The organism is Pseudomonas sp. PNPG3, assembly GCF_023093815.1.
GTDB lineage: Bacteria > Pseudomonadota > Gammaproteobacteria > Pseudomonadales > Pseudomonadaceae > Aquipseudomonas > Aquipseudomonas asiatica.
The window spans coordinates 1-56,532 of the sequence record NZ_JALLKV010000034.1; the positions used below are offsets into that span (position 1 = coordinate 1).

Consider the following 56,532-nt stretch of genomic DNA (forward strand, 5'->3'; position numbering starts at 1 on the left):
GCCTGCCTGGCGGCAGGCCATTACCGGCCCGAACACAAAAAAACTGACAGTCCCCCAACGGCCTCAGATCAAACCACGCCCTGCGCCAACATCGCATCAGCCACTTTCACGAAGCCCGCGATGTTCGCACCCTTGACATAGTTGATGCTGCCATCCGCCTCTTCACCGTAATGCACGCAAGCATGGTGAATCGACTGCATGATGTTGTGCAGCTTGCTGTCCACCTCACCGGCAGTCCACAGCAGGCGCATGGCGTTCTGCGACATCTCCAGGCCCGACACGGCCACGCCGCCGGCGTTGGAGGCCTTGCCCGGGGCGTACAGGATGCCGGCCTCCAGGAAGATATCCACAGCCTCCAGGGTAGTCGGCATGTTGGCGCCTTCGGCCACGCAGATGCAGCCATTGCGCAGCAAGGTGCGGGCGTCTTCGGCGTCCAGTTCGTTCTGCGTGGCACACGGCAGGGCGATGTCGCACGGCAGGCTCCACGGGGTCTGGCCCTTGCGGAACTCCAGGCCGAACTGCGCGGCCAGTTCGCTGATGCGGCCACGCTTGACGTTCTTCAGCTCCATCACCGCATCCCACTGGGCATCGGTCAGGCCGGCTTCGGCGTACAGGGTGCCTTCGGAGTCGGACAGCGAAATCACCTTGCCGCCCAGGTCCATGACCTTGCGCGCGGCATACTGGGCCACGTTACCCGAACCGGAAATCGCCACGCGGCAGCCATCGATACGCTTGTCCTGACGCTTGAGCATTTCCTCGGCGAAGTACACGCAGCCGTAGCCGGTGGCTTCCGGGCGGATCAGGCTGCCGCCGTAGGTCATGCCCTTGCCGGTCAGCACCGAAGTGAACTGGTTGGCAAGGCGCTTGTACTGGCCGAACATGAAGCCGATTTCGCGGGCACCCACGCCGATATCACCGGCCGGGACGTCCAGGTCAGCGCCGATGTGGCGGTACAGCTCGCTCATGAACGCCTGGCAGAAGCGCATGACTTCGGCGTCGCTCTTGCCTTTGGGGTCGAAGTCCGAGCCGCCTTTGCCGCCGCCCATGGGCAGCGAGGTGAGAGAGTTCTTGAACACCTGCTCGAAGGCCAGGAACTTCAGCACGCCCAGGTTGACCGACGGGTGGAAGCGCAGGCCGCCCTTGTACGGGCCGATGGCGCTGCTCATCTGGATGCGGTAGCCGCGGTTGACCTGCACCTTGCCCTGGTCATCGACCCAGGACACACGGAACAGTACGGCGCGCTCGGGCTCGACCATGCGCTCCAGAATGCCGGCCTGCAGGTAATGCGGGTTGGCCTCGAGGAATGGCCAAAGGCTGCGCAGCACTTCTTCCACAGCCTGGTGGAATTCAGGTTGGGCCGGATCGCGTTGCTTCAGGCGCGCGAGGAAATTGTCGACAGATTCGATCATGGTAGACATCTCACCAAGAGGATTGGACTTATTGGTTTTTTTCAGGAATGTACCAAGAAGCAATCGCACCGGAATAGGGCGAAATGTCGTTTTTTTGAAATTATTTGGTGCGTTTTATATAAGTGTATACAAATTCGCTATCAGTGTTGGCCTCTTCGCGGGTAAACCCGCTCCCACAGAGGAGCTGCGCAAGCCCGAGAGCTATGGGCATCCCTGTGGGAGCGGGTTTACCCGCGAAGAAGCCAACACCACTTTCCAGCCGAGCACAAAAATGGGGCCTCGAAGGGCCCCATTCTTGTGCATCAGAACACCGACTTACTGGGCCAGCTTCTTGTGCCGTACACGGTGCGGCTGGGCAGCAGCATCGCCCAGGCGCTTCTTGCGGTCGGCTTCGTACTCGGTGTAGTTACCCTCGAAGAACACCACGTTCGAGTCGTCTTCGTACGCCAGGATGTGGGTAGCCACACGGTCCAGGAACCAACGGTCGTGGGAGATCACGATCGCCGCGCCCGGGAAGTCCAGCAGGGCTTCTTCCAGCGAACGCAGGGTTTCGACGTCGAGGTCGTTGGACGGTTCGTCGAGCAGCAGGACGTTACCGCCCTCCTTCAAGGTCAGGGCCAGGTGCAGGCGGCCACGCTCACCACCGGACAGGTCCTTGACGAACTTCTGCTGGTCGCCACCCTTGAAGTTGAAGCGGCCCACATAGGTACGCGACGGGATCTCGTAGTTGCCGATGCGGATCATGTCAGAGCCGTCGGAAACCTGCTGGAACACGGTCTTGCCGCCGTCCAGGTCTTCGCGGCTCTGGTCGACGCAGGCCAGCTGCACGGTTTCACCGATCTCGATGCTGCCCGAGTCCGGCTGTTCCTTGCCCATCAGCATGCGGAACAGGGTCGACTTACCGGCACCGTTACCACCGATCACACCGACGATGGCGCCTTTAGGCATGGAGAACGACAGGTTGTCGATCAGCACGCGGTCGCCGTAGCCCTTGGTGACGTTCTTGAACTCGATGACCTTGTCGCCCAGGCGCGGACCGGCCGGGATGTAGATCTCGTTGGTTTCGCTGCGCTTCTGGAATTCCTGCGACTGCATTTCTTCAAAGCGCTGCAGACGTGCCTTGGACTTGGACTGGCGGGCCTTGGCGCCTTTGCGCACCCACTCCAGTTCCTCTTTCATGGCCTTTTCGTGGGCGCTCTGCTGCTTGGATTCCTGCGCCAGACGCTCGGACTTGGCTTCCAGCCAGCCCGAGTAGTTGCCTTCGTACGGGATACCGGCGCCGCGGTCCAGTTCCAGGATCCAGCCAGCGACGTTGTCGAGGAAGTAACGGTCGTGGGTAATGGCTACCACGGTGCCCGGGAAGTCGTGCAGGAAGCGCTCCAGCCAGGCCACCGAGTCGGCGTCCAGGTGGTTGGTCGGTTCGTCGAGCAGCAGCATGTCGGGGGCCGACAGCAGCAGGCGGCACAGGGCCACGCGGCGCTTCTCACCACCGGACAGGTGCTCGATGCGTGCATCCCAGGCCGGCAGACGCAGGGCGTCGGCGGCAACGTCCAGCTGGCGCTCCAGGTTGTGGCCGTCAGCGGCCTGCAGGATGGCTTCCAGCTTGGCCTGCTCGGCGGCCAGCTTGTCGAAGTCGGCATCCGGTTCGGCGTAGGCAGCATAGACCTCGTCCAGGCGTGCCTGGGCGTCCTTGATCACGCTGACCGCTTCCTCGACCACTTCGCGCACCGACTTGTTCGGGTCCAGTTGCGGTTCCTGTGGCAGGTAGCCAACGTTGATGTCGGGCATCGGACGGGCTTCGCCGTCGAATTCCTTGTCGACGCCCGCCATGATCCGCAGCAGGGTCGATTTACCCGCGCCGTTCAGGCCGAGCACGCCGATCTTGGCGCCCGGGAAGAACGACAGGGAAATGTTCTTGAGAATTTCCCGCTTCGGCGGCACGACCTTGCTCAGCCGATGCATGGTGTAGACGTATTGAGCCAAAACCAAGCCCTCTAATCAGATAGGTAAAGACATCGACGATCGCCCCGGCGCGCTGGCCAGGGGGATGTATTTACGGGGTGTCATTGAACAAAGTCGACCATTCTACGCCAACGCGCGGCGTTGCATAGGAGGGGCGGATGGTGGGGGTGGGATCGGGGGGAATCTATTGCCTGTGCTGGCCTCTTCGCGGCTAAAGCCGCTCCCACAGGTACTGCACAGTTCTCGAAGGCAGTGATAATCCCTGTGGGAGCGGCTTTAGCCGCGAAAGGGCCGGTATAGCTGCAGATGACTCAGACGTGACGCTGCTTGGCCTTGCCCCGAGGCAAGCGGCAACGGTCGCCCTGCTCGGCCAGGCGCGCGGCCCAGGCGGACTTCACGCTGAAGCCACCGCTACGAGCCGGCTGCTGCTCAGCAGCTTTGGCCGGTTTGGCGGCCGCAGGCACGCTGACAACCTTGGCCGCCGGCTTGACCTCGGCCACGGTAACAGCCGGCTCAACTGCCGCCTTGGCGGTCTTGCGCAGTTCGGCCAGTGATGGGCTCTTGCTCTTGGCGACAGCTGCCGCCTCGGGTTTGCTCAGCGAACGCTGGCAAGACTTGCAGGATACGTCCTCGGTCACGGCAGTGCTGACAAGGGTCTGACTGCTGCGCCCGCAGGCGGAATCGAGGCCATTGGAGGAAAAGTGAGTAACCAAAACCGAACATCTCCGATGCGTTGTCATTTGAAGCGGGCGCTATTCTCGCACAGGTTGCAGGGGCTTGCCGAACCACCGGGCAGGCACCACCGGTCACATCGGCTGGCACTTTGCCATAATCCTAGGCATGCTAGCCCGTTTCGGGTGTCCGGCCTTATAGTGCGCCACCGCGGTCTGGCAACCAGACACCGGCACACACCGTGCATGATCCATCCCTGCCATCGCCAGCCCAATCGCAGGATCAACGCTTGACCAATCTTACTCATCCGTCGTCATTGCGTTCCGCGCCACAGGCGCCCGTCGCCTCGCTGCGCGGGTCGATCAAGGGTGCGCTGGCGCTGCTGGCCCTGATCCTGCTGGGCCTGCTGCTGTGGCAGCTGTTCGCCCAGTTCAACCATACCCAGGCTGACCTGCGCAAACAGAGCCTGGACGCCACCGCCGAACTGGCCGACCACCTGAGCCTGAACATGGCCCTCAAGGCGCAACAGGCCGTGAATGTGGTGCAGCCCTACGTCAAGGCGCCGACGCCCTCGGCCTTGCCCAGCCTGCTGGGCACCCTTCGCGAGCGCCTCCCGGCCCTGCAGAGCATGGCCTGGCTGGACGCTACCGGCCAGGTGCAGGCCGACAGCCTGGCCGGCAGCCCTGACCGCCATTTGCTTGACGAGCTGCTCAGGCTGAACCAGGGCAGCCCGTACTTCTTCACCAATTCGGGCGACAACCGCACCGTCTACCTGCTGCTTCGCCAGGCCACCGAACAGGGCCGCGGCTACTGGCTGCTGCGCCTGTCGCCGGACTACTACCGCACCCTCACCCTCCACCTGGATGGTGCCGGCCACCCGCTGTGGCTGCTGGAAAACAGCCGCAACGGCGAGGTACTGCAAAGCCATGCGCCGGCCGTTACCAGCAACAAACCGCTGCAAAGCGTGATGCTGGCTTTCATCGACAACAGTACCTGGCAGTTGCGCGGCCTGTTCGACGCCAAGCTGGCCCAACAGAGGCTGCTGCCGGCGCTGCTCGGCAAATGCCTGCTGGTGCTGTTCTGCGCCCTGCTGCCGATGCTGGCCCTGGTCAACATGCGCCGCCGCCAACGGGCGCTGCAGGACGACCGCCGGCGCTATCAGGAAATTTTCGAAGGCACCGGCGTGGCCTTGTGTGTGCTCGACCTGTCCAGCCTGCCCGGCCAACTCGACCGTTACCACCTGCGCAACCGTGCCGCGCTCAAACACAGCCTGGCCCTGGACCCCAACCTGCGCCGCTCGCTGCTGCTGGAGCTGAAGATCACCGAGATCAACCAGGTGGCCCGCCAACTGTTGAACATCGACAGCCACGAAGGTGCCTGGCAGCGCCTGATCGATGGCACTGGCGATGGCCGCGACAGCATCGGCATGCAGCTGATCGACGCGCTGATCGAACAGCGCCCGCTGCTGGAGCTGGAGGTGCGCCTGCCGGCGCCGCTGGGTGGCGAGTTGCACCTGTGGCTGATGGCCCGCCTGCCGCAGCAGCGCCGCGACTGCCAGGCGGTCATCCTCAGCATCAGCGACATCACCAGCCGCAAGCAGGTGGAGCTGTCGCTGCTGGAGCGTGAGAGCTTCTGGTCGGACGTGGTGCGCACGGTGCCCGACCAGTTGTATGTGCAGGACGTGCTCAGCCAGCGCATGATCTTCAGTAACCGCCACCTCGGCCAGACCCTGGGCTACGACCGTACCGAGCTGGCGCATATGGGCGAGCGCTTCTGGGAGCTGCTGCTGCACCCCGAGGATGCCACGCACTACCAGGCGCTGCGCCAGCAACAGCGCGACAGCGGCCATGACCAGCCGCTGCACTGCCAGCTGCGTTTCCGCCACCGTGATGGCGGCTGGCGCTGCTACGACATCCGCGAACAAGTGCTGACCCGTGACGCCGACGGCCTGGTGACACGCATCATCGGCGTGGGTAAGGACGTGACGGTGCAGATCGAGGCCAGCCAGTCGCTGCGCGACAGCGAACAGCGCTACCGCATGCTCGCCGAAAGCATCAGCGACGTGATCTTCTCTACCGACAGGCTGCTCCAGCTCAACTACGTAAGCCCCTCGGTGCAAAGCGTGCTGGGCTACCAGGCCGACTGGATCTTCGCCAACGGCTGGCAGTCGATCATCGCCAACCCGTCCCAGCTCACCGGCATCTATAGCCTGATGGAGCGCGTCAGCAAGGCCATGGGCGACCCGGCCCAGCTTGCCCAGCTACGCAGCCAGCTGCCCACCCAGCTGTTCCTTTTCGACTGCCTGCGCGCCGATGGCCGCAAGATCCCCATCGAACTGCGCCTGGTGCTGGTGTGGGACGATGAAGAGCGCTTCGAAGGCGTGCTCGGGGTTGGCCGCGACATCAGCCAGCAACGCCGTGCCGAGAAAGACCTGCGCATGGCCGCGACGGTATTCGAGCACTCCACCTCGGCCATCCTCATCACCGACCCGGCGGGCTATATCGTCCAGGCCAACGAAGCGTTCAGCCGCGTCAGTGGCTACGCCGTCAGCGAGGTGCTCGACCAGTTGCCGGGCATGCTTACCGTCGACGAGCAGCAGGAAGGCCACCTGCGCTACGTGGTGAAGCAGCTTTACCAGCGCGGCAGCTGGGAGGGCGAAATGTGGCTCAAGCGCCGCGACGGCGACCACTACCCGGCCTGGGTCGGCATTACCGCAGTGCTGGACGACGAAGGCGACCTGGCCAGCTACGTGTGTTTCTTCACCGACATCAGCGAGCGCAAGGCCAGCGAACAGCGCATCCACCGCCTGGCCTACTACGACGCCCTCACCCACCTGCCCAACCGCACGTTGTTCCAGGACCGTCTGTACAACGCCCTGCAGCAGGCCGAGCGGCAAAAGGCCTGGGTGGTGCTGATGTTCCTCGACCTGGACCGCTTCAAGCCGATCAACGACTCCCTCGGCCACGCTGCCGGCGACCGCATGCTCAAGGACATGGCCCAGCGCCTGCTGGCCTGTGTGGACAACGACGACACCGTGGCGCGCATGGGCGGCGACGAGTTCACCCTGCTGCTGCAACCGCGCGCTACCCGTGAAATGGCACTCAACCGCGCCATCCACGTGGCCGAGAACATCCTCGGCAGCCTGGTGCGGCCGTTCGTGCTGGAAAACCGCGAGTTCTTCGTTACCGCAAGTATCGGCATCGCCCTCAGCCCGCAGGACGGCAGCGAGCTGAGCCAGCTGATGAAAAACGCCGACACCGCCATGTACCACGCCAAGGAGCGCGGCAAGAACAACTTCCAGTTCTACCAGGCGGAGATGAACGCCAGCGCTCTGGAACGCCTGGAGCTGGAGAGCGACCTGCGCCATGCCATGGAGCAGAACGAGTTCATCCTCTACTACCAGCCGCAGTTCAGTGGCGACGGCAAGCGCCTGACCGGCGCAGAAGCCCTGCTGCGCTGGCGCCACCCGACCCGCGGCCTGGTCCCGCCGGGCGAATTCATCCCGGTGATCGAAGAACTGGGCCTGGTGGTGGACGTGGGCGACTGGGTGCTGCGCGAGGCCAGCCGCCAGCTCAAGGCCTGGCACAAGGCCAAGGTGCGCGTGCCCAAGGTGTCGGTGAACATCTCGGCGCGGCAGTTCTCCGACGGCCAGCTGGGCACGCGCATCGCCACCATTCTGGAAGAAACCGGCCTGCCACCGGCGTGCCTGGAGCTGGAGCTGACCGAAAGCATCCTGATGCGCGAAGTGAACGAAGCCATGCAGATTCTCGCCAGCCTGAAAAACCTCGGCCTGAGCATCGCGGTGGACGACTTCGGCACCGGTTACTCGTCGCTGAACTACCTCAAGCAGTTCCCGATCGATGTGTTGAAGATCGACCGCACCTTCGTCGACGGCCTGCCTGAAGGCGAGCAGGATGCGCAGATTGCCCGAGCGATCATCGCCATGGCCCACAGCCTCAACCTGGCGGTGATCGCCGAAGGGGTGGAGACCCACGAGCAGCTGGAGTTCCTGCGCGAGCATGGTTGCGACGAGGTGCAGGGCTACCTGTTCGGGCGGCCGATGCCGGCGCATCAGTTCGAGGCGCAGTTCGCCAACGAGAAGCTCTTCATGTTCCATTGAGCAGTTGCCGGCGATGGGGCGCACAGCGCCCCAAAAAACGGACCTGCGAGTCAACTCCAGTTCCCGCCCAGCCCAGAAACGGCGCGGGATGCAACGTGAAGCCCATTGGTCCGCGACTTGATGCCACTTCATATGCCAGCCGCGGATCAATCGGTTAGAATGCCCCCCCAATTCACCCCGATCCTTGAGGACCGCCATGTTCAGCCGTGATTTGACCATTGCCAAGTACGACGCCGAGCTCTTCGAAGCCATGCAGCAAGAAGCTCTGCGCCAGGAAGAGCATATCGAGCTGATCGCTTCGGAAAACTACACCAGCCCGGCAGTCATGGAGGCCCAGGGCTCGGTCCTGACCAACAAGTACGCCGAAGGCTACCCAGGCAAGCGCTACTACGGTGGTTGCGAGTACGTCGACGTCGTCGAGCAGCTGGCCATCGACCGTGCCAAGGAACTGTTCGGCGCCGACTACGCCAACGTCCAGCCGCACGCCGGCTCCCAGGCCAACGCCGCCGTCTACCTGGCCCTGCTGTCGGCCGGTGACACCATCCTGGGCATGAGCCTGGCCCACGGTGGCCACCTGACCCACGGTGCTTCGGTAAGCTCCTCGGGCAAGCTGTACAACGCCATCCAGTACGGCATCGACAGCAACGGCCTGATCGACTATGACGAAGTCGAGCGCCTGGCTGTCGAGCACAAGCCGAAGATGATCGTTGCCGGCTTCTCGGCCTACTCGCAGGTTCTGGACTTCGCCCGCTTCCGCGCCATCGCCGACAAGGTCGGTGCCTACCTGTTCGTCGACATGGCCCACGTTGCCGGCCTGGTTGCCGCTGGCGTGTACCCGAACCCAGTTCCGTTCGCCGACGTGGTCACCACCACCACCCACAAGACCCTGCGCGGCCCGCGCGGCGGCCTGATCCTCGCTCGCAAGAACGAAGAGATCGAGAAGAAGCTGAACTCCGCCGTCTTCCCTGGCGCCCAGGGTGGCCCGCTGGAGCACGTCATTGCTGCCAAGGCCATCTGCTTCAAGGAAGCCCTGCAGCCTGAGTTCAAGGCTTACCAGCAGCAGGTCGTGAAGAACGCCCAGGCCATGGCCAGCGTGTTCATCGAGCGTGGTTTCGACGTGGTTTCCGGTGGCACCCAGAACCACCTGTTCCTGCTGTCGCTGATCAAGCAGGAAATCTCCGGCAAGGATGCTGACGCCGCCCTGGGCAAAGCCTTCATCACCGTCAACAAGAACTCGGTACCGAACGACCCACGTTCCCCGTTCGTCACCTCGGGCCTGCGTTTCGGCACCCCAGCCGTTACCACCCGTGGTTTCAAGGAAGCCGAGTGCCGCGAGCTGGCTGGCTGGATCTGCGACATCCTGGCTGACCTGAACAACGAAGCGGTGATCGACGCCGTGCGTGAGAAGGTCAAGGCCATCTGCAAGAAGCTGCCGGTTTACGGCAACTGATTGGCGATTGCCTGACAGGAAAAAGCCCGGCCTAGTGCCGGGCTTTTTCGTTTTCAGGTGGCGAATCCTGTGGAAGCGGGCGTGCCCGCGAAGAAGACGACTCGGTGGATGGCACCGGCCTGCGCCGGTATTCGCGGGCACGCCCGCTCCCACAGGCTATGATTGCGTTCCTCCCTTCAAGCACAGGCCCTACCTTGACCAGAGAGCAACTTGAAACCCACCAGGTCCCGATCTATTTCGTCGCCGTGCTCGCCGCCGTCACGTTCGGCCTGCTGACCAGCGACACTGCACAGCTCCTGGAGGCGCTGGTCACCCCCGCCATCGCCGTGCTGATGTACGCGATGTTCCTGCAGATCCCCTTCCTCGACTTGCGCCAGGGTCTGGGCAACCGCCGTTTCACTTCCGCCCTGCTGCTGGCCAACTTCGTCCTCGTGCCGCTACTGGGATGGGCCATCACCCGCGGGCTGGTCGAGCACCCGGCGATCCTCATCGGCGCGCTGCTGGTGTTGCTGACACCGTGCATCGATTACGTGGTGGTTTTCACCCACATCGGCAAAGGCGACTCCCGCCTGACCCTGGCCGCCACCCCTGTGCTGCTGTTGGTACAACTGGCAATGCTGCCGCTCTACCTGGCCCTGATGCTGGGTGACAACAGCAGCGTGGCCATTTCCATCACCCCGTTCGTGGAAGCCTTCGTGCTACTGATCGTGCTGCCGATGGTCCTCGCCGTACTCACCAGCGCCGGCGCCCGTCGCTCGCGCACGGTCTCGGCCTGGAACGATGCCTGGGCGTGGATGCCGGTACCGGCCATGGCCTTGGTGCTGGTGGTAGTGATCGCCTCGCAGATTGCCGTGGTGCTGCGTGATTTCGACCGCTTGCTGCCGGTGATTCCGGTGTACATCGGCTTCATGCTGCTGGCGCCTGCGCTGGGCATATTATCGGCGAGGCTGCTGCGCTTGCCGGCCACCGAAGCACGCTCGGTAACCTTCAGCGCCGCCACGCGCAATTCGCTGGTAGTGCTGCCGCTGGCGCTGGCGTTGCCGGAAGACATGCGCGGTTTGGCGGCGGCAGCTGTGATTACGCAGACATTGGTGGAACTGCTAGGCGAACTGGTCTACGTAAAGGCGATACCCCGGTTTGTGCGCTGACCCGGGGCGTCAGCCGCTTTGGGTCAGGAGCGCTCAGGGCACACGGCAAATACCTGTACCTCGACCAGGTAACCCTCTCCCAAGTCTGCGCCTACGCAAGCCCGTACTGGTTTCGGACAACCCTGCAACCAGGCGTCGTACACCTCATTGACCAGGTCGAAGTGGCTGTAGTCGGCAATCCATAACTGAACCCGGGTCAAATGTTCCTTGCCGACGTTGGCCTCAGCCATCAGCCCATCGATCGTACTCAACGCCTGGCGCAACTGCCCCTGCACATCCTGCTGCAGGTCGTCCGCGACCACGCCAGCCGTTTCGAACAGGCCCCTGTAGCTCACCGCCAGCGACATCCGTTCGCCTTGTCCATACCGTTCGATCATCAAGATTCCTCCTATTAGCCCATCTGGTTGAGGCAGACGACTTTGGGCTGAGTCATGTCCTCGTAGGCGAACCGCACCCCCTCGCGCCCAAGGCTCCCATATTTGGAGCCACCGAATGGCATGGCATCGAAGCGGTAGTCGGACGAGTCGTTGATCATCACGCCGCCCGCCTCGATACGCCGTGCCAGGCTCAACGCCAAGGACAGGTCTCGGGTAAACACACCAGCGTGCAAGCTGTACTCCGGGGCATTGGCCAGCGCTATGGCCTGCTCGATATCCTCGAAGGGCGCCAGCATCACCACCGGTGCGAACACCTCTTCACGCCACAGCCGGCTGGCGTGGTCAACACCCTCCAGCACTGTCGGCGAATAGGTCGCCCCCTGGCGCTTGTGGCCACAGAGCAGGCGAGCGCCGCCTTGAAGGGCCTGGTTCACGCGCTCTTCAATCTGCCGGGCCGAGCCTTCGGTGATCATCGGCCCCATGTCGGTTTCGCGCAGGCCAGGATCACCCACCACCATCGCCTGGGTCAAGGCAACGAAGCGCTGGCGGAACGCCTCATAGATCGAAGCGTCCACCAGGATGCGCTGGGTGCCGATGCAGTTCTGCCCGGCCGCCCAGAATGCGCCTGACACACAAGACTCGACAGTGGCCTCGAGGTCGCAGTCCTTCAGTACCAGCACCGGGGCGTTGCCACCCAGGTCCATGGCCAGTTTTTTCAGGCCCGCCCCCCGGGCAATCTGTTCGCCCGTGGCGAAGCCGCCTGTGAAGGAAATCATCCGCACTTCACGCACAGCCACCAGGGCCTTGCCCAGTTCGGCACCGCCAGTGGCCACGGTGACGACGGCCTCTGGCAGCCCCGCGTCGACCAGGTACTGCACCAGCTTCAAGGCAGAAAGCGGGGCCAGCTCCGAGGGTTTGAGAATGACCGCATTGCCCCCGGCAATCGCTGGCCCCAACTTGTGCGCCACCAGGTTGAGCGGGTCGTTGTACGGCGTGATGGCCAGGATCAGCCCCAGCGGCTCGCGTGTGAACCAGCCCTGACGCGATTCGGAGCCTTCGTAGGCATCGAACGGCACCACCTCGCCGGCATTGCGCCGCGCTTCCTCGGCAGACAGCTTGAGCGTGTTGATGCAGCGTTTCACCTCCTTCTCGGCCTGACGCAGAGTCTTGCCCGCTTCGTCGACAATCAGGCCGGCAAAATCGGCTGCATCGCGCTCTATCAGCCGGGCCGCCTGCTCCAGGATGCTCGCGCGACGGTGCCGAGGCAGCGCAGCACTTTCGTGCACGCCCTGCCGAGCACGCACGAGCAGACCTGGCACGGCATCGGCAGCAAGGTTGGCGACGCTGCCGACCAGGTTACCGTCGAACGGGCTGTAGACATCGATCAAGGCGGGTTGCTGGACGGCTACCCGGGACACGGAAGTCAGGCTCATGAAGGTTGCTCCTCAGGCCGAGCGGCCAGCAGTGTGGATGGCGACGATATCCGACAACAGGGCGAATGCCGTTTCGACACGCCCCGCACCCGGGCCGGACACGGTTACAGCGCCCAGCAATTCGGTGTTGAACGCAACCGCATTGGTGGCACCGGAAATACCCGCCAGAGGGTGGTTGCCGGGCAACAGGCGCGCTTCGACGCTGGCACGCACCGAACCATCGGTTTCACGGCTGGCACTGCCGATCAGTTTCCAGCGCTGGCCCGCCGCCTGCGCTTGCTGGATAGCAGCGCTATCGAGGCTGCTGATCCCGCTGCAGGTCACATCACTCACCTGCAAGCAAGCGCCGAGCAGCTCGTTGGCAAGGATCACCACTTTCAGGCGTACGTCATACCCCTCCACATCGGCGCTCGGGTCCGCCTCGGCATAGCCAAGTGCTTGCGCCTGGGCCACTGCATCGGCAAAACCGAGCCCCTCTTCCATACGCGTCAGCACATAGTTGGAGGTGCCGTTGAGGATGCCCTCGAACCCCACCAGGCCTGCGCCGGCCAACGTCTGGCGCGCCATGCGCAGCACCGGCGTACCACTCATGACCGCGCCTTCGTACTCGAACGACACACCATTGGCCTTGGCCAGGGCCTTCAGCGCCGCAGCATGCAATGCGATCGGCCCCTTGTTGGTAGTGACCACGTGCTTGCCAGCTTCCAGCGCCCAACGGCAGAAGGTTGCCGCCGGTTCACCGTCCTTGGGGTTGGTGAATGTGGCCTCGGCGATGATGTCGGCGCCAGACTGCTTGATCACCGATTCGTTGAACGCTTCAGCCGAACCTTGCGGGATCTGCGCCAGCGCCCCCTTCTGAGCAGGCAGAGCAGCCAGCGTGGCCGCATCCAGGCCGTTGCGGTCGATTGCCGACCCCAGGAACAGGTCGGTGACGCCAACGATCTTCAGGCCAAAGCCCAGCTCTTGCTGCCAGCGCGCATTGCGTTCGGCGATCAGTTGGGCCAGGGCACGGTTCACACCGCCAAAGCCAACAAGTGCAATTTTGTATTCGGTCATGGTTCGCTGTCCTTTCCAGACGGTTGGTCGATGGGGACAAGCGTAAGAGCCGTGCAATGCCAGTTGAATATGGCAATCCGCTGTATTTACTGGCCAATCTGACCAGTAGCCGATGCACGCCTGAGCGCCGCCGGAATGCAAAACGCCGCCAGGGCGCAAACCCGGGCGGCGTTGTTGTAGCAATGGTTGCCAAAAGGCAAACGCGCGTCTCAGATCACCGAGGCCAGGACGAACGATGTCACGGTGTTCTCGACCCCTGGCATGGCGGCAATCTCCTTCCATACATGGTGCACCCGTTCCGGGCTGGAAGCCTCGACGCGCAGCAGCAGGTCGAATTCGCCGCTGAGCACTTCACACTGGATCACCTCGGGGATCTGGCGCAACGCATCGAGCACAGCCTCTCCGCGCATGCGGTCGTAGCGGTAGACGAAGATGACCGCGTTGATCAGCGAGGTCGGTCGTCGCCCCTCACCGATACGCAGGGTATAGCCCTGGATGGCCCCGTCACGCTCCAGGCGCTCGATGCGCTGGCGTACCGCATTACGCGACAGGTTCACCTTGAGCCCCAGTTCGGCATGGGCAATGCGTGCATTGGCGGTGAGTTCGGCGAGAATTCGCTCGTCCAGGGGGTCGAGGATGCGCTTCATCGTCCTGCCTGCAACCGGGCCAATATCTCATGAACCCCCGCCAGGTCCTCTGGCGCCAGCAGCGGCCCACTGCCCGCGCTGCCAACACCACAGGCCGGCACCTCGCCATGCCAGGCCCCAAGCTCCGCCAGCAACCCGGCAGACTTTTCCGGGGCAAACTGCCCCAGCGTGACGATCGGCGCACCAATGTTGCGCCGGTGCAGGCGCCCGGCGAATGCCCCGGTGGCAGCGTGTGGGTCTACTGCGCAGCCGGTTTCCTGGAACAGCGTGACGATTTCTTCGCGAATGAGCGCGTCATCCACGGCGTAGGAGTCGAACAGCATGCGCGCGTGCAGCCACTGGCGGTTGCCGATGCTCAACTCGCCACAATCCTCGAAATGCTCCATCAGTGCCCGGGTCGCCCCACCATCGCGGTCATACAGCTCCCAGACGAAACGTTCCAGGTTGGAGAACAGCGAAAAGTCCATGACCGGCGACAAGGTCTGGCTGGTGGAACCACGGCTGTAGCGATTGCAGTGGATGAACCGGTGCAAGGCATCGTTGCGGTTGGTGGAAACAATGATCTGGTTGATTGGCAGGCCCATTTTCTGGGCAATGAACCCCGCGTAGATCTCGGCAAAACTGGCCGTGGGGATGCTGAAGCCCACCGGCCGTATCCCGCCACCCAGCTGAAGCGCCGCGTGGAAATAGAACACGATCTGCGCCAGCACGCCGACCCAGTTGGTCGAGTTGAAGCTCACGGGAATCAGCCCGGGGCACGGCCATGCACGCAGCAACGTCGACACCAGTGACTGGCAGTCATCGAAGCTGCCGTCCACGGCCACGCAGCTCACGCTTTCGGAAGCAGCACTGCGCATCACCGCCGCCCGGTCGGCCGGTGTCCCGGCACTAGGGTAAAGCGCCAGCAAGCGTGCCGTAGGGCAATGCCGCAAGGCTTCGATAGCGGCCACCGCCGTATCGCCGTTGCTGGCACCGACCAGCATGACCCGTTCGCAATCGGGCCCCAGGAAATGGCGAATGAGCCGCGCCTGCAACTGCGCGGCGAAATCCTTGGAGGAACGGGTAGGCCCGTGAAACAGCTGCAGGATCCATTCGTTATGGCCAATCTGCTGCAACGGTGCGATGCCACGGTGCTTGAAGCCGCGGTAGCTGTCGCTTACCAGCGCCCTCAGGGTCGGCTCATCGAGCGTGTCGCCGACAAACGGCGCCATTACCCGCCAGGCCAGTTCGTCGAACGGCAACCACGACCAGCTGGCAATATCCTGCTGGCTGAACGTCGGCACCGCAGTCGGCACGTACAGCCCGCCATCGTCGGCCAGCCCGGAAAGCAGCGCCGTGCGGAAATCAACCCGTGTCTCGTTGCCGCGCGTGGATGTGTACTGCATCGGTGCTCCAGGTAAATATTTGATTAACGGTGGGCCATCGCCACCAACCAGTGGCTGAAGGCTTGGGCATCCGTGGACAACGCCTCACCCAGGCCACGTACCAGGTAAAACGACTCGCTCGCCTCGATGCGCTGCGCAAAAGGCGCCACCAGCCGCCCCTCCTGCAGCAAGTCCTCGACCAGCGACGAGCGCGCCAGTGCCACCCCAAGCCCCAGTTCCGCCATGCGCAAGGTCGCCACCAGGGTGTCGAACTGCAGGCCGCTGGAAGAATCGACCTGATCGGCGCCTACCCGCTCCAGCCAGTAACCCCACCCCTCCTCGTAACCCAGCACATGCAGCAACGGGACGCGGGCCAGGTCGCGCGGCTCGCGTAGCGGGGAGCCGGCAATCAGCGCAGGCGAGCAGACTGGCACCAGCAGGTCGCGGGTCAGGCGCTGCGCCTCCACGCCAGCCCACTGGCCGCTGCCCCAGCGGATTTCCAGGTCATCCTCTGCATCCAGTTCCTTGACCCACAGGTTGCTGATGTAGCGGATGTCCACCTGTGGGTGCGAACGGCGAAAATCGGCCAGGCGGGGCGCCAGCCAGAAATGCAGGAACGACAGGCTGCCGCGCACTTTCAGGGGCCGACGCTGGCGTTGCCCGAAAATTTCATTGGTGCCTACCGCCAGGCGGCTTATCGCATCCTGCACCACCGGCAGGTAGGACTGGCCTTCTTCGGTCAACCCCAGCCCCCGGGGCAGGCGCTTGAACAGCGCCACCCCCAACTGGCTCTCCAGGTGGCGGATCTGCTGGCTCACGGCCCCTTGGGTGAGGTGCAGTTCCTCGGCTGCATGGGTGAAGTTCAGGTAACGCGCCGACACTTCGAAGGCTCTGAGCCAGTTCAAGGGGGGCAGGGTTTTCTGGGTCATCGGCGGTTTCTCGTGGCAACGTTCCGGTGCCCTAGTATCACCCTGCTCTGGCGGCCTCGGAACCTGTTGCCAAGGCTTCCGGTTGCAGCGGGCGACGGTCGCGGTACTTGCGGGTCAGCCAGTAGGCCAGGTAACACCAGGCGATAAATGGAAGACCAAAGTACAGGGCCACGCGCTGGGCCGGGTCGAAGGCAATGCCGACGCAGGCCAGCACGCAGCAGAAGATGGCCGCCAGCGGCACGAACGGGTAGCCGCGCACGCGGAACTTGAGGTCTTCGAGCTTGCCGCCATTGGCGATGTAATGGCGACGGAACGCCATCTGGCTGGCCGCGATGCTGATCCACACCACCACCACCGCCAACCCGGAAATGGACACAAGCGCCAGGTAGATGGTGTCGGGGGCAAACACACTGCTCAGCAGCGATGCCATGCCACCGGCCATGCTCAGGACGATGGCATTGAACGGCGTGCCACGACGCGACAGCGCCGCGTACCGGCGGGGCATGTTGCCTTGGTCGCTGAGGGTCCACAGCATGCGCGCCGCAGCATAGAGCCCGGAATTGGCTGCCGACAGCAACGCAGTGATGATGACGAAGTTCATGATGTCTGCGGCATAGGGGATACCGATCATGGCAAACACCATCACGAACGGGCTTTCAACCAACCCTGCCTGTTCACGTGGCAACAAGGTTGCCAGCACGAAGATGGTACCGACGAAGAACAGTGCCAGGCGCAGGACCGTGGTACGGATGGCCTTGGGTACGTTCTTTTCCGGGTCGCGGGTTTCGCCGGCGGCGATGCCGATCAACTCGGTACCCGAGAACGCGAAGGCCACCGCCAGCAGGGTCATGGCAATCGACCAGAAGCCCGTAGGGAACAGCCCCTCGCGGGTGAAGTTGCCCAGCCCGACACTGTGCGCCTGGGTAATTTCGAAAACGCCCAGGATCGCGCCGCCGCCCACCACCAGGAAGGCAATCACCGCCAGCACCTTGATCAGTGACAACCAGAATTCGGTTTCGGCAAACGACCGCACCGAAATGATATTGCTGATGAACACCGCAAACCCGAACAGCGCACTCCATATCCACACCGGCGTATCGGGGAACCAGCGCACCATCAGGATACCGGCGGCGGTGAATTCCGAGCCGATGGCCACGGTCCAGGTCAGCCAGTACATCCAGGCCACCATGTAGCCTGTTCCCGGCCCGAGGTAGCGCGTGGCGTAACTGCTGAACGAGCCGACTTCCGGCATGTGTACCGCCAGTTCGCCCAGGCACATCATCACCAGGTAGACCATGATCGCGCCGAGGATATAGGCGATGACCGCCCCCAGCGGGCCCGCCTGGTTGACGGTGTAGCCCGACGTCAGGAACAGGCCGGTACCGATGACACCGCCCAGCGCCAGCATGACGATATGGCGGGTTTGCATATCCTGCTTGAAGCTATGCGCCGAAGCATTTCTCGTTGTCGTTGTCTGCAGGGACATTGTGGTTTACTCATGAAAGTTGGCGGGCAAGGACGTTGCAACGACCTCGTCTTGGCAGAGCGAAGCGAATTGCCTTGCATATTGTTTTTGTTCGACTTCATGAAGTGGCACCCACCGCAAGGAGCGGGTGCTACACGCCTGCCTCAGGCCTGTGCTTCGGCCAGGCAGGCGTCTTCGTCACCGTGCAATTCCTTTGCTGCGGCCAACTCCTGGCGCACCGATGCACAGGCCTGTGCCAGGTCTGCCAGCAGGTCCTCGGTGTCCTCGATGCCCACCGAAATGCGCACCAGCCCTTCGGAAATGCCCAGGGCCAGCCGTTCTTCGAGGGTGTTTTCCACATGGCTGGTGGTACGCGCCGGGCCGTAGATGGTTTCTACCGCGCCCAGGTTGCCCGCCCGATGGGCGTACTTCAGGCGCGGCAGCAGCCGCGCTACGGTGGGCATGCCACCTTTGAGCACGAAGCTGACAATGGCGCCGAAGCCACGCATCTGCGCTTTGGCAATCTCATGGCCCGGGTGCTGGGGCAACCCCGGGTAGTTGACCGCTTCGACCAGCGGTTCGGTAGTCAGGTAATGCGCCAGGGCCTGGGCACTGGTCTGTTGCTGACGCAGGCGCAGGGCCAGGGTCTTGATACCGCGGATGATCAGGTAGGCGGAAAACGGGTCCAGCGCCGCACCGTTGATCTCGCGGTAGTGGCGCACCTGGGCCATCAACGACTCGGCACCGCACACCACCCCGCCCAGTACATCACCGTGCCCGGACAGGAACTTGGTGGCACTGTGCACCACTACATCCACGCCCAGGGCCAGCGGGTTCTGGTTCAGCGGGGTGGCGAAGGTGTTGTCGGCCACCACCACGGCGCCAGCCTTCCGGGCGGCAGCGCTCAGGCGCTGGATGTCCAGTACCTTGAGCGTGGGGTTGGTAGGGGTTTCCAGATACAGCAGGTCGCAACCCGCGGCGATCTCGCGCTCCAGCGCTTCGGTGTCGAGGGTGTCGCACAGGCAGACCTGCACGCCCATGCGCGGCAGGAACTCTTCGAAGATCTTGTTGGTACCGCCGTAACTGTCGCGGGTCGATACCACACGCTTGCCGCTTGAGAGGAAGGTATGCAGCACGGCACTGATGGCAGCCATGCCGCTGCTGAATGCCACCGCCGACTCGGACTGTTCCAGCTCGCAGAGCTTGGCTTCCAGGGTAGCGACTGTCGGGTTGCTCATGCGGCTGTAGATGTAGCCGGGCAGCTTGCCCTGCGCCACGTCGTACCAGGCATCGATGTCGTTGTAGCCGTAGGCGGCACTGACCACGATCGGGGTCTGGGTAGCGTTGTACGGATGCTGAACCTGCTCCCCGCTCCACACCACACGCGTACCGATACCGGCCGCTGCATTGCCCTCGAATTTCTCGTTCTTGTTCATATCCGGTTCCCGCACCGCTGAGTTGTGTACACCGATTCGGCATCGGCTTTCAGCGGACTATAGGGGCATGGCGGGGGGACTGAAAAACGATGGAATCCGGGTCTGAGTAACGTTTTTTTTAATGGCTGGGGCCGAGCGGGTGCGGAAGCCGCCCTGCCCCTTCAAGGCTTTACGCCAGGTTGCGTTTCAGCTCGGCGATATGCTCCGGGCCAATGCCACAGCAGCCACCGATCATGCTGGCACCCCGTTCACGCCAATCGTTGGCCCATGCCAGGTAACCCGGCGGGTCAAGGTCTTCGCGCAGCTCATCCAGGCCGTCGTTGGCGGTGGCTTCCTTCGGCTGTGGCGGGAAGGCGTTGGCATAGGCGCCGATGGCGATGTCGGCGTTGTGTCGCTCGATTACCGAGCGCGCTACATCCAGTGCAGCGCCAATGACCTCGGGCTGGCTGCAGTTGAACAGCACGGCCGCCGCGCCCAGGCCGACCACGGCTTCGATGGCATCGGCCACTGGCTCGCCGGAGCGCAGGCGTGGCACCTCGTCGACCTCTTCGTCCTGCAGGGTGAACGACACCCAGAACGGCCTGCCGTCTGCCGGCAATTGGCTGTGAATGGCTCGCACCTCGGCAACCGAGCTCTGGGTTTCGGCCAGCCACAAGTCAACATGCGGGGCCAGGCCCTGCAGCAACGGGGCCAGCACCTCCTCGACGCGCTCGGGCTGGAACAGGTCCGGGCGATAGGAGCCGAACAGCGGCGGCAGCGAGCCCGCCACCTTGACCGGGTGTGCTGCGGTATCGGCGGCATGCCGCGCCAGCTGGCCTGCGATATTGGCCAGTTGTCGGCCTTCCTTTGCAAAACGCTCTTCGCCGATGTGGAACGGCACCACCGCATAGCTGTTGCTGGTAATGACCTGGGCACCGGCAGCGATAAACGCTGCGTGCACACCAACCACCGCTTCCGGCGCCTCGCTCAGCGCCAGCGCCGACCACTCGGGCTGACGAAACGGCGCCCCACTGCGCTGTAGCTCACGGCCCATGCCACCGTCGAGAATTACCATCGCTCGCTGTTTCATATAACTACTCTAAAGGTGCTTATGAATAAAATTCATTATGTAGGTGACATTTATAACTATTAAATACCGCTTCCTATAATTGGCCAACATTTCAGGTATGTCCATGCGATTTTCTACTGTGCTCGGTGCGGGCCTTGTGCTGCTCGCAACTGCTTCCCAGGCCTTTGCCGGTGCCACGCTGGAGCGGGTTGAATCGCGCAAGGAACTGGTCAACGTTTTGATGGAAAGCTACCCACCGTTTTCATTCCTCAATGACCAGAACCAGCTGGACGGTTTCGACGTGGATGTGGCCAAGGCCGTGGCGGATAAGCTCGGCGTCAAGCTGCGCCTGGAAACCCCTTCGTGGGACGTGATCGCCGCAGGCCGCTGGAGCGGCCGCTACGACATCTGCATCTGCTCGATGACCCCGAGCAAGGCCCGCGCCGAAGTGTTCGACTTCCCGGTGGAGTACTACGCATCGCCTGCGGTGATCGTGGTCAACGCCAAGGATGAGCGCATCCATGGCGCCAAGGACCTGGAAGGCCGCAAGGTAGGCCTGACCAGTGCATCGAGCTACGAGAGCTACCTGAACAAGAACCTGGTGATCGAAGGCGACGAAGACAAGAAGCTCGAATACCCCTTCGATTTCGTGCAGATCGCGCCCTACGACACCGACAACGTCGCCTTCCAGGACCTTGGCCTGGGTGCCGGCGTACGCCTGGACGCCATCCTCACCAACCTGGTGACCGCGCAGCCGCGCCTGGACCAGGACAAGCGCTTCAAGCTGGCAGGTGCCCCGCTGTATGAAGAGCCGAACTCGGTGGCCATCGAGAAAGGCGACCCCGAGTGGGATGCCAAGGTGCGCCAGGTGTTTGCCGAGTTGAAGGCTGACGGCACCCTGGCCAAGCTGTCGCAGAAATGGATTGGCGCCGATATCAGCAAATGAGCACCTTCCCCTCCTCCCCCAAGCCCGTGGTCAAGCCCACGGGTGCCGGCCTGTTCGGTTTTCGCACCCGGCTGCTGCTGACCTGGCTGGCGCTGTTTGGCCTGTTCGTTGCGTTTTTCCTCAGTTTCGATCTGAAGTTCTCGATCATCCTGGAGAAGTTTCCGAACCTCGCCGGGTTCAAGCTGGGGCCCAACGGCTTTCTGCAAGGCGCGGCACTGACCCTGTTCCTTTGCCTGTGCTCGATGGTGGTGTCGGTGCTGTTCGGCTTCGCCGCCGCGCTGGCGCGGTTGTCGAACAGCGCGGTGCTGGTGGGTATCGCCAGCTTCTACACCTCGTTCTTCCGCGGCACACCCCTGCTGATCCAGATTCTGCTGATCTACCTGGGACTGCCACAGCTGGGCCTGGTACCGGGCGCCATCAGCGCCGGCATCATCGCCTTGTCGCTGAACTACGGGGCCTACCTGAGCGAAATCTTCCGCGCTGGCATCCTCGGCGTCGCGCGCGGGCAACGTGAAGCGGCACTGGCGCTGGGCATGCGCACGCCGCAGATCTTCTGGCATATCGTCCTGCCCCAGGCCATGCGGGTGATCATTCCGCCTACGGCCAACCAGTTCATCTCGATGCTGAAGGATTCATCGCTGATATCGGTGATGGGGGTATGGGAGGTGATGTTCCTGGCGCAGTCGTACGGGCGGTCGAGCTATCGATACCTAGAGATGCTGACCACGGCGGCGGTGATTTACTGGGTGCTGTCGATCCTGCTCGAGCTGGTGCAGGCGCGGCTGGAGCGGCATTTTGGCAAGGCTTACCAGCGCTAGGGGCCAGGCTGGGTTGGCAGCCCCCCCTTATTGAATTGCACGTAAACTCATTGAATTAGCAGGGACACTGTGGGAGCGGCTTTAGCCGCGAACACCAGCGCAGCCGGTGCCATGCACCGCGTTGGATTCTTCGCGGCTAAAGCCACTCCCACAGCGTTACAGCGCCTTCATTTCAGCAATATCCCGCGCCACCTGATCAGCCGATTGGTCAAACATCGCCTGCTCCTGCGCATCCAGCGGCAACTCGATCACCCGCGCCAGCCCCTCCTCTGCCAGTACGCAGGGCACACCCATGGCAATATCCGTGCGCCCGTACTCGCCTTCCAGGATCGCCACCGCCGGCAAGATGCGGTTTCGCCCGTTGGCGATCGCATCGACCATCTGCGCAATCGCCACGCCCGGCGCATCGCAGGCGCTGCCCAGCTTCTTCAGCCCCAGGATCTCGCCACCACCCTTGCGGGTGCGCTCGACGATCTGCTCGATCTGCTCACTGGACAGGAAGTGCGACAACGGCACCGAACCGATCTGGCAGTAGCGCATCAGCGGCACCATGCTGTCGCCATGCCCGCCCAGGACCAGCGCCGTGATATCCCGGGCAGAGAACCCGGTCTGCTCGGCGATGAAACACTTCATGCGTGCGGTATCCAGCACCCCCGCCTGGCCGAACACCTTGGTGCGCCCCAGCCCGCTGAGGCTCCAGGCGCGATAGGTGAGCACATCGACCGGGTTCGACACCACCAGCACCGTCGCAGTTGGTGCATGCAGCTTGATGTCGGCCATGATGCCGTCGAGGATTGGCAGGTTGATACTCAGTACATCCTGACGCGACTGCCCCGGCTTGCGCGGCACGCCTGCGGTGATGACCACCAGTTCAGAGCCGTCCAGCATTTCAGCCTTGGCCCCGCCGTGAACCCGGGTATCGGAACCCGACTCGACTGCCGCCTGCCACACATCCAGCGCCTTGCCTTGCGCCATCTCGCCCTGCACATCCATCAACACCAGCTCACGGCACAACTCTTCCCGAGCGATGATCTGCGCCGCCGCCTCGCCGACCATGCCGGCACCCACGATTGTCAGTTTGTTCACACGACACCTCCCAGCGGCGCGCGCCACCAGGAACACGCCTGCAATACAGAGAAGTATCGCCTGCTGAGGCGAAAAGACCACACAAAGGCAAATGGAAGCGGTACGCGTACCCCGTGGGAGCGGCTTTAACCGCGAAGAATCCAACGCGTTGCCTGGCACCGGCTGCGCCGGTATTCGCGGCTAAAGCCGCTCCCACAAGGACCGCGCCACCTTCGAGTGCAGTGCAGTACCTGTGGGAGCGGCTTTAACCGCGAAGAATCCAACGCGTTGCCTGGCACCGGCTGCGCCGGTGTTCGCGGCTAAAGCCGCTCCCACAAGGACCGTGCCACCTTCGAGTGCAGTGCAGTACATGTGGGAGCGGCTTTAGCCGCGAAGAGGCCGGTGCAGGCTGGCCTAGAACTCGAAAGTACAGGACAAGCTCACCTGCCGCGCATCGCCAATGGCCACAAAGTACTGGTTCACCGCCAAGCGCCCACAGAGTCACTGCTAATTCAACCGACCCTGTCCTTGCACGGCGATTTTCCATCTGGCAAGGTTGCCAGCAGAACGCCCACCGACTGACCAGCGCTGCCCCACATCAAAGGAAACCTGACCTGTCACTGCAACCCTCCGTTCGCCGTGATCTGCTGATTCTGTGGCTTTCCATTGCCGCAGTTGCGCTTGTGCTGGGATGGCTGCTGCTGATAATCAGCCGCCAAGGCGCCGGCCCCCAGATTGCGCAGGCGCGCCAACTCACCTCGACCAGTTGCCAGGCGCTCCAGGCGGGTGCGGCACGGGTTCGCCAGCAGCTCCCGCCTGCACAAGACCACCCCGATCTCATGCCCCCCGCTGCCGCACAGGCAGTGCTGGATTTGGCACTGCGCGATCAGCCGGGCATGGAGGGCGGCTTCTGGCGAGCGGATGCGGGTGTGGTGGCCTACGCCTTCCCAACCTACGACGGCACGGGAATCAAACGCGACCCGCCGAGCGCTGAGTTGCAGCGCATTGCCTCCACGGCCCAGCGTGCGCAGGATTCTGCAGGCCTGGTGGCGGATGTGCGACCGGGCTTACGCGAAGCCGTGGCTTTCGCCGCCTGCCCCGTTCAGGCCTATGACCGGCAGCTGATCGCCTGGACCCTGATGCGCGTTCCGCTGTTGGCCACAGAAACAGTCAATACCTTGATACTCGCGGTAAGCCTGCTGCTGGCGCTGGTCGTTGTCTCCGGGGCATGGCTGGGCTGGATGATTTCACGTTGGCAGCGCCAGTCGGCGCATTTGCGAAAGCAACTGGCCCAGTCCGAACGCCTGGCCACGCTGGGGCGCGTTTCCGCCGGGCTTGCACACGAGATCCGCAACCCTTTGGGCACGATGCGCATGAAGGTGGAAAACGCGATGGCTGCCCCGGCTGACCGGCGCGAAGCACGCGTGGTTGGTGCCCTGGAGGCTGTACTTTCGCAAACGGCACGGCTGGAGACGCTGGTGTCGAGCCTGTTGGCATTGACCCAACCTTTCCGCGCCGAGCGCCAGGCAGTTGACCTGCAGGAATGGCTGGAGGAGCGGCGTAATGCCCACGCCGAAGCAGCGCAAAAGAAAGGCGTACGAATAACACTGGCCGTTGAACCGGAGCTGACCGCTAGCGCGAAGCAAGTTGCGCTGTTCGACCCGACACAAATGGCGCGGGTCTTTGACAACCTGCTGCTCAATGCGCTGGCGCACACGGAAGAACGCGGTGAAATCGAGCTCGGTGCACATCGCACGCACCGCGGCACATTGCTGTTGTGGGTGGCGGACGATGGTTCCGGCATTCCGCATGACCTGCGCGATACACTGTTCGAACCGTTCTCCACCAACCGCGCTGGTGGTACCGGCCTGGGGCTGGCGCTGGTGCGCGAGATCGTGCAGGGTCACGGCGGGCGGGTCGGTCTCGCCGAGTCGGCCAAAGGAACGCGCATAGAGATGGAGCTACCGTGGCCCGAATCCTGATCGTCGACGATGACGCCGCATTCCGCGACAGCCTTGCAGAAATGCTGCAAGACCTGGGGTATACGGTGCTGCAGGCTGAAACCACCGATGCAGGCCTGCACAGGCTGCGCACCGAGGACGTGGATGCGGCCATCGTTGATCTGCGGCTGCCGGGCGAGGATGGCCTGGTGTTCCTGCGCCGCGCGGCGCGCATCTCGCCGGTGCCTTGCATCATGCTCACCGCCTATGCGAGTGGCGGCAACACCATCGAGGCGATGAGCCTGGGCGCGTTCGACCACCTGACCAAGCCCGTGACCAGGGCCGCCCTGATCGAAACGCTCGAACGGGCCCTGCGACGGGCAGCCAACACCCCAGACAACCCCCAGGCGGCCGGGGCATCACCTGCCGCAAAAGAGCCCGTGGATGGCACCGAACTGGTCAGCAGCAGCGAGGCCATGCGCCAGGTCTTCAAGCGTATCGGGCTGGCCGCGAACTCCGATGCCACTGCGTTGATCCTGGGCGAGACGGGCACAGGCAAGGAACTGGTCGCGCGTGCCTTGCATCGCAACAGCGGGCGAGCCACCGGCCCCTTCGTCGCCGTCAACTGCGCGGCGATCCCGGCCGAACTGATGGAAAGCGAGCTGTTCGGTCATGTCAAAGGCGCGTTCACCGGTGCCATCACTGAACGCACCGGGCGCTTTCGCGAGGCCGATGGCGGCACCCTGTTCCTCGACGAAATAGGCGATATGCCGTTGTCCACGCAGGCGAAGATTCTGCGGGTGCTGCAGGAACGCGAAATCACCCCAGTGGGCGCCAATCGTGCCCAGCCGGTGAACGTGCGCATCATCGTGGCCACCCACCGAGACCTGCCCAGCGCAGTCAAGGAAGGGCGCTTCCGGGAAGACCTGTGGTACCGCCTGCAGGTAGTACCCCTGTGGCTACCGCCGCTGCGTGAGCGCCTGGGCGACGTGCTGCTGCTGGCCGAACACTTTCTACGCCTGCTGGGCGGCGACTCGCCCAAGCGGTTGAGCGCGGCGGCAGCCCGGCTGCTGCTGGCCCATTCCTGGCCGGGCAACGTGCGCGAACTGCGCAATGCTATGGAGCGCGCGGCCATTCTCAGCCACGGCCCGGTCATCGAGGCCGAACACATCGGGTTGCAGACGGCGGCGGCGCCCACCCCGGGCCTGGACATTGACTGGGAAGGCCCAATGGCACAGGCCGTTGCCCAGCTGGAGCGCGAAATGATCGTACGCGCCCTGGCTGCGACGGCGGGCAACCGCGCAGAGGCGGCGCGGCGCCTCGGTCTGTCCCGCCAGCAGCTCTACCGCAAGCTGGCCGAGTTCGATCTGGACTAACCCCTTCGCCCGCAAAGGGGGTGTCCGATTCCGTGACACCTTAGCGTCACGGAATCGGACGGCGCATCACTCCCATCAATCATAACTGTTTGATTTAATTAATATTTTTATCTGGCATGGTGCTTGCGCTACAGGTTGGGTGTTCCCAACCCAAAAGAGCTTCTCCAATGTCCAGGTATTTCATCGCCACATCTCTTGCACTGGCAATTGGCCTGGGTAGCCTCAGCGCGCATGCCATGCCGCCCGCCGCCGCCCATCTGCCTCCAACACCGCATCAGGGTGTGGAAACACCTGGCCTGGTGAGCCAGTACGTGGTGGAAGGCCAGGTGCAACGGATGCTCATCAATCCCTATGGTGAGGTCGACGGGCTGCGCCTGAGCGACGGGACCATTGCAAAGTTTCCACCGCACATGGCCGATGCGCTCACAGCCACGGTCAAAGTGGGGGACGCCGTCCGCATCATCGGGCGGGCGGAAACGCGAGGCACGGTCAAAGCCGACGCCATCATCCACGCCGACAGCGGGCGCACTGTGTACGACCAGCCGCCACCGGTCGGCGAAGGCCGAGCCCTGCCGCCACACCTGCGCGCCCAGCGCCTGCAGCCCCAACAGGTGGAAGGCCAGGTGGAGGCCGTGCTCACTGGCCCACGGGGCGAGGCCAACGGCGTCATCCTGAGCGATGGCAGCATCGTACGTTTCCCGTCAGAGAGCCTGCGTATTTCCGTGCAGACGGGCGCACCGTTCGCGGCATCCGGGCTGGGCACGCGCAATGCGTTTGGCACCGCTTTGGAAGCGGTCAGCATGGGCACCACGTTATCCACCCTGCAACCGCTCTATGACCGCGCGCCATAAGGGAATGCCGCTATGCACCCGGCAACACCTTCCATAACTCCGGCGCATGCCAGCTCACGGCGCTGGCTGTCCGGCCTCAACTTCTTCCTGGCCGATGTCCGTGACGGCCTGGGCCCCTTCCTCGGTGTGTTTCTGGCCAGCCACGGCTGGCGAGCCGATGACATCGGCTACGTGATGGCCGCCGGCGGCATCGCAGGCATGTTGGCGACCACGCCGATGGGCGCATGGATCGACGCCTCGCGCCACAAGCGACTGCTTCTGGCAAGCGGCGCCATTGCACTCATTCTCGCCACGGCAGCGCTATGGACGGCGCCAACGTTCGGCGTCGCCGTCGCCTCTCAAGTGGTGACGGGTGTTGTGGGTGCGTTGATGGGCGCCGGCATCATGGGCGTCACCTTGGGCATCGTTGATCAGAAAGACTTGTCTCGGCAGCTCGGCAACAACGAGGCCTGGAACCATGCCGGCAACGTGGTGGCGGCTGCCTTGGCCGGGCTGGCAGGCTACCGCTGGGGGCTGTCAGCCGTATTCGTCCTGATGGCCCTGATGGCGTGCGGGGCTCTTGCCTGCTTGCGCAAGATCAATCCACATGACATCGATCATGAGCGTGCCCGCGGTGGTGACCTGACTGGCAACCAGCCTGCGCAAGGCAACAGCCCCTCGCCTTCCATGGTGCGGGTTTTGACGCACTCGCGCGAACTGGGCCTGCTCGCGATCACCATGCTGCTGTTCCACCTTGGCAATGCCGCGATGCTGCCCTTGCTGGCACAGTCGGTTGTCACGCGTGGGCTGGCCGACCCCAGCGTGTTCACGGCATCCACCGTCATCGTGGCGCAACTGGTCATGATTCCCGTGGCGCTTTGGGCCGGGCGGCATGCCTCTCGGCACGGGTATCGGGCACTGATCCTTGCCGCCCTCCTGGCCTTGCCCTTGCGCGGGCTGATCGCCGGTTGCTGGGAGTCCCCGTGGGCCCTGATTCCGGTACAGGCCCTTGATGGAATCGGGGCAGGCCTGCTGGGTGTCGCCTTGCCTGGGCTTGTCGCTTCCATCCTGCGCGGCACTGGGCACATCAATGCAGGGCTGGGTGCAGTGATGACGATACAGGGAATAGGCGCGGCCATGAGCCACGCACTCGCCGGCTGGATCGCGCAACATTTCGGCTATGGCACAGCCTTTGTCGTTCTGGGTATCGTGGCTGCAATCGGGCTACTCACCTATCAGACAGGCCTTAGGAAGGGACACCCAAGCCGGCAATTGCCAGCTCGGCCAAATAACGTTGACACGATATAGCGTGCTGCACGCCATCCACCAAAGGCTGGCACCCGGCCAAGCCGCGCCAACTCATTCATTCACCTGAGTAAACTGCATGCCTGTATTTGATCCATCCTCGCTCATCTGGGCCGTCGCCGCCGTTGCGACCGGTGGGGTAATCCTGCGCCCCTGGCGGGTGCCGGAATATGTCTGGGCAGTCGGCGCCGCTGTATTGCTGACCGCGTTTGGCCTGGTGCCACTACCCACGACCCTCGGCGCTGTCGCCGAGGGTGGCGATGTTTACCTGTTTTTGATCGGTATGATGGTGCTGGCCGAACTGGCACGCCAGGAAGGGTTGTTCGACTGGCTGGCCATGTACGCCGTGCAGCATGCCCGGGGCTCCGGCCAGCGCCTGTTCGACCTGGTATTCCTGGTGGGGGTACTGGTAACGGTGTTCCTCTCCAACGATGCCACGGCGGTGGTGCTTACCCCAGCGGTGTACGCCGCATGCAGGGCGGCCAAGGCCGAGCCGCTGCCCTATCTGTTCATCTGTGCCTTCATCGCCAATGCCGCCAGCTTTGTGCTGCCCATTTCCAACCCGGCCAACCTGGTAGTGTTCGGCAGCCAGATGCCGCCGTTGCTGGATTGGCTGCGGCAGTTCACCTTGCCCTCGCTTGCGGCCATCGGCCTGACCTACCTGGTGCTGCGGCTGGCCCAACGCAAACAGATACGCCAGCCCCTGGCAACGACTATCGACATGCAACCGCTGTCCAGCGGTGCACGCTTGTGCGCGCTGGGTATCGTGCTGACAGGCGCCCTGTTGCTGCTGACCTCCGCCCTGGACCGGCAGCTCGGCTTACCCACCTTCTGCGCCGGCATCGCCACGGCCGGGCTGATCCACCTGCGCCAACGGCGCAACCCGATGCCGGTGCTCAAAGGTGTGGCATGGGGCGTACTGCCGTTGGTCGCGGGCCTGTTCGTGCTGGTGGAAGCGGTGGCACAGACGGGTGTGATCGAGCACCTGGCCCATGGCTTGGCCGCGCTGGCGCGCAGCTCCGAGACCCAGGCGAGCTGGGGCGCCGGCGTGGTCGCGGCTATCGCCGGCAACCTGATGAACAATCTACCGACCGGCCTGATCGCGGGCTCCGTTGGCCATATTGTCGATTTACCCGCGAAAACCACTGCGGCGCTGCTGATTGGCGTCGACCTCGGGCCGAACCTGTCGATTACCGGCTCCCTGGCCACTTTGCTCTGGCTGGTTGCCGTTCGCCGTGAAGGCGAACACGTGGGGGCCTTGAATTTTCTGCGTCTGGGAGTACTGGTAATGCCTCCCGCGTTGATCGGGGCGCTGGGGTTGCTTCATGTATGAAGCGGCGAGTCTCGTTCAGTGCGCTCGATTGATGTTGCGCTGTCGGTATCTAGGAACTGCGCGGTCCATGTAGGAGCTGGCTTGCCTGCGATGGGCTGCGCAGCAGCCCCATAACCCTACCGCGACAGGAATAAACCACCAACCGACCTTGAGCAGAGGGCCAGCCGCAAGGGTGATATCTGGCCCACCACTCATCAATGATCCTGCCTAACTAACAGGGTCCTGGCCGCTTCGTTCCATCACCTTCCCACACTGCTCACTGGCCAAACGGCTGATGATCCGGATCGCCTGATGGATACCGTCAGTGTTGCGAAAACTCAGGTGGGGGTTATGTTCGCATTCCAGCATTTCGTCGTGCTGGAGGGACTAGCGCGGTCCCTGTAGGAGCTGGCTTGCCTGCGAAGGGCTGCGCAGCAGCCCCATAACCCTACCCGACAGGAATTAACCACCAGGAGGCCATTAGCAGAGGGCCAGCCGCAAGCGTGATATCCGGCCCGCCGCTCATCAATGATCCTGCCTAACTAACAGGGTCCTGCCCGTTTCGCTCCATCACCTTCCCACACTGCTCACTGGCCAAACGGCTGATGATCCGGATCGCCTGATGGATACCGGCAGTGTTGCGAAAACTCAGGTGGGGGTTGTGTTCGCACTCCAGCATTTCGTCGTGCTGGACCAAGGCTTCGCCTAGCAGTTCGAGGGTCCAGGCGTAGCTTTGGATGGTGGATAGGCGTTCTTGGTCAGTCATGACGTGCCTCCCTTGTTGCAGAGACAGAGCGAGATTGACTGGAGGTGAGATCGTCGAAGGCCGCCGAGGTACGACGGTGGAGAACGGATACGAGGATCTTTAGCGGATTTTCGGTGGTCATGCATGAGTTCCTTTCGTGATGGAACTGCCACCGCTCGCGGCCAAGCAAGTTAAGGTGGCAGCAGTACGCGGGTTGGCCGACCGGGACGAAAGGAGCCCGGCACACCCGAAGGTGTCCCGCGCACCACCGCCATAACGCGACATCGCGGACACAAAAAAAGCGCCTGCGATGAAGACTGGGCGCTGATGCGCCTTTCGATTCCGACCGGCCAAGGTCGCATCACCGATGCTTCGGCGACGGGGGGACTTTATTCCCGAGTGGCTCTTTTCGCAAGTTTCCAAGAGTACGAAAGGACAGTACGTTTCGTAGGAAGATGGCTACCCACAGATTGGCTGCCATATGTGATCGAGGCTCACAAAGCGAAAACGAACGAGGCCCGTGCCGTTTGCCACAGGTAGAGCACATATCCCGGTATTACCACGGTCCCTGTAGGATCTGGCATGCACGCGTGGCGATTAGATGAACTGGAATGGGGTTGCAGAGAAATGATGGAGCATGTGCCTAAGCCGTTATATGACGGTCGAGCGACCGTTTATCTGGATCAAAATGTCCTCACAATGGCGCTTAAGGAGAGGGATCCCGATTTCTTTAGGCGGCTCGTCAGTGGTTTTCAGGTGGTTTACTCCGATGACACCTTGCGTGAAATCAAGCGCAGCGGGCAGCCTGAAAAGTTCTTGCAGGTGCTCTGCGATCTGAGCGCAATGCATTTTAAGTACGATCTAGACGCTTCGTTCAATCTGACAGGGCGCGTCCTGATCTGCACCTTGTCGCCCCGCCAGGCATATGACAACTACCTGACAATCGAACCCGTCTACGACGCGTTGCTCGCGTCGGCGAATCAAAGCACGCTCAAGATGTATGGCGGGCGAAAGGACAGTAGCTTCGAGGACATCTCGAGCGAGCAAGTCGACGCTTTCCAGCGCCTGATGGATCACCTTTCGGCTCAGATGGACGAGCTCGCCGACAGTCACCCTGAGGTTGCTGCTGCGATCGACAAGCAAATCGAAACTCTGCAAGAGCAGTACAATGCAGTGTCGGTCCTGTCAGCCCAGGAAATGGCCAAGCACATCGACGAGGCAAACGAGGTGTCCGCCATCAGCCGATACCGAGAGGCGGTCGGCGCTGGCCCTAAGCAACTCAATAATATTGAGGCGCCGAACGTAATCCAGAAGATTTGGGCTATGTACCAAGACTTGGAGGGCTACAAGGGCATGGGCGACAGCATTGAGGACTTCCTAGGTATCTCCGTGAACCCGGTCTACGGTCGTGAAATGCATCAGCATGAAAAGGTGACTGGCATTTACAACGTGCTCAATGTCATCGGCTACAAGCCGGACAACCGTCTTGACCGTGAGCACCGCCACATCGCCGCAATCAGCGACGCCGCCCATGCAGCGATTGCCTCACATGCTCAACTGCTGCTCAGCGCGGATACTGCGTTTGTGGGCAAAGTCCGAGCAATCTATGAGTATTTGCAAATCCCTACTGAGGTGGGACTTGTGTCGTCGGGGGATGACCCCATCGTAGTGAGTGGCTAGACAGTTCCAGGCCAGTGACGGCGCGTTCACCTGCGTTTGAGGCGTTTTCTCTGTGACGGGAAGCGCGGGTGACGTACATTCTATGCCGTAGAGTCGTGACACGAGCGAAGCTCGTGCCGTCTACCCCGAAGCCTACCCCACTGCCACAGGTAGAGCACATATCCAGGGATTTGCGCGGCCCCTGTAGGAGCTGGCTTGCCTGCGATGGGCTGCGCAGCAGCCCCATAACCGTACCCGACAGGAATAAACCACCAGGCGGCCTCGAGCAGAGGGCCAGCCGCAATGGTGATATCTGGCCCGCCGCTCACCAACGATCCTGCCTAACCAACAGGGTCCTGGCCGTTTCGCTCCATCACCTTCCCACACTGCTCACTGGCCAAACGGCTGATGATCCGGATCGCCTGATGGATACCGGCAGTGTTGCGAAAACTCAGGTGGGGGTTGTGTTCGCACTCCAGCATTTCGTCGTGCTGGACCAAGGCTTCGCCTAGCAGTTCGAGGGTCCAGGCGTAGCTTTGGATGGTGGATAGGCGTTCTTGATCAGTCATGGCGTGACTCCCTTGTTGCAGAGACGGAGCGAGATTGACTGGAGGTGAGATCGTTGAGGGCCGTGGAGGAACGACGGTGGGGAACGAATGCGAGGATCCTGGACGGACTTGAGATAAGCATGCATGACACTCCAAGTTTTAGTTGGAGCTGCCACGATCCTTCCTACGGGATTGGGTGGCAGCTGTGCATGGGGTAGGAATACCGGGAAACTTGGAAACCCGGCCAGGCCGAAGCCTGCCCACACACAGCCGCCATGACACAGCACGGCAGGCACAAAAAAAGCGCCAGCTGTGGTGCAGGGGCGCCTAGTGCGTGCGCCAAGTTTACCAACGGGTTCCTACGCCCGGTCACGGAATTTTCCGCGACGGAGGAAATTTAGCCTCATGTATCTCAACCATGCAAGTGTCGAAGTTGTAGGAAACGTCTCTGAATTATGTGCGAACAGCGTTGAATGTAGCGATTAGGTCCATATCCGATCATCTGCATAAAAATCCATTCAAACTTCGAATGCAGCGACATAGGCTCAGCTGAAATCGCCAAGGTGAGATGAGGTGCACGATATGAACATTGAAAGTGCTGCCAGGGCAGTTGAGCTAGAGTTTGGTGACACAGGGATTGACTGGGGTACACCGTGGAGTCGAAACGGATAGCACTGCTGATTGACTGCGACAATGTGAGCCATGCTTCCATCGGAGGCGTACTCGATGAGCTGGCCAAGTACGGCATGGTCAACATCAGGCATGCACACGGGAATTGGAGTTCTCCTCTACTCGCTGGCTGGGTCGAGAAGATCCACACATTCGCCATCCGCCCCATGCAGCAATTCGCTTTCACCAAGGGCAAGAATGCCACTGACTCAGCGATGATCATTGATGCGATGGACTTGCTGTACAGCAAAAACGTCGATGCCTTTGCACTCATGACAAGCGACAGCGACTTCACCCCGTTGGTGCTTCGGCTGCTGGAAAGCGGCTTGCCGGTTTACGGCTTTGGGGAGAAAAAGACACCGAAGCCTTTTGTAGATGCCTGCTCGCAGTTTATCTACACAGAGAACCTGCTTGGTGATGATCAGGAGAAAGCAGCTGAAGGCGAAACGTCGAAAAGCAGTAAACGCACCCGAAACGAGCTACGCAGTGACACGGCGCTAGTGCGCTTGCTGAGAACGGCTGCTGAGAAGACCGCCGATGACACAGGTTGGTCGCGCCTCAGCCAGGTCGGTAATTTTATCCGCAACAACAGCTCGTTTTCAGCCGTGAACTACGGGCATCGGACGCTTAGCGATCTCATCCGAACCTCAGAGCTGTTCGAGATCGATATGCGGCAAGGTGGGACGGCGATGTTCATCAAAGCTGCTCGGAAATCAAACCCGGCAACGCACTCCCAAACTGAAGTATCCGTATCATGAATTCGTGCTTCGGCTGCGGAGACAGGAATCGAACCTGCGACCTTCGCGTTACGAGTGCGCTGCTCTACCGACTGAGCTACACCGGCGTGTAGCGCAACGTACCACTGCTCGCACCCGTTACGCAAACCCCTGTTTCCGCTAGTTTATTGCCCCACCCTCAAGGCGCCTTGCACCCCTTCGGCGCCAGGTCTTCCTCGATGTCGGTCGTACACGCCCACCCGCTAGCCGAACGCGTCAGGGTCAATGCCTTGCCCAGCGCATTGGCCGGCGCATCCACCAGCGTGCAAACGATGCTCCCAGTGCCATCCGCCGCCTTGCCGCTAGCCGTGATCGCACAGTGCGCCGTCGCCGGCTGGCCACCCAACGCGGCCACATCCGGCACATCCTTCCCATCATTCAACCGCAGGTCCATCGCGGTCTTCAGCGCGCTGATCTCCAGCAACCCGGCCGCGGCCTTGGAGCGTGACTGGTGGTTGGTGTACATCGGTAAGGCGATGGTCGCCAGAATGCCGATGATCGCGACGACGATCATCAGTTCGATCAGGGTGATACCGCGTTGCCCTTTCATGAACGTTTTCCTTTTTGATACACGTACTCGTTGAGGTCAGGCTCGACCCCGGCTGGCAGCGGCGCAGTAGGCCTGAACAGACACCTTTTGTCACCCCTGCCCGCTTGGGCGTCGTCTTCGCTGAACTACTCTAGTGAGCATCTCGGACGCACGCCCTTGCATGGGCGCGGCAAGCTGTTTCCAGGCTTGTCGCACGGGCAGAAAAAGGACCTTGCATGACCCAATCCACACTCCTCTACACCTGGCACGGCACCGACGCTAACGGCGCGCCGGTCAGCGGGCAAACGTCCGGGCGCAGCCCGGCCTATGTGCGTGCCGGGCTTATCCGCCAGGGCATCAAGGTGGCCAGCTTGCGGCCTGCCGGTGGGCTAACGTTCAGTTTGCCGAAACGGCGGGCAAAGGCCGACCCGGCGGGGTTCAGCCGGCAGTTGGCGACCTTGCTCAAGGCCGGGGTGCCGCTGCTGCAGGCGTTCGAGGTGATGGGGCGCAGTGGCTGTGATGCGGCGCAGGCGGCATTGTTGGATAGATTGAAACAGGATGTGGCCTCGGGCCTGGGGCTGGCGGATGCGTTGCAGCGCCACCCGGGCTGGTTCGATGCGTTGTATTGCAACCTGGTGCGGGTGGGCGAGCAGTCCGGCACGCTCGACCGGCAGCTGGAACAGTTGGCGGGCATGCTGGAGCAACGTCGGGTGCTGCACAAGAAGGTGCGCAAGGCGATGATCTACCCGTTGCTGCTGTTGCTGACGGGGCTGGGGGTGTCGGCGATCCTGTTGCTGGAGGTGATTCCGAAATTCGAGGGCATGTTCTCTGGCATGGGCGTGGCGTTGCCGGCATTTACCCAATGGGTGATCGACTTGTCCACAGGGCTGAGCCGGTTTGCGCCGTTGTTGCTGGTGATGGGCGTAGTGCTGGGTTTTGCCATGCGCCAGCTCTACCGGCAGCACGCGCCAGCGCGCCTGTGGATATCTCGCCGGGTGCTGGGCTTGCCGGTGTTCGGCACGCTGCTGGGGCAGGCGGCGCTTGCGCGGTTTGCGCGTAGCCTGGCAACGTCCTACGCCGCCGGGGTGCCGTTGCTGGATGCGCTGGGCACGGTGGCCAGGGTCAGTGGCGGCGACCTGCATGAACAGGCGGTGTTGCGGCTGCGCCAGGGCATGGCCAATGGGCAGGGGCTGCACCAGGCGATGGCCGCTGAGCCGCTGTTTCCGCCGCTGCTGGTGCAACTGACGGCCATCGGGGAATCCAGCGGCACGCTGGACCAGATGCTGGAAAAAGCCGCCAGCCATTACGAGGAACAGGTCAGCCAGGCGCTGGAGCAGTTGACCAGCCTGCTGGAGCCAGCCATCGTGCTGGTCCTGGGCCTGCTGGTGGGCGGCCTGGTGGTGGCGATGTACCTGCCGATCTTCCAGTTGGGTAGCTTGATCTGAAATGACTTTATGGACTTTGCTGGCTGAGCAGCCGGCGTACTTTCTCACCCTGGCCACGGTGCTCGGCCTGCTGGTGGGCAGTTTTCTCAACGTGCTGGTGTATCGCCTGCCGATCATGCTGGAGCGGCAATGGCAGCGTGAGGCGCAGGAAATGCTGGAGTTGCCGATCACGCCGCACGAGCGTTTCGACCTGTGGCTACCCGCCTCGCGCTGCCCGCATTGTGCGCATCGGATTCGCGCATGGGAGAACATTCCGGTCATCAGCTACCTGGCCTTGCGTGGGCGTTGTTCAGCCTGCAAAACCCGCATCAGCCCGCGCTACCCATTGGTGGAGTTAGCCAGCGCGCTGCTGTCGCTGGTGGTGGCCTGGCGCTTTGGTGCTTCGCCCGAGGCCTTGCTGGCGCTGCCGCTGACCTGGTGCCTGCTGGCCCTGAGCCTGATCGATGCCGAGCACCAGTTGCTGCCGGATGCGCTGGTGCTGCCGATGCTGTGGCTGGGGCTGATCGTCAACGCCTTTGGCCTCTACGTCCCGCTGACCAGTGCGTTGTGGGGCGCGGTGGCCGGGTACCTCAGCCTTTGGACGGTGTACTGGGTGTTCAAGCTGGTTACCGGCAAGGAGGGCATGGGCTATGGCGACTTCAAACTGATGGCGCTGATCGGGGCCTGGGGTGGCTGGCAGGTGTTGCCGTTGACCCTGCTGCTGTCATCGGTGGTCGGGGCGCTGGCTGGGCTGTGCCTGCTGCGTCTGCGCCGCCATGCCATGGGGACGGCGATCCCGTTCGGCCCCTATCTGGCGATTGCGGGGTGGATTGCCGTGCTCTGGGGTGATGAAATATACGCCTCATACACAAACCTGCTTGGATTCTGATGACCACTGCGGCCTTTACCCCCTGGATTCTCGGCCTGACCGGCGGCATTGGTAGCGGCAAGAGCGCCGCTGCCGAGCGTTTCGTCGAGCTTGGCGTGCACCTGGTCGATGCCGACCAGGCGGCGCGCTGGGTGGTCGAGCCTGGCCGCCCGGCCCTGGCCAGCATCGTCGAGCGCTTCGGCGCCGGCGTACTGCAGGCGGACGGCCAACTCGATCGTTCGGCACTGCGCCAGCTGATATTCGCCGACCCGGCACAGCGCAAATGGCTGGAGCAATTGCTGCACCCGCTGATCGGGCAGGAGATTTTCAGCTACCTGGCCAAGGCGGAGTCGCCGTATGCGGTGTATGTTTCGCCGCTGCTGATCGAGTCGGGCCAGCACCAGAAAACCCAACGGGTGCTGGTGATCGATGCGCCGCAGGAACTGCAGGTGGCGCGTACCCTGGCGCGTGACAACACCAGTGCCGAGCAGGTGCAGGCCATTCTCAAGGCCCAGCTGGCCCGCGAGGAGCGCCTGCGCCATGCCGATGATGTGGTGGTCAATGACGGCGACCTGGCCGCGCTGCATCAGCAGATTGACCGCCTGCACCACTTTTACCTGACTTTACGAGGAGGCCAGCCATGAGCCAGCCATTGACCGTCGATTGCCCGACCTGTGGCGCACCTGTGGAATGGAACGAGAAAAGCCCGTTCCGGCCATTCTGTTCGGACCGTTGCAAGCTGATCGACCTGGGGGCTTGGGCGGCGGAGGAGCACAAGATTCCGGGGGCGGAAGAGTCCGAGGATGAGCTGTACTCGGGGGATTTGGAGCCGCGGCATTGATCCGATAGCAAGGTGTCCTTCAGGGCCCTTTCGCGGGTGAACCCGCTCCTACAGAGACCTCACGGCTTTCAAGGCTGGTGCATTACCTGTGGGGGCGGGTTTACCCGCGAAAGGGCCAGTACAGCCGCCACAAAATCACCGCTCATCCTCCTTCCAGGGCGCCTGCAGATACCGCGTGCGGTTGAAGGTTTCCAGCCACTCCGGGCAAAACACCACCAGCGCACTGATCACCGTGCCGTTGATGAACGCTTCGGGGAACATCATCAGCCACAGGTAGCCGATAAAATCGCTGAGCCACTCCGGCATGGCGAAGCGCCCGTCCAGCCACAACAGCCCCAACGCAGCCGACAGGCAGGCCAGCACGGTCAATGCCGCCGGGAAGAACCCTGAACAGAAGATATACACAAACAGGTTCCGCGGCTGGGCGCGCTCGACCCCTATCGCGCACGCCTCGGCGATCAGCACCGGAAGGCCAACCAGCAACAAGCCATTCACCCCCAGCGCCGCCAGGTCCTGACGCCCCAGCACCAGCAAACCGAGCTGGGCCATGAACCCGCCAAGCACCGCCAGTGGCCAGTCCAGCAACAGCGTGACCGCCGTCATGCCTATGAAGTGGTACGACACACCGGTATCGAAATCGCGCCGCACCAACCACAAGGCAAACAGGCAGAACACCGTGCCAAACAGCAGATGCTGGCGGCGCCGGTCGGTGAACAGCTCAACCCAGCGCACCTGGCTGACCGCCCAGATCAGCAACGGCACATATCCCAGCCAGCCAAGCGTAAGGGTGGTGCCCGACAACACCTGCGCGCTGATCACTTGACGAATGCCCCTTGCAGCCATGTGGATAAATCCGAGTCTACACCCATTCTCCGTTTCATTCGGTTGCGCTAGGCTGGCACCCTCACTCGATGCAGGAAGCATTGCTCATGCCGGAAGGAATCAACCTCGCCCTGCTGCTGGCAGCAGCGCTCAACGCCATCATCGGCGTACTTCACCTGGTCATCATCGCCGTCGGGCCGCGCTGGTACCGTTTGTTCGGGGCCGGCGAGCGCATGGCCGTGGCCGCCGAAAAGGGCCGCTGGTACCCAGGGCTGATCACCGCAGCCATCGCCTGCGTGCTGCTGGCCTGGTCGGGGTATGCGCTGTCAGCTGCCGGGGCCATCGGGCGGTTGCCCTTGCTGCTGCCGGCCATCTGCCTGATCACCTTGGTGTACCTGGCGCGCGGCCTGCTGGGGCCGATATTGCTGGCGGGTACCGGGCGCTCGCGGCGTTTCATCGTGGTCAGTTCGCTGATCTGCCTGGGGTTTGGCCTGGTGCACCTGCTTGGGGTGGTACAGCAATGGCCAATACTGGGCTGATTTCTGCGCACAAACAGCATCTTATCGTCATCGATTAACAGCTAAGCTTGTCTGCATGGATGACTCAGACTACCTGCGCCTGCTTACCATCCAGGCGGAACAAGCCAATGCCTTTCTCTCCAACGCCCGCAAGTGGGAGCGGGAGCGTTGGGTGTGCCAACGCCTGTTGCAGGGGCTGAACATCCCCTATCGCAGCGAGGACTTCACCCCGGCCGGGCAAGAACCGCCAGACGTGCTGTTCCGCGACGCGGCGTTCGAGGTGTTTTTCGTGCTCGACGAGGGCCGCCGGCTCAACGATGAATGGCGCGAAGAACTGCAGCGCCGGCGCAGTGCGTTTTCCCTGGCGCAACTGGTGCGCCGCGAAGCGCGCCCGCGGCGCATCAGTGCCACCGAGCTGCTGGGGCGGCTGGCGCCGACCTTGCGCAAGAAGGCGCACAACTACCGGGAACGCGGGCTGGAGCTGAACGAGCTGGATATCATTGCCTTCGCCAGCCTCAAGCGCGAAGTGCTCGACCTCAATACCCATTTCCCGCCGCCCACCGAATATCTGCGCCAGGGCTGGCGCTCGCTGTCACTGGTCGGGCCGACATTTGCCCGGGTGCTGTTCGCCCACCCCGATGCGCCGGACTTCCTGCGCGGCAACCTGGGCCGCAGCATTGTGTTCGACGTGGGCATCAGTCTTTGATCCACTGCAGCGAGTGTTTGCGATGGCGTACACTCGGCGCCAGAGATAGAAAGCCTTATCATTTGTTTCAAGCGCTTGCGTGAACGCTGTAGCGTTTACGCAGTCCCAAACGTCTACCTGACGAGGCCCCACCATGACCAGCCGCCTGAATCCGGAAGATCAGCGTCGTGTCGATGAGTATCTGCGAGCCCCCCAGCACCAAGTCGAGCGCAGGCCCTTCCGGCCGTGGCTGCTCCTTGTGCTGGTGGTGGCCGTGACCATCGGGTTGGGTCTCATCAGCCGCCTGCTCAGTGGACTGGTGCTATGAGCTGCTTCGCGCTCGCCCTCCCCTCGTGCAGTTTGCGGCCGGCCCCCGGGGCCACGAATTCCGTAAACCTTATGAGATATCCCCATGACTCATCGCATCGTGATTGTCGGCGGCGGCGCCGGCGGCCTGGAACTGGCGACCCGCCTGGGTAAAAGCCTGGGCAAGCGCAAGCAGGCCGAGATCACCCTGGTCGACGCCAACCTCACGCACATCTGGAAGCCTCTGCTGCACGAAGTGGCCGCCGGCTCGCTGAACTCCTCGGAAGACGAACTGAACTACGTGGCCCAGGCCAAGTGGAACCACTTCAACTTCCAGTTGGGGCGCATGAGCGGCCTGGACCGTGAAGGCAAACAGATTCAACTGGCCGCCACCCTCGACGAAGAGGGCCGCGAGCTGCTGCCTGCGCGCACCTTGGGCTACGACACCCTGGTCATTGCCGTGGGTTCCAACACCAACGACTTCGGCACCTTGGGCGCGGCGCAGCACTGCCTGTTCCTCGACACCCGCAAGCAGGCCGAGCGTTTCCACCAGCAGTTGCTCAACCACTATCTGCGCGCCCACGCCGGTGACGTGGCGAGCGAGAAGATCAGCGTGGCCATCGTCGGCGCCGGTGCCACCGGAGTGGAACTGGCAGCCGAGCTGCATCACGCGGCCCACGAACTGGCGGCCTATGGCCTGGACCGCATCCAGCCCAAGGACATGCACATCACCATTATCGAGGCCGGCCCGCGCGTACTGCCGGCGCTGCCAGAGCGCATCAGCGTGCCGGTGCACAAGACCCTGGAAAAGCTCGGGGTGAAGGTGATGACCAATGCCGCCGTCAGTGAAGTGACCGAGGATGGCCTGAAAACCAAAGACGGTGAAGTGATCCAGGCCAGTTTGAAAGTGTGGGCGGCTGGTATCCGTGCGCCGGCGTTCCTCAAGGACATCGATGGCCTGGAAACCAACCGCATCAACCAGCTGGTGGTGCGCCCTACCCTGCAAACCACGCGCGATGACAACATCTTTGCCTTCGGTGACTGCGCCGCCTGCCCGCAACCGGGTAGCGACCGCAACGTGCCGCCACGTGCCCAGGCGGCGCACCAGCAGGCTTCGATGCTGGCGCAGAGTTTGAAGGCGCGGCTGGAGAACAAGGCGCTGCCGACCTATGAGTACAAGGACTACGGTTCGCTGGTGTCGCTGTCGCGCTTCTCGGCGGTGGGCAACCTGATGGGTAACCTGATGGGCAGCGTGAAGCTGGAGGGCTGGCTGGCGCGGATGTTCTACGTGTCGCTGTACCGGATGCACCAGATGGCGTTGTACGGGTTCTTCCGTACGGCGTTGATGATGCTGGGTAGCAAGATTGGCCGGGGTACCGAGCCGCGCCTGAAACTGCACTGACAGACACCAGCATGCCCTGTGGGAGCGGGTTTACCCGCGAATGCGATGGTGAACCTGCTGCCGCATTCGCGGGTGAACCCGCTCCCACACAGGGCTGTGTGGGCCCAAGAGCGCATTCTTGTGGGATAAATTCAACGCAAAAAAAGGGCATCTCATGCGAGATGCCCTTTTTTTCATGGTGGGTCGTGTAGGATTCGAACCTACGACCAATTGGTTAAAAGCCAACTGCTCTACCAACTGAGCTAACGACCCGGAAAATGGTCGGGGTGAGGGGATTCGAACTCCTGACATCCTGCTCCCAAAGCAGGCGCGCTACCGGACTGCGCTACACCCCGTGATACTTAAAGAAAAAGGGCATCTCGCTTGAGATGCCCTTTTTACATGGTGGGTCGTGTAGGATTCGAACCTACGACCAATTGGTTAAAAGCCAACTGCTCTACCAACTGAGCTAACGACCCGGAAAATGGTCGGGGTGAGGGGATTCGAACTCCTGACATCCTGCTCCCAAAGCAGGCGCGCTACCGGACTGCGCTACACCCCGAGATTGGCTCCGCGACCTGGACTCGAACCAGGGACCCAATGATTAACAGTCATTTGCTCTACCGACTGAGCTATCGCGGAACTGAACTTCGGTACATCTTTACAGCTTCGAAGCTTGTGTTAGCTTCGGTCTCTTTGGCTATCCGCTTTCGCGTTGCAGCTGCTGAGGCCGGCTATTCTACATTCTTCGTTTTGCTTGTCAACCACTTTTTTTCATTCAACTTACTGATTTGTAAGTTGTTTTGCGGTCACCGGTGTTGCTGGTGATTCGCTTAGTGCCTGACAACGCGGCGTATATTAGGGGCACCCGATTTTAGATGCAAGCAAAAATTTCAAAAATTTCAGCTAGTTATCCAGGAAGCCGGAAAGGCCCGGATTTGCTGGGGCTGTGAGGGCCTCTTCGCGGGTAAACCCGCTCCCACAGGTACTGCACAGGCCTTTGAGCTGTAGGTAATCCTGTGGGAGCGGGTTTACCCGCGAAGGGGCCGGCACAGGCAAAAAAAGCCCCGCTGATGCGGGGCTCATGGTTAAACAGATCAGCCGAAGACGATTTCGTCGCCTTCCACCTTGGCGGTAATCGCCGTGCCCGGCATGAACTTGCCTGCCAGGATCAACTGCGCCAGCGGGTTCTCGATCCAGCGCTGGATCGCACGCTTCAGTGGCCGTGCGCCGTATACCGGGTCGTAACCCACGGCAATCAGCTTGTCCAATGCCTCCGGGCTCAGGCTCAGCGACAGTTCGCGCTCCAGCAGACGGCTGCGCAGGCGGCCCAGCTGGATTTCGGTAATGCCGGCAATCTGCTCGCGGCCCAGTGGCTCGAACACCACCACTTCGTCGATACGGTTGATGAATTCCGGACGGAAATGCGAACCCACCGCATCCATCACCGCCGCACGCTGTGCCTCGCGGTCACCCACCAGTTCCTGGATCTGCGCCGAGCCCAGGTTGGAGGTCATCACGATCACGGTGTTGCGGAAGTCCACGGTGCGCCCGTGGCTGTCGGTCAGGCGGCCATCTTCCAGCACCTGCAGCAGCACGTTGAACACATCCGGGTGGGCCTTCTCCACCTCGTCCAGCAGCACCACCGAGTATGGCTTGCGCCGTACCGCCTCGGTCAGGTAACCGCCCTCTTCATACCCCACATAGCCTGGTGGGGCACCGATCAGGCGAGCCACGGAATGCTTCTCCATGAACTCGGACATGTCGATGCGCACCATTGCCTCTTCGGTGTCGAACAGGAACTCGGCCAGCGCCTTGCACAGCTCGGTCTTGCCCACCCCGGTCGGGCCGAGGAACAGGAACGAACCACTCGGCCGGTTCGGGTCGGACAGCCCGGCACGCGAACGGCGCACCGCGTTGGCTACGGCGGTTACCGCCTCGTTCTGGCCGATCACACGCTGGTGCAGCAGCTCTTCCATCTTCAGCAGCTTTTCACGCTCGCCTTCGAGCATCTTGGCCACCGGGATACCGGTCCACTTCGAGACCACTTCGGCAATTTCTTCCTCGGTCACCTTGTTACGCAGCAACTGGTTTTCGGTCTTGCCGTGCTGGTCGACCATCTGCAGGCTGCGCTCCAGGTCCGGGATCACCCCGTACTGCAGCTCGGCCATGCGGCTCAGGTCGCCTTTGCGACGGGCGGTCTCCAGCTCCTGGCGGGCCTGCTCGATCTTTTGCTGGATCTGCGCCGAGCCCTGTACTTCGGCCTTCTCGGAAGCCCAGATTTCTTCCAGGTCGGCGTATTCCCGCTCCAACCGGTCGATTTCCTCGGTCAGCTTCTCCAGGCGTTTTTTCGCCGCTTCGTCTTCTTCCTTCTTCAGCGCCTGCGACTCCACCTTCAGCTGGATCAGGCGACGGTCGAGGCGGTCGAGCACTTCCGGCTTGGAGTCGATCTCCATGCGGATGCGGCTGGCCGCTTCGTCGATCAGGTCAATGGCCTTGTCCGGCAGCTGACGGTCGGTGATGTAGCGGTGGCTGAGCTTGGCCGCAGCAATGATGGCGCCGTCGGTGATGGCCACCTTGTGGTGCACTTCATAGCGCTCTTTCAGGCCACGCAGGATGGCGATGGTGTCTTCCTCGCTCGGCTCCTCGACCAGCACCTTCTGGAAGCGGCGCTCCAGGGCAGCATCCTTCTCGATGAACTGGCGGTACTCGTTCAGCGTGGTGGCGCCAACGCAGTGCAGCTCGCCACGAGCCAGGGCCGGCTTGAGCATGTTGCCGGCGTCCATGGCGCCCTCGCCCTTGCCGGCGCCGACCATGGTGTGCAGTTCGTCGATGAACAGGATGATCTGGCCTTCCTGCTTGGACAGCTCGTTCAGCAGGCCTTTGAGGCGTTCTTCGAACTCGCCGCGGTACTTGGCACCGGCAATCAGCGCGCCCATGTCCAGCGCCAGCAGGCGCTTGCCCTTCAGGCCGTCCGGCACTTCACCATTGATGATGCGCTGGGCCAGGCCTTCGGCGATGGCGGTTTTACCTACGCCAGGCTCACCGATCAGCACCGGGTTGTTCTTGGTACGGCGTTGCAGCACCTGTACGGTACGGCGAATTTCGTCGTCACGGCCAATCACCGGGTCCAGCTTGCCCTCTTCGGCACGCTTGGTCAGGTCGACGGTGTACTTGTCCAGCGCCTGGCGCGATTCCTCGGCGTTGGCGTCATTGACGGCCGCACCGCCACGCAGGTTGTTGATGGCGTTTTCCAGGGCCTTCTTGCTCACGCCCTGGCTCAACAACAGCTTGCCGAGCTTGCTGTTCTCGTCCATGGCAGCCAGCAACACCAGTTCGCTGGAAATGAACTGGTCGCCCTTCTGCTGGGCCAGGCGGTCGGCCTGGTTGAGCAGGCGCGCCAGGTCCTGCGACATGTTCACGTCGCCGGTGGGGTTCTGGATTTTCGGCAGCTGGTCGAGTTCTTTCACCAGTGCCTGGCGCAGGCTGTTGATGTCGAAGCCTACCTGCATCAGCAGCGGCTTGATCGAGCCGCCCTGCTGCTCGAGCAATGCCTGCAAAAGGTGCACCGGCTCGATGGCAGGGTGATCCATGCCAACCGCCAGGGATTGGGCATCGGATATCGCAAGCTGCAGCTTGCTGGTCAAACGGTCTATTCGCATGGGGATACCTTCCTTTTAAAGGGCAGGTCGGAGCGATGGACAGCGCCTGTTTGTGAAGAAACCTGCCTGAGATGACCTTATAGATAAGGCTGATTCTGGAAGATTCAAGCGTAGCGGGGTTGACCAGGATCAACCTGTTGGATTAGTGCTGGGCCATTCGCGGGCATGCCCGCTCCTACAGGGAATCCGTAATGTTTGAAACCTGTGGGAGCGGGCGTGCCCGCGAAGAGGCCAGTGCAGGCTAGCGCGGTTCCAGCCACACCAGGGAAGCAAAGCGCCCCCCCTGCGGAGTACGGCGATAGGAGAAGAACCGCTCGTCGCTGACCGTGCACAAGCCACCGCCATGAACAGCAGTCACCCCACGCGCCGCCAAACGAATACGCGCCAGCTCATAGATGTCGGCCATCAACTTGCCCGGCCGGGCACCATCGACAAAGGCCCGGGCCGATTCCGGGTGCACCGCAGTAAAGGCATCACGCACTTCCAGCCCCACTTCGAACGCCTGTGGGCCAATCGCCGGCCCCAGCCACACCAGCACCTCTTCGGGTGGCAGTGCCAGGCGATCCAAGGTGGCCTCCAGCACACCACCGGCCAGCCCGCGCCAGCCAGCATGCGCCGCCGCCACACGGGTACCGGCCCGGTCGCAGAACAGCGCTGGCAGGCAATCGGCAGTCATCACGGTGCAGGCAATGCCAGGCTGATCGGTCCAGCTGGCGTCGGCCTCGGCCACCACGGCCGGGTCGGCATTTGCCACCACCAGCCCATGCACCTGCTTGAGCCAGGCCGGCTGGATGGCGAATTCGTCGCTCAGGCGACGACGGTTCTCGGCCACCGCGACAGGGTCGTCCCCAACATGGTCGCCAAGGTTGAAGGTTTCATAGGGCGGCAGGCTGATGCCGCCCTGGCGAGTGGTGACACAGGCGCGCACCGAGGCCGGGGCCGGCCAGTCGGGGAACAGCAGCGACTGAGTCAGGCCACTCATCCGATAAAGCTCTCGCGGTCCTGGTTCAGCAGCGACAGCAACCAGACGAAGTCGTCCGGCAGCGGCGATTCCCATTCCATGCGCTCACCGGTGGTCGGGTGTACCAGCGCCAGGAAGCGTGCGTGCAGGGCCTGACGCGGGAAGGTTTTCACCGCCTCGACCATGGTCGGGCTGGCTGCCGGCGGGATGCGGAAGCGGCCGCCGTAGGTCTGGTCGCCGACCAGCGGGTAGCCGACATGAGCCATGTGCACGCGGATCTGGTGGGTACGGCCGGTTTCCAGCTTCACCCGCACATGGGTGTGCGAGCGGAAGCGCTTGAGCACACGGTAGTGGCTGATCGCAGGCTTGCCGCCGTCGGTGACTGCCATGCGCTGGCGCATGCCGCCGTGGCGACCGATGGGCGCGTCGATCTTGCCACCGGCAGTCACCACACCAACCACGATGCATTCATAAATGCGGCTGACCGAGCGCTTTTGCAGCTGGTCGACCAGGTTGGTCTGCGCCTGCAGGGTCTTGGCCACCACCATCAGGCCGGTGGTGTCCTTGTCCAGGCGGTGCACGATGCCGGCGCGCGGCACGTTGATGATGTCGGGCACATGGTGCAGCAGCGCGTTCAGCAAGGTGCCGCTGGCATGCCCGGCAGCCGGGTGCACAACCAGGCCGGCAGGCTTGTTGATCACCAGGATCTGGTCGTCTTCATAGACGATGTCCAGCGCGATGTCCTCGGCCTCCCACTCGCCCTGGGCCTCTTGCTCGGCCTCCAGGGCCAGCACGGCGCCACCATGGACGGTGTCACGCGGGCGCAGGACCGCGCCATCGACCGTCAGGCGGCCTTCTTTGATCCAGGTAGTCAGCCGCGAGCGCGAATACTCGTCGAACAATTGGGCGGCGACCTGGTCGAGGCGTTGACCGCCCAGTTCGGACGGGACCTCTGCGCTAAGTTGAATGATCTCGGACATGCTCGATTCGGCGGGCGCACAGCCTTTGGTTTCGGCTGCGAGCTTGTGGTTAAATACGGCTTCTTTTGTCCCGGGGTTGGCCGGGGCGCTCATCATAACAGGACGGCACCGCCCAAGACAGCGGCCGTCAAAGGGACGCAAGCCGCCATGCAAGTGAAACACCTGCTGCTGATCGCCATCCTCGGGCTCACCGCGGCCTGTTCCTCCAATAAGGAAGTGATCGACGAGAACCTCAGCGAGGCCGAGCTGTATCAGCAGGCGCAAGCTGACCTGGACAACTCCAGCTACACCAGCGCCGTGAACAAGCTCAAGGCCCTGGAGTCGCGCTACCCGTTCGGCCGCTATGCCGACCAGGCGCAGCTCGAGCTGATCTACGCCAACTACAAGAACTCCGAGCCCGAGGCTGCCAAGTCGGCTGCCGAGCGCTTCATCCGCCTGCACCCGCAGCACCCGAACGTCGACTACGCCTACTACCTCAAGGGCCTGACCTCGTTCGACCAGGACCGTGGCCTGGTGGCGCGCTTCCTGCCGCTGGACATGACCAAGCGTGACCCGGGTGCTGCCCGCGACTCGTACAACGAGTTCGCCCAGCTGACCAGCCGCTTCCCCAACAGCCGCTACGCCCCCGATGCCAAGCAGCGCATGATCTACCTGCGCAACCTGCTGGCGTCGTACGAAATCCATGTGGCCGACTACTACCTGAGCCGCCAGGCCTATGTAGCCGCTGCCAACCGTGGCCGCTACGTGGTGGAGAACTTCCAGGAAACCCCATCGGTCGGCGACGGCCTGGCGGTGATGGTCGAGGCGTACCAGAAGATGCACCTGGACGAACTGGCCGCCACCAGCCTGGAAACCCTCAAACTCAACTACCCGGACCACCCGAGCCTGGTAGATGGCGAGTTCCAGCCAAAGCAGACCGAGTCTGACGGCCGCGGCTGGCTGTCCAAGGCGACCCTGGGCCTGATCGAAACCGAAACCCCGCTGCCACCGGGTGAAACCCGCGCCAACCAGGACGTCGTCAAGCAGTTCCAGGATGCACGTGACGAGATGCCGCGTGAGCTGCTGCCAACTGACGAGAACGGTGACCCGATCGTGCCGGAAGGGCCGAAGGAAGCCGAGAAAGACCGCTCCTGGTTCAGCTACATGACCTTTGGTCTGTTCGACTGATACGTAGCGGTACATGAAAGGGAGGCCCTGGGCCTCCCTTTTTTATTGGCCGCGTCCTAGACTGTCGGCTTCTTCAACCGACAAGCTGGACACCATGGTTCGCCTACTTTTCTGGATCGCCCTGATCGCCGCTGCGTTCTGGCTGTGGCGCAAGTTCAAAGCCAGCCAACAGTCGCACCCCGAGGCCAAGCTGGATGCGCCGCTGAAGATGGTGCGCTGCGCCCATTGCGGCGTGCACCTGCCCAATGACCGGGCGCTGCAGCAGGGCAACGAGTGGTATTGCAGCCAGGCGCACCTGCAGCAGGGGCCAGGCCGCCAAGACTGAATTCAAATCTCCACTGGCTTCTTCGCGGGTAAACCCGCTCCCACAGGGATCGCACAGTTTTCGAAACCTGTGCTCTACCCGCGAAGAGGCCCTCAGCCCAGCCGCCCGGCTGGCGCATACGGCGCCGGGTCAATGATCGGCTCTACCCCGGTCAACAGGTCGGCAAACAGCTGGCACGAAGCCGGCGCCAGCACCAGCCCGTTGCGGTAATGCCCGCAGTTCAACCACAACCCCGCATGCCCCGGCACCGGCCCGATATACGGAATACCTTCCGGCGACCCCGGCCGCAGCCCGGCCCAGTGCGCCACCACCGTGGCCCCCTCGAGCTCAGGCAGCAACTCCACCGCCGAGGCCTTCAGGCTCTCCAACGCCTCCTCGGTCGGGGTCTTGTCGTACCCGGCATGCTCCAGCGTGCTACCCACCAGAATATGCCCGTCACGCCGCGGGATCGCATAGCGCCCCTTGGCCAGCACCATGCTCGGCAGGAAGTCTTCGGCACATTTGAACAAAATCATCTGGCCCTTCACCGGCTCCACCGGCAGCTCCAGGCCGAGCGTACGCAGCAGGTCGCCACTCCACGCGCCAGCACTGAGCACCACCTCATCCGCCGCCAGAACGCCGTCTGCCGTCTGCACCCCGGTCACGCGACCGCCCTGCTGGACAAAACCGGTAACCTGGCAGTGCTCACGCAAGGTCACGTTGGGCAACGCCAGCAACGCCGCCTTGAGCGACTTCACCAGGCGCGGGTTGCGCACGTTGGCCACGCCGGCCATGTAGATGGCACGCTTGAAGCCCGGGCCCAGCACCGGCACCGCGTCATAGGCCGCCGAAATATCCACGGCACTCAGCGGCCGCTGCTCACGCTCGGCCCAGGCCAGCGCTTCGGCCTCGTCGTCCAGGTCGAGCCAGTACAGGCCGGTGGTGTGCACTTCGGGGTCGACGCCGGTGCTGGCGAACAAACGCTCGCCCAGCTGCGGATAAAAGTCTTGCGACCAGTGTGCCAGGGCGGTCACGGCCGGGCTGTAGCGCCACGGGTACAGCGGCGAGACGATGCCACCGCCAGCCCAGGACGACTCGCGGCCGACTTCCCCCTGATCGCACACCACCACCTGCCCGACCTTCGCCGCCAGGTTGAATGCCGTCAGCAGGCCAATCACTCCGCCGCCGACCACCACTACTTGCTTGCTCATCTGTCGATCCAACACCTGAAGTAAATCCGCGATGCACCGGGCATCATTCAATCTTCAGCTTCCCCAGCAATGCACGCTGTCTTCGACGGCACCCGGATTGCGCTGCACGCCGGCCTGGTCGAGCTGGAAATCGCCACAGCGGTCCTGCGCCATCAGCCCGCTCGGCAGCCGCCGGGCGCGCAGCGTGAAGGTGTCGCTGTCGCGCTGGGCCTGCAGGCTGTAATAGCGGGTACCGTCGGGCAACGCCGGGTCGCCCTCGGCGTATTGGCCAGTGCGTACGCGGTGGCGCTCCAGGCGCAGGGCGGCATCATGCAGCAGGCCAACCACTTCGCTGCGCGCGGCTCGCCGTAGCTGGTCGCTGTAACTGGGGTAGGCAATGGCTGCCAGAATGCCGGTCACGGCCAGCACAATCAACAACTCGATCCGGCTCAAGCCTTGCTGCATGTCAGTCTCCTCGCAATCTCTGCCGCCAGGCAATGCGCCGGGTTGTGTCGCCGTCCATGGCGTAGACCGCTTCCAGCACATGCCGTGACTGGGTTTGCAGGCTGACGGCGGTGACGCGGTACAGGGTGACCTGCTGCCCTTCCGGCATATGCGCCGCGTGTTCGCTGGTACCCAGATTCTGCAAATGGAAATAGCCGGTTCGCGTGCGCTGCCACTGCCCGCTCAGGTCATGCGGTCGAGCGGGTGGCGGGCACGCCTCGCAAGGGTCGGGGGGAGCCCGCTCGAGCTCGCCTGCCCCTGCCAGCAGCGTGGCCTCGGCCTGCTCCAGCGCCAGCAGGCCTTCGCTCAGATAGCCGGTCATTCGCGTTTGCACCAGCGCATTACGCAGGGCAGACGCCGCAAACAGCCCAAGCAGCAGGCTCAGGACCAAGGCCAACAACAGGACTATGCCACGCTGACGATTCATGAGGCCGGCACCGGGTTGCGGATTGCGACGCTCAGTTCATGGTGCTGTTCAAGTTCGAGCGTGGGTTCGTAAAGCGTCAGGGCAATATCCACCCCCTCACCCTGTGCCATTTGCACACGTTGGAAACGTATTGAGCGCACATTTTCAACCAGCGGCTGGAAGTTGCTTTTGTTGCGTTTGAATCTCAGCGTATTGCCCTGGAGTTGGTAGACATATCTGCTGATGGGGTAAACCTGTGGGTAGCCCTCCTTCAACTCATCGTCCACAGACACCTTGCTAGTACAGTCCGTGTGCAGGAACCACTGCGGGCCCCCGGCTTGCCCAGGTAACTCCGCAACGACCAGGCTAAGGGTGGATGCTTCGACTTCCATCGGCCGGGCGAATGCGTGCCCTGCGCTCGAACTGCCGAAGTGCTTTGGCCGCAGTCGCAGGCAGCCGAACATCCCGGTCATGCGGATATCCTGGGCCATTCGCAGCAATGCCAGGCGTGCCTCATCCTGCATGCGTACTGCCGTGCTTTGCAGCCGCCAGGTATGGTGGGCCGAGGCAAATAGCTGGCTGGCCGCCGTCAACAGCAGCAACCCGATGGTCAGCGCCAGCATCACCTCAAGCAAGCCGAAACCACGCTGGCCGCGACTCATGGCCGCCCCCTTTCATGCTCACTGTGCGCCGCCATTGCCGCCTGTCCATCGCGGCGCGCGTTCTCCGCAGCCTGCAATGCCTGCAGTTGCAGGCCTGCCGCTGCGAACATACCCACAGCCACCACTACCACCGCCAATAACACTTCCAGAAGCGTCATGCCCCGCTGTCTTGCGTGCATCCCTGCACCTCCTGCGACTTTTCCTGCAATTGCATTGAACCCGGGCGACTGGACCGCCGGTCCAACGACCGTGAAGCTACAGCCAAGCACTTCCAGGGAGGAATGCACGGTGAAGCAACGAGGTGTAACACTGATACAAATGTTGTCGGCCCTGGCGGTGGCCGTATTGCTGACACAACTCGGCATGCCGGCCTACGCCAGATTGAGCGACGACCTACACAGGGCGGCAGCTGCGCGTGACTTGGCGCAGGCACTGCGCAGTGCGCGCAGCCATGCCATGTTGCAAAGCCAGCCGGTGCTGGTGCAGGCGTTGGACGGTAACTGGGGGAATGGTTGGCAGGTGATGCTGGAGCATAACGGGCAGGTGCTGCGCGAGCAGCGTCTTTCACGGCCGCTGAAGATCACGAGCAATCGCGGTGAGCAGCTGAAATTCAGTGCGCAGGGTGTTCCGCTTGGGGCCAACGGTAATTGGTTAGGTTCAACGATGGAGATTTGCGAGCGCTTGACCGCAACTAGCCAGTATCAAGTTGTGATGGCATCGACTGGCAGGGTCAACGTACAGATGGGAGAGCCAAAAAAATCCCGATGCAAAGACACCTCCAGCTAGCATATGTGGTCGTTGTGGGAGCGGCCCTTTCGCACACAAGGCCGCTCCCACATAAAACAGCACCAGGTGGGTGCCGTTTCAGATCAGCGACCGAACCCGCAGTTCCTTGGGCATGGAGAAGGTGATGTTCTCTTCCCGCCCATCCAGCTCTTCAGCACCGGTGGCGCCCCAGGCCTTGAGCTGCTCGATCACGCCACGCACCAGAACTTCGGGAGCCGAAGCGCCAGCGGTGATGCCGACCCGCGCCGTCTGGTCGAACCAGCCACGCTGCAGGTCCTCGGCACCGTCGATCAGGTAGGCCGGGGTGCCCATGCGCTCGGCCAGCTCGCGCAGGCGGTTGGAGTTGGAGCTGTTCGGGCTGCCGACCACCAGTACCACGTCGCACTCGTCCGCCAGTTGCTTGACCGCGTCCTGGCGGTTCTGGGTGGCGTAGCAGATGTCATCCTTGCGCGGGCCGCCAATGTTCGGGAAGCGCGCACGCAGGGCGTCGATCACGCGGCTGGTGTCGTCCATCGACAGCGTGGTCTGGGTGACGAACGCCAGGTGGTCCGGGTCCTTCACCTGCAGGTTGGCAACATCCTCCTCGTCTTCGACGAGGTAGATGGCGCCACCGTTGCTGGCGTCGTACTGGCCCATGGTGCCTTCGACCTCCGGATGCCCTTCGTGGCCGATGAGAATGCACTCACGGCCGTCGCGGCTGTACTTGGCCACTTCGATGTGCACCTTGGTCACCAGCGGGCAGGTGGCATCGAACACTTTCAGGCCACGGCCAGCAGCTTCCTGGCGCACGGCCTGGGAAACCCCGTGGGCACTGAAGATGACGATGACGTCGTCCGGTACCTGGTCCAGCTCTTCGACAAAGATGGCGCCACGGTTGCGCAGGTCTTCCACCACGAACTTGTTGTGCACCACTTCGTGACGCACATAGATCGGCGGGCCGAAGACTTCCAGCGCGCGGTTGACGATCTCGATCGCCCGGTCGACCCCCGCGCAGAAGCCGCGAGGGTTGGCGAGTTTGATTTGCATGCTCGGCTCCAGGCTTACAGGGCCTTCACCTCGAGGATCTCCACCTCGAAGGTCAGGGTCTTGCCAGCCAATGGGTGATTGAAGTCGATGGTCACCTGGTCGTCATCGAACGCTTTGACCACACCCGGCAGCTCGGTGTTGGCGGCGTCGTTGAAGATGATCAACAGCCCTTCGGACAACTCCATGCCCTCGAACTGAGACCGTGGCATGACTTGCACGTTCTGCGGGTTTGGCTGGCCGAATGCGTTCTCCGGGGCCACCACGACGGTACGCTTGTCGCCACCCTTGAAGCCGAACAGGGCGTTCTCGAACCCTGGCAGCAGGTTGCCATCGCCAACCTTGAAGGTGGCCGGGGCCTTGTCGAACGTGCTGTCGACGGTGTCGCCGTTTTCCAGGTGCAGCGCGAAGTGCAGGGTGACTTCGGTGTTCTGGCCGATACGGGTGTCAGTCATGGACCGGATCCTCGGACTTCTTGCTCTTGAACATATCCAGCGCCAGCATCACCGCACCAACGGTGATGGCGCTGTCGGCCAGGTTGAAGGCCGGGAAGTAATGGCGGTTCTGCCAGTGCACCAGGATGAAGTCGACCACATGGCCGAGCACGACGCGGTCGTACAGGTTGCCGATCGCGCCACCCAGCACCAGCGCCAGCGCCACGGCCAGCCAGGTCTCGTTGCGCCCCAGGCGCTTGAGCCACACTACCAGCACGGCACTGACCACCACGGCGATCAGGGCGAACAGCCAGCGCTGCCAGCCGGAGCTTTCAGCCAGGAAGCTGAACGCCGCGCCGGTGTTGTAGGCCAGGGTCCAGCTGAAGTAGTCAGGGATGACGACAACCTGCTGGTACATGGTCAGGGCATTGTTGAAATACAGCTTGGTGGCCTGGTCGAGGACCAGTACCACCAGGCTCAGCCAAAGCCATGCAAGGCGCCCGAAGCGCCCCGCTACAGGGTTAGGCATAGTGGCGCACCTCGCCGGAACCGCTCAGGTTGTCGACGCAACGGCCGCAGATTTCCGGGTGCTCCGGGTGGCTGCCGACGTCGGCGCGGAAGTGCCAGCAACGGCCGCACTTGGTGTGGCCGGACTTGACCACTTGCAGCTTGAGGCCTTCGACTTCGGTGGCCACCGCTTCGGCCGGCGCTTGCGCGAATGGCACCACGCTGGCAGCCGAGGTGATCAGCACGAAGCGCAGTTCGTCGCCCAGCTTGCCCAGGTCGGCGCTCAGGCCTTCGTCGGCGTACAGGGTGACTTCGGCCTGCAGGTTGCCGCCGATGACCTTGGCGGTACGCTGGTTTTCCAGCTCCTTGTTGACCGATGCCTTGACGGCCATCACGCGGTCCCAGTAGGCGCGGTCCAGTTCGGTACCTTCCGGCAGCTCGCTCAGGCCTTCGTACCAGCCGTTGAGCATTACCGACTCGTTGCGCTCGCCTGGCAGGTACTGCCAGATTTCGTCGGCCGTAAACGCCAGGATCGGCGCGATCCAGCGCACCAGCGCCTCGCTGATGTGGTAGAGCGCGGTCTGGCAGGAACGGCGAGCGACACTGTTGGCGCCGGTGGTGTACTGGCGGTCCTTGATGATGTCGAGGTAGAAGCCGCCCAGTTCCTGCACGCAGAAGTTGTGCACCTTGGAGTAGACGTTCCAGAAACGGTACTCGCTGTAGTGCTCTTCCAGCTCGCGTTGCAGCAGCAGGGTGCGGTCAACCGCCCAGCGGTCCAGCGCCAGCATGTCTTCCGGGGCCAGCAAATCGCGGGCCGGGTCGAAGCCGGACAGGTTGGAGAGCAGGAAGCGTGCAGTGTTGCGGATACGGCGGTAGGCGTCGGCGCTGCGCTGCAGGATTTGCTCGGAAACGGCCATTTCACCGGAATAGTCGGTAGCGGCAACCCACAGGCGCAGGATATCGGCACCCAGGGTGTTGTTGACCTTCTCTGGCTCGATGGTGTTGCCCAGCGACTTGGACATCTTGCGGCCATTCTCGTCCACGGTGAAGCCGTGGGTCAGCAGCTCGCGGTACGGCGCGTGGCCGTCGATGGCGCAACCGGTCAGCAAGGACGAGTGGAACCAGCCGCGGTGCTGGTCGGAACCTTCCAGGTACAGGTCGGCACGCGGGCCGGTGGCGTGGCCAATGTCATGCGAGCCACGCAGCACGTGCCAGTGGGTGGTACCCGAGTCGAACCACACGTCGAGGGTGTCGGTGATCTTGTCGTACTGCTCGGCTTCAGCGCCCAGCAGTTCGGCGGCGTCCAGCTTGAACCAGGCCTCGATGCCTTCCTGTTCGACGCGCTTGGCCACTGCTTCCATCAGCTCGACGGTGCGTGGGTGCAGCTCGCCGGTCTGCTTGTGCAGGAAGAACGGGATCGGTACACCCCAGTTGCGCTGACGGGAGATGCACCAGTCCGGGCGGTTGGCGATCATCGAATGCAGGCGCGCCTGGCCCCAGGCCGGGACGAACTTGGTGTCTTCGATGGCTTTAAGTGCGCGCTCACGCAGCGGCTCGCCGGTGGTCGGCTGCTTGTCCATACCCACGAACCACTGCGCGGTGGCGCGGTAGATCAGCGGGGTCTTGTGGCGCCAGCAGTGCATGTAGCTGTGGCTGATGGTTTCGGTGTGCATCAGCGCGCCGACCTCGCTCAGCTTCTCGACGATGGCCGGGTTGGCCTTCCAGATGAACTGGCCGCCGAAGAATGGCAGCGAGTCCACATACACGCCGTTGCTCTGCACCGGGGTGAGGATGTCGTCGTTGACCATGCCGTAGCGCTTGCAGGTGACGAAGTCGTCTTCACCGTAGGCTGGCGAGGAGTGCACCACGCCGGTACCGGCGCCCAGTTCGACGTAGTCAGCCAGGTAGATTGGCGACAGGCGGTCGTAGAACGGGTGGCGGAAGTTGATCAGTTCCAGTGCCGAACCCTGGGCGGTGGCAATGACCGAGCCTTCCAGGCTGTAGCGCTTGAGGCACGACTCGACCAGCTCTTCGGCCAGAACCAGCAGACGCTCGCCGGTGTCGACC

The 56,532-nt window shown here is 62.8% G+C and carries 52 protein-coding genes and 6 tRNA genes (1 of these 58 only partly in view); 23 read left to right on the forward strand and 35 right to left on the reverse strand.

The window, feature by feature from the left end; translation table 11 throughout:
• Positions 1-68: 68 nt before the first annotated feature.
• From gdhA to MJ643_RS20045, 3 genes are all read right to left on the reverse strand, one after another.
• Complete coding sequence (gene gdhA, locus MJ643_RS20035; protein ID WP_015268894.1) at positions 69-1,409, reverse strand: NADP-specific glutamate dehydrogenase; 1,341 nt, start codon at positions 1,407-1,409, stop codon at positions 69-71.
• A gap of 315 nt (positions 1,410-1,724) precedes the next feature.
• Positions 1,725-3,392, reverse strand: coding sequence for an energy-dependent translational throttle protein EttA (ettA, locus tag MJ643_RS20040; protein ID WP_015268893.1), 1,668 nt, complete (start codon positions 3,390-3,392; stop codon positions 1,725-1,727).
• 290 nt (positions 3,393-3,682) lie between these two features.
• A complete protein-coding gene (locus MJ643_RS20045; protein ID WP_024086234.1) occupies positions 3,683-4,084 on the reverse strand; it encodes a hypothetical protein in 402 nt (133 codons plus the stop codon).
• Between the two features lie 248 nt (positions 4,085-4,332).
• On the opposite strand from MJ643_RS20045, the gene MJ643_RS20050 reads away from it, so the two are divergent.
• The 3 genes from MJ643_RS20050 to MJ643_RS20060 all read left to right on the forward strand — a co-directional run bounded on the left by MJ643_RS20050 (position 4,333) and on the right by MJ643_RS20060 (position 10,761).
• Positions 4,333-8,163 carry a bifunctional diguanylate cyclase/phosphodiesterase gene (locus tag MJ643_RS20050; protein ID WP_047594547.1) on the forward strand — a complete coding sequence of 1,277 codons (3,831 nt, stop codon included), beginning with the start codon at positions 4,333-4,335 and terminating at the stop codon, positions 8,161-8,163.
• Between the two features lie 196 nt (positions 8,164-8,359).
• A complete protein-coding gene (gene glyA / locus MJ643_RS20055; protein WP_003256308.1) occupies positions 8,360-9,613 on the forward strand; it encodes a serine hydroxymethyltransferase in 1,254 nt (417 codons plus the stop codon).
• Positions 9,614-9,807: 194 nt separating this feature from the next.
• Complete coding sequence (locus tag MJ643_RS20060) at positions 9,808-10,761, forward strand: arsenic resistance protein (protein ID WP_208209678.1); 954 nt, start codon at positions 9,808-9,810, stop codon at positions 10,759-10,761.
• Positions 10,762-10,784: 23 nt separating this feature from the next.
• Here MJ643_RS20060 and MJ643_RS20065 read toward each other — a convergent pair whose 3' ends face one another.
• From MJ643_RS20065 to MJ643_RS20105, 9 genes are all read right to left on the reverse strand, one after another.
• The gene (locus MJ643_RS20065) at positions 10,785-11,108 is read right to left on the reverse strand and encodes a RidA family protein (protein ID WP_049866930.1); all 324 of its coding nucleotides are present in this window, start codon (positions 11,106-11,108) and stop codon (positions 10,785-10,787) included.
• Between the two features lie 44 nt (positions 11,109-11,152).
• On the reverse strand, positions 11,153-12,571 hold the full coding sequence (locus MJ643_RS20070) for an aldehyde dehydrogenase family protein (protein WP_013970807.1): 1,419 nt from the start codon (positions 12,569-12,571) through the stop codon (positions 11,153-11,155).
• Positions 12,572-12,583: 12 nt separating this feature from the next.
• On the reverse strand, positions 12,584-13,627 hold the full coding sequence (locus tag MJ643_RS20075) for a homoserine dehydrogenase (protein ID WP_013970806.1): 1,044 nt from the start codon (positions 13,625-13,627) through the stop codon (positions 12,584-12,586).
• Between the two features lie 209 nt (positions 13,628-13,836).
• Positions 13,837-14,274, reverse strand: a complete 438-nt coding sequence (locus MJ643_RS20080) for an Lrp/AsnC family transcriptional regulator (protein WP_013970805.1) — start codon at positions 14,272-14,274, stop codon at positions 13,837-13,839.
• Complete coding sequence (locus MJ643_RS20085) at positions 14,271-15,659, reverse strand: threonine synthase (protein ID WP_013970804.1); 1,389 nt, start codon at positions 15,657-15,659, stop codon at positions 14,271-14,273. Before MJ643_RS20085 ends, MJ643_RS20080 begins: the two co-directional genes overlap by 4 nt.
• Positions 15,660-15,682: 23 nt before the next feature.
• A complete protein-coding gene (locus MJ643_RS20090) occupies positions 15,683-16,567 on the reverse strand; it encodes a LysR substrate-binding domain-containing protein (protein WP_013970803.1) in 885 nt (294 codons plus the stop codon).
• A gap of 37 nt (positions 16,568-16,604) precedes the next feature.
• Positions 16,605-17,996: an amino acid permease gene (locus MJ643_RS20095; protein WP_003256305.1), complete on the reverse strand. Its 1,392-nt coding sequence runs from the start codon at positions 17,994-17,996 to the stop codon at positions 16,605-16,607.
• 200 nt (positions 17,997-18,196) lie between these two features.
• On the reverse strand, positions 18,197-19,468 hold the full coding sequence (locus tag MJ643_RS20100; protein WP_013970801.1) for a cystathionine gamma-synthase family protein: 1,272 nt from the start codon (positions 19,466-19,468) through the stop codon (positions 18,197-18,199).
• 169 nt (positions 19,469-19,637) lie between these two features.
• Positions 19,638-20,522 carry a homocysteine S-methyltransferase family protein gene (locus MJ643_RS20105; protein ID WP_031325950.1) on the reverse strand — a complete coding sequence of 295 codons (885 nt, stop codon included), beginning with the start codon at positions 20,520-20,522 and terminating at the stop codon, positions 19,638-19,640.
• Positions 20,523-20,640: 118 nt separating this feature from the next.
• Here MJ643_RS20105 and MJ643_RS20110 point away from each other — a divergent pair, with 118 nt between their 5' ends.
• Together MJ643_RS20110 and MJ643_RS20115 are read left to right on the forward strand one after the other, a co-directional pair.
• Positions 20,641-21,462, forward strand: coding sequence for an ABC transporter substrate-binding protein (locus MJ643_RS20110; protein ID WP_023663597.1), 822 nt, complete (start codon positions 20,641-20,643; stop codon positions 21,460-21,462).
• Positions 21,459-22,280 carry an amino acid ABC transporter permease gene (locus tag MJ643_RS20115; protein WP_013970798.1) on the forward strand — a complete coding sequence of 274 codons (822 nt, stop codon included), beginning with the start codon at positions 21,459-21,461 and terminating at the stop codon, positions 22,278-22,280. Before MJ643_RS20110 ends, MJ643_RS20115 begins: the two co-directional genes overlap by 4 nt.
• A gap of 156 nt (positions 22,281-22,436) precedes the next feature.
• Here MJ643_RS20115 and MJ643_RS20120 read toward each other — a convergent pair whose 3' ends face one another.
• A complete protein-coding gene (locus MJ643_RS20120; protein ID WP_023663598.1) occupies positions 22,437-23,366 on the reverse strand; it encodes a malate dehydrogenase in 930 nt (309 codons plus the stop codon).
• 662 nt (positions 23,367-24,028) lie between these two features.
• Here MJ643_RS20120 and MJ643_RS20125 point away from each other — a divergent pair.
• The 5 genes from MJ643_RS20125 (at position 24,029) to MJ643_RS20145 (ending at position 30,129) form a co-directional block, all read left to right on the forward strand.
• Positions 24,029-25,327 (forward strand): ATP-binding protein, encoded by a 1,299-nt coding sequence (locus MJ643_RS20125; RefSeq protein ID WP_230491489.1) that lies wholly within the window; start codon positions 24,029-24,031, stop codon positions 25,325-25,327.
• A complete protein-coding gene (locus MJ643_RS20130; protein WP_208209676.1) occupies positions 25,312-26,661 on the forward strand; it encodes a sigma-54 dependent transcriptional regulator in 1,350 nt (449 codons plus the stop codon). Before MJ643_RS20125 ends, MJ643_RS20130 begins: the two co-directional genes overlap by 16 nt.
• A 167-nt stretch (positions 26,662-26,828) precedes the next feature.
• Complete coding sequence (locus MJ643_RS20135) at positions 26,829-27,512, forward strand: hypothetical protein (protein ID WP_208209675.1); 684 nt, start codon at positions 26,829-26,831, stop codon at positions 27,510-27,512.
• A gap of 12 nt (positions 27,513-27,524) precedes the next feature.
• On the forward strand, positions 27,525-28,799 hold the full coding sequence (locus tag MJ643_RS20140; protein ID WP_208209674.1) for an MFS transporter: 1,275 nt from the start codon (positions 27,525-27,527) through the stop codon (positions 28,797-28,799).
• Positions 28,800-28,875: 76 nt separating this feature from the next.
• On the forward strand, positions 28,876-30,129 hold the full coding sequence (locus MJ643_RS20145; protein WP_208209673.1) for an arsenic transporter: 1,254 nt from the start codon (positions 28,876-28,878) through the stop codon (positions 30,127-30,129).
• Positions 30,130-30,646: 517 nt separating this feature from the next.
• On the opposite strand, the gene MJ643_RS20150 is transcribed toward MJ643_RS20145, so the two are convergent.
• Positions 30,647-30,874 (reverse strand): hypothetical protein, encoded by a 228-nt coding sequence (locus tag MJ643_RS20150; RefSeq protein ID WP_015268870.1) that lies wholly within the window; start codon positions 30,872-30,874, stop codon positions 30,647-30,649.
• Positions 30,875-31,435: 561 nt separating this feature from the next.
• Between MJ643_RS20150 and MJ643_RS20155 the strand changes: the two genes are divergently transcribed.
• The gene (locus tag MJ643_RS20155) at positions 31,436-32,533 is read left to right on the forward strand and encodes a hypothetical protein (protein ID WP_243899895.1); all 1,098 of its coding nucleotides are present in this window, start codon (positions 31,436-31,438) and stop codon (positions 32,531-32,533) included.
• A 320-nt stretch (positions 32,534-32,853) separates the two neighbouring features.
• On the opposite strand, the gene MJ643_RS20160 is transcribed toward MJ643_RS20155, so the two are convergent.
• Positions 32,854-33,081 (reverse strand): hypothetical protein, encoded by a 228-nt coding sequence (locus tag MJ643_RS20160; protein ID WP_208209672.1) that lies wholly within the window; start codon positions 33,079-33,081, stop codon positions 32,854-32,856.
• A 632-nt stretch (positions 33,082-33,713) separates the two neighbouring features.
• Between MJ643_RS20160 and MJ643_RS20165 the strand changes: the two genes are divergently transcribed.
• Complete coding sequence (locus tag MJ643_RS20165; protein WP_247726994.1) at positions 33,714-34,487, forward strand: NYN domain-containing protein; 774 nt, start codon at positions 33,714-33,716, stop codon at positions 34,485-34,487.
• A 13-nt stretch (positions 34,488-34,500) separates the two neighbouring features.
• Here MJ643_RS20165 and MJ643_RS20170 read toward each other — a convergent pair.
• Positions 34,501-34,574: transfer RNA gene (locus MJ643_RS20170), tRNA-Thr, on the reverse strand.
• A 70-nt stretch (positions 34,575-34,644) separates the two neighbouring features.
• Positions 34,645-35,055 (reverse strand): pilin, encoded by a 411-nt coding sequence (locus MJ643_RS20175; RefSeq protein ID WP_047934243.1) that lies wholly within the window; start codon positions 35,053-35,055, stop codon positions 34,645-34,647.
• A gap of 215 nt (positions 35,056-35,270) precedes the next feature.
• On the opposite strand from MJ643_RS20175, the gene MJ643_RS20180 reads away from it, so the two are divergent.
• From MJ643_RS20180 to yacG, 4 genes are read left to right on the forward strand one after another with little or no spacing between them, the layout of a single operon-like run.
• Positions 35,271-36,479, forward strand: coding sequence for a type II secretion system F family protein (locus MJ643_RS20180; RefSeq protein ID WP_247726995.1), 1,209 nt, complete (start codon positions 35,271-35,273; stop codon positions 36,477-36,479).
• Position 36,480: 1 nt separating this feature from the next.
• Positions 36,481-37,347 (forward strand): A24 family peptidase, encoded by an 867-nt coding sequence (locus tag MJ643_RS20185; protein ID WP_038408633.1) that lies wholly within the window; start codon positions 36,481-36,483, stop codon positions 37,345-37,347.
• Positions 37,347-37,970 (forward strand): dephospho-CoA kinase, encoded by a 624-nt coding sequence (gene coaE, locus MJ643_RS20190; protein WP_013970769.1) that lies wholly within the window; start codon positions 37,347-37,349, stop codon positions 37,968-37,970. The genes MJ643_RS20185 and coaE overlap by 1 nt, the downstream gene beginning before the upstream one ends.
• A complete protein-coding gene (gene yacG, locus MJ643_RS20195) occupies positions 37,967-38,167 on the forward strand; it encodes a DNA gyrase inhibitor YacG (protein WP_003260624.1) in 201 nt (66 codons plus the stop codon). The genes coaE and yacG overlap by 4 nt, the downstream gene beginning before the upstream one ends.
• A 135-nt stretch (positions 38,168-38,302) precedes the next feature.
• Here yacG and MJ643_RS20200 read toward each other — a convergent pair whose 3' ends face one another.
• Entirely contained in the window at positions 38,303-39,010 is a 708-nt protein-coding gene (locus MJ643_RS20200) for an energy-coupling factor ABC transporter permease (RefSeq protein ID WP_038408631.1), read from the reverse strand.
• Positions 39,011-39,096: 86 nt separating this feature from the next.
• Here MJ643_RS20200 and MJ643_RS20205 point away from each other — a divergent pair, with 86 nt between their 5' ends.
• The 4 genes from MJ643_RS20205 (at position 39,097) to MJ643_RS20220 (ending at position 41,900) form a co-directional block, all read left to right on the forward strand.
• Positions 39,097-39,528 carry a hypothetical protein gene (locus MJ643_RS20205; protein WP_208209626.1) on the forward strand — a complete coding sequence of 144 codons (432 nt, stop codon included), beginning with the start codon at positions 39,097-39,099 and terminating at the stop codon, positions 39,526-39,528.
• Between the two features lie 55 nt (positions 39,529-39,583).
• Positions 39,584-40,213 carry a DUF1780 domain-containing protein gene (locus MJ643_RS20210; protein ID WP_013970766.1) on the forward strand — a complete coding sequence of 210 codons (630 nt, stop codon included), beginning with the start codon at positions 39,584-39,586 and terminating at the stop codon, positions 40,211-40,213.
• 133 nt (positions 40,214-40,346) lie between these two features.
• On the forward strand, positions 40,347-40,520 hold the full coding sequence (locus tag MJ643_RS20215) for a DUF3094 family protein (RefSeq protein WP_013970765.1): 174 nt from the start codon (positions 40,347-40,349) through the stop codon (positions 40,518-40,520).
• Between the two features lie 84 nt (positions 40,521-40,604).
• Positions 40,605-41,900 (forward strand): NAD(P)/FAD-dependent oxidoreductase, encoded by a 1,296-nt coding sequence (locus MJ643_RS20220; protein ID WP_003260618.1) that lies wholly within the window; start codon positions 40,605-40,607, stop codon positions 41,898-41,900.
• A gap of 176 nt (positions 41,901-42,076) precedes the next feature.
• Here MJ643_RS20220 and MJ643_RS20225 read toward each other — a convergent pair.
• The 8 genes from MJ643_RS20225 to rluD form a co-directional block, all read right to left on the reverse strand.
• Positions 42,077-42,152, reverse strand: a tRNA-Lys gene (locus MJ643_RS20225).
• Between the two features lie 6 nt (positions 42,153-42,158).
• A tRNA-Pro gene (locus MJ643_RS20230) sits at positions 42,159-42,235 on the reverse strand.
• Between the two features lie 47 nt (positions 42,236-42,282).
• Positions 42,283-42,358, reverse strand: a tRNA-Lys gene (locus MJ643_RS20235).
• A gap of 6 nt (positions 42,359-42,364) precedes the next feature.
• Positions 42,365-42,441, reverse strand: a tRNA-Pro gene (locus MJ643_RS20240).
• A 4-nt stretch (positions 42,442-42,445) separates the two neighbouring features.
• Positions 42,446-42,521 (reverse strand) — tRNA-Asn (locus MJ643_RS20245).
• A gap of 455 nt (positions 42,522-42,976) precedes the next feature.
• Positions 42,977-45,541: an ATP-dependent chaperone ClpB gene (clpB, locus tag MJ643_RS20250; protein WP_015268858.1), complete on the reverse strand. Its 2,565-nt coding sequence runs from the start codon at positions 45,539-45,541 to the stop codon at positions 42,977-42,979.
• 241 nt (positions 45,542-45,782) lie between these two features.
• Positions 45,783-46,523 (reverse strand): peptidoglycan editing factor PgeF, encoded by a 741-nt coding sequence (pgeF, locus tag MJ643_RS20255; RefSeq protein ID WP_208209625.1) that lies wholly within the window; start codon positions 46,521-46,523, stop codon positions 45,783-45,785.
• Positions 46,520-47,482, reverse strand: coding sequence for a 23S rRNA pseudouridine(1911/1915/1917) synthase RluD (rluD, locus tag MJ643_RS20260; protein WP_015268856.1), 963 nt, complete (start codon positions 47,480-47,482; stop codon positions 46,520-46,522). Before rluD ends, pgeF begins: the two co-directional genes overlap by 4 nt.
• A gap of 147 nt (positions 47,483-47,629) precedes the next feature.
• On the opposite strand from rluD, the gene MJ643_RS20265 reads away from it, so the two are divergent.
• Complete coding sequence (locus MJ643_RS20265; protein WP_013970761.1) at positions 47,630-48,649, forward strand: outer membrane protein assembly factor BamD; 1,020 nt, start codon at positions 47,630-47,632, stop codon at positions 48,647-48,649.
• Positions 48,650-48,743: 94 nt separating this feature from the next.
• Complete coding sequence (locus MJ643_RS20270; RefSeq protein ID WP_013970760.1) at positions 48,744-48,974, forward strand: PP0621 family protein; 231 nt, start codon at positions 48,744-48,746, stop codon at positions 48,972-48,974.
• 92 nt (positions 48,975-49,066) lie between these two features.
• Here the strand turns inward: MJ643_RS20270 and thiO are convergent, their stop codons facing one another.
• Genes thiO through MJ643_RS20295 form a run of 5 tightly spaced genes read right to left on the reverse strand, consistent with a single transcriptional unit; the run spans position 49,067 to position 51,894 of the window.
• A complete protein-coding gene (gene thiO, locus MJ643_RS20275; protein ID WP_024086214.1) occupies positions 49,067-50,164 on the reverse strand; it encodes a glycine oxidase ThiO in 1,098 nt (365 codons plus the stop codon).
• 54 nt (positions 50,165-50,218) lie between these two features.
• A complete protein-coding gene (locus MJ643_RS20280) occupies positions 50,219-50,608 on the reverse strand; it encodes a type IV pilin protein (protein ID WP_208209624.1) in 390 nt (129 codons plus the stop codon).
• Position 50,609: 1 nt separating this feature from the next.
• On the reverse strand, positions 50,610-51,074 hold the full coding sequence (locus tag MJ643_RS20285; RefSeq protein ID WP_038408628.1) for a hypothetical protein: 465 nt from the start codon (positions 51,072-51,074) through the stop codon (positions 50,610-50,612).
• The gene (locus tag MJ643_RS20290) at positions 51,071-51,715 is read right to left on the reverse strand and encodes a prepilin-type N-terminal cleavage/methylation domain-containing protein (RefSeq protein WP_013970756.1); all 645 of its coding nucleotides are present in this window, start codon (positions 51,713-51,715) and stop codon (positions 51,071-51,073) included. The genes MJ643_RS20285 and MJ643_RS20290 overlap by 4 nt, the downstream gene beginning before the upstream one ends.
• Positions 51,712-51,894, reverse strand: coding sequence for a prepilin-type N-terminal cleavage/methylation domain-containing protein (locus tag MJ643_RS20295; protein ID WP_024086213.1), 183 nt, complete (start codon positions 51,892-51,894; stop codon positions 51,712-51,714). The genes MJ643_RS20290 and MJ643_RS20295 overlap by 4 nt, the downstream gene beginning before the upstream one ends.
• Before the next feature lie 109 nt (positions 51,895-52,003).
• Here MJ643_RS20295 and MJ643_RS20300 point away from each other — a divergent pair, with 109 nt between their 5' ends.
• Positions 52,004-52,501 carry a GspH/FimT family pseudopilin gene (locus MJ643_RS20300; protein ID WP_024086212.1) on the forward strand — a complete coding sequence of 166 codons (498 nt, stop codon included), beginning with the start codon at positions 52,004-52,006 and terminating at the stop codon, positions 52,499-52,501.
• A 78-nt stretch (positions 52,502-52,579) separates the two neighbouring features.
• On the opposite strand, the gene ispH is transcribed toward MJ643_RS20300, so the two are convergent.
• The 4 genes in view from ispH to ileS are tightly spaced (at most 14 nt apart) and all read right to left on the reverse strand, a layout consistent with a single transcriptional unit that may run on beyond the window.
• Positions 52,580-53,527, reverse strand: coding sequence for a 4-hydroxy-3-methylbut-2-enyl diphosphate reductase (gene ispH, locus MJ643_RS20305; RefSeq protein ID WP_013970753.1), 948 nt, complete (start codon positions 53,525-53,527; stop codon positions 52,580-52,582).
• A 14-nt stretch (positions 53,528-53,541) separates the two neighbouring features.
• Positions 53,542-53,979 carry an FKBP-type peptidyl-prolyl cis-trans isomerase gene (gene fkpB, locus MJ643_RS20310; protein WP_003258215.1) on the reverse strand — a complete coding sequence of 146 codons (438 nt, stop codon included), beginning with the start codon at positions 53,977-53,979 and terminating at the stop codon, positions 53,542-53,544.
• Entirely contained in the window at positions 53,972-54,487 is a 516-nt protein-coding gene (lspA, locus tag MJ643_RS20315; RefSeq protein WP_003258216.1) for a signal peptidase II, read from the reverse strand. Before lspA ends, fkpB begins: the two co-directional genes overlap by 8 nt.
• On the reverse strand, positions 54,480-56,532 hold the 3' portion of the coding sequence (gene ileS / locus MJ643_RS20320) for an isoleucine--tRNA ligase (RefSeq protein ID WP_061552036.1). The gene runs 779 nt beyond the window's last position; the window shows 2,053 of its 2,832 coding nt (coding positions 780-2,832); its start codon lies beyond the right edge, outside the window — the gene reads right to left on this strand; it ends in the stop codon at positions 54,480-54,482. Before ileS ends, lspA begins: the two co-directional genes overlap by 8 nt.

Excerpts from the sequence above, each read along its gene's own strand:
- MJ643_RS20210 (WP_013970766.1), top strand. The coding sequence starts at position 39,584 with ATGGATGACTCAGACTACCTGCGCCTGCTTACCATCCAGGCGGAACAA.
- MJ643_RS20185 (WP_038408633.1), top strand. The coding sequence starts at position 36,481 with ATGACTTTATGGACTTTGCTGGCTGAGCAGCCGGCGTACTTTCTCACC.
- coaE (WP_013970769.1), top strand. The coding sequence starts at position 37,347 with ATGACCACTGCGGCCTTTACCCCCTGGATTCTCGGCCTGACCGGCGGC.
- MJ643_RS20285 (WP_038408628.1), bottom strand. The coding sequence starts at position 51,074 with ATGAATCGTCAGCGTGGCATAGTCCTGTTGTTGGCCTTGGTCCTGAGC.
- MJ643_RS20205 (WP_208209626.1), top strand. The coding sequence starts at position 39,097 with ATGCCGGAAGGAATCAACCTCGCCCTGCTGCTGGCAGCAGCGCTCAAC.
- MJ643_RS20105 (WP_031325950.1), bottom strand. The coding sequence starts at position 20,522 with ATGGTAATTCTCGACGGTGGCATGGGCCGTGAGCTACAGCGCAGTGGG.
- MJ643_RS20280 (WP_208209624.1), bottom strand. The coding sequence starts at position 50,608 with ATGCAGCAAGGCTTGAGCCGGATCGAGTTGTTGATTGTGCTGGCCGTG.
- ispH (WP_013970753.1), bottom strand. The coding sequence starts at position 53,527 with ATGCAAATCAAACTCGCCAACCCTCGCGGCTTCTGCGCGGGGGTCGAC.
- glyA (WP_003256308.1), top strand. The coding sequence starts at position 8,360 with ATGTTCAGCCGTGATTTGACCATTGCCAAGTACGACGCCGAGCTCTTC.
- MJ643_RS20065 (WP_049866930.1), bottom strand. The coding sequence starts at position 11,108 with ATGTCGCTGGCGGTGAGCTACAGGGGCCTGTTCGAAACGGCTGGCGTG.
- fkpB (WP_003258215.1), bottom strand. The coding sequence starts at position 53,979 with ATGACTGACACCCGTATCGGCCAGAACACCGAAGTCACCCTGCACTTC.
- MJ643_RS20200 (WP_038408631.1), bottom strand. The coding sequence starts at position 39,010 with ATGGCTGCAAGGGGCATTCGTCAAGTGATCAGCGCGCAGGTGTTGTCG.
- MJ643_RS20080 (WP_013970805.1), bottom strand. The coding sequence starts at position 14,274 with ATGAAGCGCATCCTCGACCCCCTGGACGAGCGAATTCTCGCCGAACTC.
- MJ643_RS20090 (WP_013970803.1), bottom strand. The coding sequence starts at position 16,567 with ATGACCCAGAAAACCCTGCCCCCCTTGAACTGGCTCAGAGCCTTCGAA.
- MJ643_RS20175 (WP_047934243.1), bottom strand. The coding sequence starts at position 35,055 with ATGAAAGGGCAACGCGGTATCACCCTGATCGAACTGATGATCGTCGTC.
- MJ643_RS20180 (WP_247726995.1), top strand. The coding sequence starts at position 35,271 with ATGACCCAATCCACACTCCTCTACACCTGGCACGGCACCGACGCTAAC.
- MJ643_RS20265 (WP_013970761.1), top strand. The coding sequence starts at position 47,630 with ATGCAAGTGAAACACCTGCTGCTGATCGCCATCCTCGGGCTCACCGCG.
- MJ643_RS20290 (WP_013970756.1), bottom strand. The coding sequence starts at position 51,715 with ATGAGTCGCGGCCAGCGTGGTTTCGGCTTGCTTGAGGTGATGCTGGCG.
- yacG (WP_003260624.1), top strand. The coding sequence starts at position 37,967 with ATGAGCCAGCCATTGACCGTCGATTGCCCGACCTGTGGCGCACCTGTG.
- MJ643_RS20140 (WP_208209674.1), top strand. The coding sequence starts at position 27,525 with ATGCACCCGGCAACACCTTCCATAACTCCGGCGCATGCCAGCTCACGG.
- MJ643_RS20085 (WP_013970804.1), bottom strand. The coding sequence starts at position 15,659 with ATGCAGTACACATCCACGCGCGGCAACGAGACACGGGTTGATTTCCGC.
- pgeF (WP_208209625.1), bottom strand. The coding sequence starts at position 46,523 with ATGAGTGGCCTGACTCAGTCGCTGCTGTTCCCCGACTGGCCGGCCCCG.
- MJ643_RS20295 (WP_024086213.1), bottom strand. The coding sequence starts at position 51,894 with ATGCACGCAAGACAGCGGGGCATGACGCTTCTGGAAGTGTTATTGGCG.
- MJ643_RS20215 (WP_013970765.1), top strand. The coding sequence starts at position 40,347 with ATGACCAGCCGCCTGAATCCGGAAGATCAGCGTCGTGTCGATGAGTAT.
- gdhA (WP_015268894.1), bottom strand. The coding sequence starts at position 1,409 with ATGATCGAATCTGTCGACAATTTCCTCGCGCGCCTGAAGCAACGCGAT.
- MJ643_RS20270 (WP_013970760.1), top strand. The coding sequence starts at position 48,744 with ATGGTTCGCCTACTTTTCTGGATCGCCCTGATCGCCGCTGCGTTCTGG.
- MJ643_RS20110 (WP_023663597.1), top strand. The coding sequence starts at position 20,641 with ATGCGATTTTCTACTGTGCTCGGTGCGGGCCTTGTGCTGCTCGCAACT.
- MJ643_RS20220 (WP_003260618.1), top strand. The coding sequence starts at position 40,605 with ATGACTCATCGCATCGTGATTGTCGGCGGCGGCGCCGGCGGCCTGGAA.
- lspA (WP_003258216.1), bottom strand. The coding sequence starts at position 54,487 with ATGCCTAACCCTGTAGCGGGGCGCTTCGGGCGCCTTGCATGGCTTTGG.
- rluD (WP_015268856.1), bottom strand. The coding sequence starts at position 47,482 with ATGTCCGAGATCATTCAACTTAGCGCAGAGGTCCCGTCCGAACTGGGC.
- MJ643_RS20160 (WP_208209672.1), bottom strand. The coding sequence starts at position 33,081 with ATGACTGATCAAGAACGCCTATCCACCATCCAAAGCTACGCCTGGACC.
- MJ643_RS20100 (WP_013970801.1), bottom strand. The coding sequence starts at position 19,468 with ATGAACAAGAACGAGAAATTCGAGGGCAATGCAGCGGCCGGTATCGGT.
- MJ643_RS20135 (WP_208209675.1), top strand. The coding sequence starts at position 26,829 with ATGTCCAGGTATTTCATCGCCACATCTCTTGCACTGGCAATTGGCCTG.
- MJ643_RS20145 (WP_208209673.1), top strand. The coding sequence starts at position 28,876 with ATGCCTGTATTTGATCCATCCTCGCTCATCTGGGCCGTCGCCGCCGTT.
- MJ643_RS20095 (WP_003256305.1), bottom strand. The coding sequence starts at position 17,996 with ATGCAAACCCGCCATATCGTCATGCTGGCGCTGGGCGGTGTCATCGGT.
- thiO (WP_024086214.1), bottom strand. The coding sequence starts at position 50,164 with ATGAGCAAGCAAGTAGTGGTGGTCGGCGGCGGAGTGATTGGCCTGCTG.
- MJ643_RS20150 (WP_015268870.1), bottom strand. The coding sequence starts at position 30,874 with ATGACTGACCAAGAACGCCTATCCACCATCCAAAGCTACGCCTGGACC.
- MJ643_RS20155 (WP_243899895.1), top strand. The coding sequence starts at position 31,436 with ATGCACGCGTGGCGATTAGATGAACTGGAATGGGGTTGCAGAGAAATG.
- MJ643_RS20070 (WP_013970807.1), bottom strand. The coding sequence starts at position 12,571 with ATGAGCCTGACTTCCGTGTCCCGGGTAGCCGTCCAGCAACCCGCCTTG.
- clpB (WP_015268858.1), bottom strand. The coding sequence starts at position 45,541 with ATGCGAATAGACCGTTTGACCAGCAAGCTGCAGCTTGCGATATCCGAT.
- MJ643_RS20075 (WP_013970806.1), bottom strand. The coding sequence starts at position 13,627 with ATGACCGAATACAAAATTGCACTTGTTGGCTTTGGCGGTGTGAACCGT.
- MJ643_RS20115 (WP_013970798.1), top strand. The coding sequence starts at position 21,459 with ATGAGCACCTTCCCCTCCTCCCCCAAGCCCGTGGTCAAGCCCACGGGT.